The following is a 56,585-nucleotide window of genomic DNA, read 5'->3' on the forward strand; positions in this document are numbered from 1 at the left end:
TAAGAATGTGCGCGCGTCAAGTAGGCGTGGAGGCAACACTCAGACAGCTAATTTAGTGTTCTACTTAACGACATGAGAGTACCAGGTATAACTGACCTGAACTAACTTAGCGACGGCCTGTTTGCAAATGTGAACGAATAATTTGAGAATCGCCTCAAAAAGTGAGATTTTTTACCGAGCTTCGGCTCGCTCGGCGGCACTTCGAAGTCAAAATCTAGGTATCCTTTTGACCTGATGAAAACACCTCAAGAACGGTTCTACCCAGTGATCCCGGCCGGCGGAGTTGGCTCCCGCCTCTGGCCGCTTTCCCGGGCGGCCGCCCCCAAATTTCTACTCGACCTCACCGGCGACGGGTTGTCGCTGTTGCGTCAGACATACGAGCGATTAGCTCCCCTGTCTTCTGGGCCGGTCATGGTGGTGACCGGTGAATCGCACGCCAATGCAGTGACCCAGCAGATCCCCGAGCTACGCGGTGCAGACCTCGTTCTCGAGCCTTCACCGCGCGATTCGGCCGCAGCCATCGCGCTGGCCTGCGCCATTATCCGCTCCCGCGACGAAGACGCGATCGTCGGCTCCTTCGCCGCCGACCACGTCATTAACCCGGTCGAGCAGTTCCACACCGTGGTGCGTGAGGCCATCGAGACCGCCGCCACCGGCAAGATCGTGACCATCGGCATCGAGCCGACCGAGCCGTCCACCGCCTTTGGGTACATCCGCGCGCCCAAGCCCCTGGACGTCCCCGGCGCCCCCTCGGCGCAAGAGGTGGATTCGTTCGTCGAAAAGCCAGACGCCGCCACCGCCGCCGAATACCTGGCCTCGGGTAATTACACCTGGAACGCCGGCATGTTCGTTGCCCCGGCCTCGCTGATGCTCGAGCATCTCCGCCGCACCGAGCCCGAGTTGCACGACGGCGTCCTCAAGATCGCCGCCGCGTGGGACACCCCCGAGAGGGAGTCCGTCATGGAACAAACCTGGCCCACGCTGACCAAGACCGCCATCGACTACGCCGTGGCAGAACCTGCTGCGGCCGCCGGTGACGTGGCGATGGTGCCCGGTTCGTTTGATTGGGACGACGTCGGAGACTTCGACGCCGTAGCACGCCTCAACCAGGAGAAAACCGGGGAAGACCTGACCATCCTCGGCGAAAAATCAGAGGTGATCGCCCGCGATACCACCGGTATCATCGCGGCTAACGCCGGTCGCCGGGTGGTCGTGATCGGCATGGACGACGTGGTGGTCGTCGACACCGAGGACGCCCTGTTGGTGACCTCCCGTAAAGATGCCCAGCGCGTTAAGGAGGCCGTGGCGCAGCTGAAGAAACACGGTGGCACCAAACTCCTCTAAAGCGGTGGAGGCGGGGAACGCCTGGGTAGTGTCTACCGGCGAAGCGGTATTACCGCGTGATCCCACCACTGCCCCGACTCGTATTCAGACACCAGGAGCTGGTCCACTTCAAAGTGGACCAGCTCTTCTGGTATCTGCGCAAAATGCCGCAACGACTCGGCAAGTACCGGCGCCGGCAAGCGCATTCCCAGGGTCAAATGCGGGATGAAGGGAAAGGGCGAGGCACTGGGGCCCAGCACCTGGGCGCTCAGTTGGTTGAGCGAGTATAAATGCTGCGCACCGCGCGTCACCGGCAGGTAGGTCACGGGGCTCTCCGGTTCGAAGGACGCCGGCTCCCCCAGGCTGATCGCCACCGGGCCGTGGTCGGCCACACGCCGTTGCATAACCTCCAGCCGGGCGGCCAGGTGGGCAGGTTCGCGGCACACGTGCACCGTGATGTGCGCGTGGTGGTGCTGAGCCGGGGTATGCCGGGCTCGCCAGGAGGCGATCCGCTCCCCGAGCGCATCGGGCACGGGGGCCAACACGCTGAGGTAGCGGGCGCTACCGACAAGGGTGGGAGAACCGCCGTTGACCATCGTTGCTATCCGCTAGGCGGCGGGCATAAAGCCCACGTTGCGATAGACGTTGTTGACGGTCACCGAGGCGATCTCGCGAGCTCGGGTGGCCCCCAGCGCCAGCAGGCGGTCCAGCTCGGCAGGGTCGTCCAGCAGTTCCAGGGCGCGGTCGCGGATCGGGCCGAGGGTATCGGCGACCAGCTCGGCGAGGTCTACCTTCAGGTGGCCGTACATCTTGCCCTGGTAATCGGCGACGATGTCGTCAACAGGCTTACCCGAGACTGCCGAGTAAATGGAGAGCAGGTTAGAGACGCCCGGCTTGGTCTCGCGGTCGAAGCTGATCTCGGAGCCGTCGTCGGTAACCGCCGACTTGATCTTCTTTGCGGTCTTCTTCGGGTCGTCCAGCAACCAGATGATGCCCTTGTCGTTCTGCGCCGACTTGCTCATCTTGGAGGTGGGGTTCTGCAGGTCGTAGATCTTCGCGGTTTCTTTGAGGATCGTCGGTTCGGGCACCACGAAGGTCTCGCCGAAGCGGGAGTTGAACCGCTGGGCGAGGTTGCGGGTCAATTCGAGGTGCTGACGCTGGTCTTCACCCACGGGCACGACATTGGCCTGGTAGAGCAGGATGTCTGCGGCCATAAGAATCGGGTAGGTGAACAACCCCACCGAGGCGTTTTCGGCACCTGACTTGGCGGCCTTGTCTTTGAACTGGGTCATGCGCGAGGCCTCGCCGAAACCGGTAATGCAGTTCAGCACCCACGCCAGCTGGGCGTGTTCGGGCACCTGCGACTGCACGAACAGCGGGGTCTTCTCGGGATCCACGCCGCAGGCGATGTACTGTGCGGCGGTCTTGCGGGTGCGTTCCAGCATCAGGGCAGGATCCTGAGGAACGGTGATCGCGTGCATGTCCGGAATAAAGTACAGGCACTCGAACTCTGACTGCATGCCCACCCAGTTGTTGACCGCGCCGATGAAGTTGCCCAGGTGCATCGAATCGGCCGAGGGCTGCGCACCGGAGAAGGCGCGCGGGGCGCCGGTGGCGGCGTTGGGGATTGCGGGTGAGTTTTCTGGAGTAGTCATGGTGTCCTTAGTTTCTAAAACTGATAATCAACCACGAGCGGGGCGTGGTCGCTGAAGCGCTGGTCGTAGGTTTCGGCACGGTCAACCACCGCGGTCACTGCCTTCGCGGCGAGGGCAGGGGTGGCCATGTGGTAGTCGATGCGCCAACCGGCGTCGTTGTCGAAGGCCTTGCCGCGGTACGACCACCAGGTGTAGGGGCCAGGGACGTCGCCGGCGAGTTTGCGCGCCACGTCCACGTATCCGGTCTCGCCAAAGAATTTGTCGAAGTAGGCGCGTTCCTGCGGCAGGAACCCGGCGCGCTTCTGGTTGGCTTTCCAGTTCTTGATGTCCAGTTCGGTGTGGCCGACGTTGAGGTCGCCGACGATCAGCACGTGATCGGAGTGTTCGGCCAGTTCGGGCATGCGCACTAGCATGCGGTCGAGAAAACGATACTTATCCTCTTGCTTGGGAGTGTCGACTTCACCGGAGTGCACGTATGCGGAAACCACGGTCAGGGTTTCGCCATTGGGTAGCGTGATGTCGGCTTCGACCCAGCGGCCGGAGTCGGTGAAGTAGTCGTCACCTATGTGTGCGCGCTCGGCCACGTGGGCGCCTTCCAGTAGCTCGCCGTGGGAGTTAGGGGTGGTGCGGGTCGCGATCAGGACGCCGGCGCGTCCTTTGGCGGCGGCCTCGGCGTGGAGGATGTGCCACTGGCTCTCGTCCAACAGTTCGCGCACGATCTTGTCGGGGGCGCGCACCTCTTGCAGGCACAGCACGTCTACATCGCGGTTCTCCAGCCAGTTGGCCATGTCTTTGCGGTAGGCTGCGCGAATGCCGTTGACGTTCACGGATGCTACGCGCAGGGTGTTTTTCGCGCGGGTCATCTAGTGGCCTTTCTTCGCTTCTTTGATCATGCCCATGCCGTTTTGAGCGGTGGTGTTGATGGTGTCGAGGGCCCGATCAATCATGCCTTCGGCGTCTGCCGAGGGGTTGGCTCGTTCGTCGGCGATGACTTTGGACTGCACCAACACGATCTGAAAACTGTGAGAGAGTTTGTTGTCGAGCATCGAGTTCTGTTCGTCGCGCGCGGTTGAAGCGGCGAGCTCGAAGTTCTGTTGCGCGGCCTTGGCCTGCCGGTTAACCAAGTACGCCAGGTAGATGGCCACGCCCAGCCAGGCAAGAATCAACCCGGCGATGATCCAGCCCAAGACCGAGGCTTCGTTGCGCGCGGTGAGGATTGCAAAGATCAGCAGGATCACCAGGATCACCCCGCCGATCCCGGCGCCGATCATCGCCTGCTTATTGGTCTCTTGTCTGGTGGTTTCCGTGGCCGAAGATTGCATGGTTCCTATTATGCCAAAGTGGCGCGGGCTCACGTGACCGGCGGTGGGGTGCACGTAAGATAACCAGTATGAGTCAAGACACTTCCCCCGCCGCGCGAGGCCCCCGCTCGCGAACCATCGCGGCAGATGGTTTCGGTGGCTCACCCAAATACATGAATGTCGCCCGTTTCGTCTACGACCAGTTCGTGCTCCCCGGAGCGGCGCACGACCGGCTCCCCACCGAACGGGCCCTGCGCGAGCGATTTGGCGTCTCACGCGATACGGTGCGGCGTGCACTGGCGGCTCTGGAAAACCGTGGCCTGATCTACCACGTGCAGGGGTCGGGTACGTTTATCGCCGACGCCGCGGAAAGCGTCAGCGAACCCAAGCTCATTTCTTTTACCCGCGATATGGCCAGGCGCGGCCTCGATCCCTCGACTCGCACCCTGGCCTGCCACCAGGTGCAGGCCTCCGCCGAGGTCGCCGCGGACCTCGGTTTGGAGGAGTCCACCGCGGTGATCGAGATCGTGCGGTTGCGGCGAGCCGACGGCGAACCCATCGGCATCGAAACCGCATGGTTCCTACCCGAGGCCTTCGCCGAGGTGGCCCCGGAGTCCACCGCCACCCTAGAGAACCTGCTGAGCAAGAACGGTTTTGCCGTCACGCAGGCCCGGATGCGGGTCTCGGCGACCACGCTCTTCGGAGAGGACGCCGCCCGGTTGCAGGTGCCGACCGGCTCGGCGGCAATGGTGGTGGAAAGGGTCGGATATACAGCAAAGGGGCAGGCGGTCGAAACCACCCGCACCCTCTACCGGGCCGATCGCTACGATTTCGAGTTCTCACTCCATCGCTAGACCGGTTGATGTAATTATGCGCGCGCCGGTACCCCGACGCTCGGTTGGCTGAGGCTACGCGATTGTCTTAGGCAGCCCGCTCGGCGGCCTCTACCACGTTGACCAGCAACATCGCGCGAGTCATCGGACCCACACCGCCGGGGTTCGGTGAAACCCACGATGCCTTTTCGGCGGCCTCGGGGCTGATGTCACCGGTGAGCTTCTTCTTGCCGGTCTCGGGGTCTTCCACGCGTGAGACTCCAACGTCCAGCAGGATCGCGCCGTCCTTGACCATGTCTGCCTTCACGATGTGGGGCTGTCCTACGGCGGCAACCACCACGTCGGCGGCGCGGAGCGCGCCGGCGACGTCCTGAGTGCCGGTGTGCACCAGGGTCGGGGTCGCGTTGACGTTCTTGCGGGTCAACAACAGGCCCAGCGGACGCCCCACGGTCACACCGCGACCAAAGACGGCCACGGTCTTTCCGTTGAGATCCAGCCCGTGACGGGTGATCAGTTCGATCACGCCGTTGGGGGTGCAGGGTAGCGGGGAGTCCATCTCTCCGCCGGCGTTGAGCACGAGGCGACCGAGGTTGGTCGGGTGCAGGCCGTCGGCATCCTTATCGGGGTCGATCAACTCGAGAATGCGGTTAGTGTCGATGTGCTTGGGCAACGGAAGCTGCACGATGTAGGCGGTGCACGCCGGATCGTTGTTGAGCTTCTCGATCTCCGCTTCGAGCTCTTCCTGAGTGGTGGACTCGGGCAGATCAACGCGGATCGAGGCGATACCCACCTCGGCGCAGTCGCGGTGCTTGCCGCCGACGTAGGAGTGCGATGCCGGGTCGTCGCCCACGAGCACGGTTCCCAGACCGGGGGTGATGCCCTTCTCCTTCAGCGCGGCCACGCGCTCGGCTAACTCTGACTTAATCTGTGAGGCGGTTGCCTTACCGTCGAGAATCTGAGCCATTGTTTACCACTCCTCGATGCCGGAGTAGAGGGGGAACTTCGCGCAGATGGCCTCGGTGCGGGCACGCAGGGCCTCAACGTCGGCACCGGGCTTGAGGGCCTCGGCGATGATGTCCGCAACCTCGGTGAACGCCTCGGCGTCCAGACCGCGGGTGGCCAGCGCGGGGGTGCCGATGCGCAGGCCGGAGGTCACCATCGGCGGACGCGGGTCGTTGGGCACAGCGTTACGGTTGACGGTGATGCCCACCGAGTGCAGCAGGTCTTCGGCTTCGCGACCGTTGAGTTCAGCGTTGATGAGGTCGACGAGCACCAGGTGGACGTCGGTGCCGCCGGAGATCAGGCGGATGCCGGCGTCCTTGGCGTCTTGCTGGCTCAGGCGGTCGGCCAGGATGCGAGCGCCTTCGAGGGTGCGCTGCTGGCGATCCTTGAACTCATCGCTGGCGGCGATCTTGAAGGCGGTGGCCTTGGCGGCGATCACGTGCATGAGCGGGCCACCCTGCTGACCGGGGAATACCGCCGAGTCGATCTTCTTCTTCAGGTCCTCCACGCAGAGGATCAGGCCCGAGCGGGGGCCGCCGATGGTCTTGTGCACGGTCGAAGAGACCACGTGTGCGTGCGGGACCGGATTCGGATGCAGTCCGGCTGCGACCAGGCCAGCGAAGTGGGCCATGTCGACCCAGAGGTAGGCGCCGACTTCGTCCGCGATCTCGCGGAACTTGGCGAAGTCCAACTGACGGGTGTAGGCGGACCAGCCGGCGATGATGACCTTGGGCTTCTCCTTGAGGGCCAGCTCGCGCACCTCGTCCATGTCGACCTTGCCGGTCTCTTCGTTCACTCCGTAGGCGACGATGTTGTAGAGCTTGCCCGAGACGTTGAGCTTCATGCCGTGGGTCAGATGGCCGCCGTGCGCGAGGGAGAGACCCATCAGGGTATCGCCGGGCTGTAGCAGAGCCTGCATGACGGCGGTGTTAGCCTGCGCGCCGGAGTGGGGCTGAACGTTGGCATGCTCGGCGCCGAAGAGGCTCTTGACGCGGTCAATGGCCAGCTGTTCGACGACGTCCACGAACTCGCAACCGCCGTAGTAACGGCGACCGGGGTAGCCCTCGGCGTACTTATTGGTCAATACCGAACCTTGAGCCTCGAGTACGGAACGCGGAACGAAATTCTCGGAGGCAATCATCTCGAGAGTGTTCTGCTGACGTTCCTGCTCATTTCTGAGGGCTTCGGCGACCTCGGGGTCTACCTCATTCAGCGGCTTGTTCATTACCGAATCTGTGACGGTCATGCAACGGTCCTTTCGCTTGAGCGGTCTTGATGTCTTAGGGCTACTCCCTCGGCGCGATGCGCCCGCATCCCTACCAGTCTAAGTGAGTTGAGTCATGTCTGTATATCTTAGGGTGATCCTGACCCATTGCCGACGCCGATCCCCTTAATTGGAGGTGAATTACCGCCCCCAGAGCCAAAATGTTCAACATATGAAACAAATTCGTTTAGATGGTAAACAAAATTGGCCGAGTGATCTTTTTAACTACCCTCCGATGACGTGCCGAAACGCAGGCTGAAAAATTGAGAACTCATAGCTACCCAACAGCGACCGGCGGCCCTCGCTTGGTAGACTAGAGCGGGCTCGATGCACGGGGAAATGCATCGTACGTCTCACCAGAAGAGTTCACCGTTGCGGGTGAACCCACCATATTTTCGCGAAAGGGCACATCATGGGGAATGCTCAATCGCGTCGTGAAGCGCGTGAAGCACAGCGGAAGAAAAATAACCGTAAGTGGATCGCTCTCGGCGGCGCCGGAGTCATCTTGCTCAGTGGCGGAGCGCTGGCTTATCAGCTCTCCGGCAACGAAGCCTCACCCAACGACCCGCAGGCTATTCCTAGCTCGTGTGTGTCGACTCAGCGCGTGACCGTTGCTACCAACACGACCATGGCAGAGGTTCTCAAGAACATCCCTGTCAGCGCAGACGACTGCATCGCGTTGGCTATCTCCGATAACCACTCGGCCAACGACGTCGCCCACCAGATCACCGACGATAAAGCCGCGCCGAATCTTTGGATCCCGGACTCCTCCACCCGCGCCCAACTGGCGCTGGCGGGTAAGGCTAAGGTCATCACCAAAGATAAGTCGCTGGCGAAAACACCCGGCGTTGTTGTCAGCAAAGACGGCTCCACCACGTATAAGAACTGGAACGACGTGCTGGCCGCCAACACCGACGTCTCGATGGCAGACCCGAAGATTGATTCTGGCGCGTTCTTGGCCGTCATCAATGCCGCCGCCGAGACTTCCCAGGGCGCGGTGAACCAGCAAGTACTGACCGCCAATACCAGTTTGCGCGCCCAGACCATCGGCGTGGACGTGCCCGAAGACCTCTCCCCCACCGAACAGTTGGACGCGGTGGCGCAGGGCAAGATGAAGTCTGCGGTGGTATCTGAGGCCGACTTTGCCAAGTACATAAAGGACCACGGGGACTCGGGCCTGAAGGCACAGGTTCCCGGTTCGGCAACCAACGAGTTGGACTTCCCGATGTATCAGCCCGCCCAGGGCAACGAGGCGAACAACACCGTGGGTCAGGCCGCCGACAAGATCTCGGCCTACCTCAGCTCTGAAGAAGGCAAGAAGGCGCTGGCCGACGCCGGGCTGCGTACCGAAGACAATTCCGCACTCACCGACCACTCGGTGGGCCAGGTCAAGCCACTGGACTCCAAAGACCCGAAGGTCACCGCCGATACCTGGTCAGCTTACAAGTTGCAGTCCGCGCCGATGAACGCGCTCATCGCAATCGATTCATCCGGTTCGATGGGGTGGAAGCTGAATAGCGACGGCAAGACCCGCATGGATGTTACCAAGGAAGCCGTGGCCGCCGGTTCGCAACTCTTCCCGATTCGTGACTCGATGGGTCTGTGGGAGTTTGCCTACAACCTCGAAACCGTAGATGGTAAACCGCGCGATTACCGCGAAGTGGTGCCGATTCGTAGCTTCGGTGCCGAGTTGGACGGCCAGACCCAGCGCGAGGTCCTGCTGCAGCAGGGTGAGAGCATCACCCCGCATAAGGACTCGTACACGGGCCTGAACGACACCACGCTGGCGGCGTTCCGAAACATCAAGAAGAACTTCCAGAATGACTCGGCGAACGTCGTGGTGATCATGACCGACGGTGAAGATACAGACCCGAACGGAATCTCTACCGAGAAGCTCATCGAGACCATTCAGCGGGAGCAAGACCCCGAGAACCCGATTTACTTTGTGATGATCGGTATCTCGGAGGACGCCAATATGACCGCACTCGAGTCGTTGGCGACCCAGATCGGTGGCGAGGCCTTCCAGGCCAATAGCCCCGAGGATATCCAGAAGGTCTTCCAGGAGGCTTTGACTCAGCAGTCGAAGAAGGAGATGGCGGCAGGCCCCTCCGCCGGCTAGATCCCCCCTCCCTAAAACAACGGTGGCCGTCTCTGTAGCGAGACGGACACCGTTTGCTCTTAAGCCGCGGAGAGAGGGAGGCGTGAAGCTCCGTCTGGACTGACGAGCCCCCAGGGCGAGGAAGGAAGCAGGAGCGAACGCCTCCCTCCTCGCGGTATTACTGCTCAGCGGATAGGTTGGTTAGTGGAAGAAGTGACGGGATGAAGGGCGGGATTCCGAGCGAGCGAGGAAACAAATCCCGCCCGGAATCGGCGCCCGTCCCTCCGTTATTTAGTGGAAGAAGTGACGGGCGCCGGTAGTGTACATCGTCACCCCAGCAGCCTTCGCGGCCTCAATGACTTCTTCGTCGCGGATCGATCCACCGGGTTGCACGACTGCGCGCACACCGGCGTCCAGCAAAACCTGCAGGCCGTCGGCGAAGGGGAAGAACGCGTCGGACGCCGCCACCGCACCGCGTGCGCGCTCGGCGCCGTCGGCCAGGGTGTTGGCGCGCTCGACGGAGAGCTTGCAGGAGTCCACGCGGTTGACCTGGCCCATGCCGATACCCACGGCGGCGCCGTTGTCGGCCAGCAAGATGCCGTTGGACTTGGCCGCGCGCAGAGCACGCCAGGCGAAGTTCAGGTCTGCCAGGGTCTTCTCGTCGGCCGGTTCGCCGGCAACGAGGGTCCAGTTGGCGGGGTCGTCGCCTTCGGCCTGCAGGCGATCGGCCTCTTGGAAGAGCGCGCCGCCGGAGACCGCGCGGTATTCCAGGGCCTCCCGCTCGAAGCCTTCGGGCAGCACCAGGATGCGCAGGTTCTTCTTGCTCTGCAGGATCTCCAGCGCTTCGTCCGAGTAGGAGGGCGCGATGATGACCTCGGTGAAGATGCCCTTGACGGTCTGAGCCATGCCGGCGGTGACCTTGCGGTTGGCGGCGATCACTCCACCGTAGGCCGAGAGCGGATCGCAGGCGTGGGCCTTAGCGTGGGCGTCGGCGATCGGATCTTCCGCGCCTTCGCTGGCCACGGCGATGCCGCAGGGATTGTTGTGCTTAATGATCGCCACGGCGGGAGCGTCGAAGTCGTACGCGGCGCGCAGGGCGGCGTCGCCGTCGACGTAGTTGTTGTAGCTCATGGCCTTACCGCCGAGCTGTTCCGCCTGGGCGATGCCGGGCTTGGCAGCCGGGTCGACGTAGAGCGCGCCCTTCTGATGCGGGTTTTCGCCGTAGCGCAGCGACTCGGAACGCTCGAACGAGAGACCGGCGAAGGGCGGCCAGTAGTTTGCGTCTTCATCGGTCTCGAACTGCGCGGCGGTCCAGGTGGCCACGGCGGTGTCGTAAGCGGCGGTGTGCGCGAACGCGCCCGAGGCCAGGCGGCGGCGCTCAGCGAGGGTGAAGCCACCCTCCTTCGCGGCGCGAACCACGTCGTCGTAGCGGGCTGGGTCAACAACGACGGCCACGGCATCGTGGTTCTTGGCGGCGGCGCGCACCATGGAAGGGCCGCCGATGTCGATCTTCTCGATGATGGCATCTTGATCCGCGCCGGAGGCGACGGTGTCGACGAACGGGTAGAGGTTCACAACCACCAGGTCGAAGGGCTCGATGTCCATTTCGTTCAGGGTGTCGATGTGTTCCTGCTTGCGGCGGTCGGCGAGAATGCCGGCGTGCACGCGCGGGTGCAGGGTCTTCACGCGGCCCTCCAGACACTCGGGGAACCCGGTGATGTCGGAAACTTCGGTGACGGGCACTCCGGCCTCAGCGATCTTGGACGCCGTCGAGCCGGTGGAGACGATGGACACTCCGGCCTCGTGGAGGCCGCGCGCCAGATCTTCCAGGCCGGTCTTGTCGAAGACGGAAATCAGTGCGCGCTTGACGGGCACGCGGTCGAGCTCAATGAGACTCACAAATACTCCCATGTCTTTCGCCCGCATGAGCTGCGGGCTGGTGGATGGATTCATCGGTTGGTTGAGTCGGTTTGAGCCCCGACCCGCAGGCTTCGAACCGAAGTGGTTCTAAATCTTGGGGCCGTTAGTTGCTCGGTTGCGGCAACTGGGCGATGGTCTGCACCAGGAGCTGGCGCTCTTCGACCTTGATTCGTTCATGGAGCGACTCCTCGGTGTCTCCCTCGAGAACCGGGACTGCGGCTTGGGCCAGGATCGGGCCGGTGTCGACGCCCGAATCCACGAAGTGAACGGTCAGGCCGGTGATTTTCACGCCGTGCGCCAGAGCATCGCGCACCCCGTGGGCACCAGGGAACGATGGTAACAGCGCCGGATGGGTGTTGACGATGCGGTTCGCGAAGCGTGCCACGAGCGCGGCGTCGACGATGCGCATGAACCCGGCGAAGACGATGTAATCGGGGTCGTATTCGGCGATTTTCGCTTCGAGCACCCGGTTCCAGATTTCGCGGTCGGGGTGGTCACCCGGTGCGACGATAAAGGTTTCGATGCCGGCCGCCTGGGCTCGTTCGATCCCGGTGCAGGGTTTGTCGGCTCCTACTGCAGCGATCTCGACGTTCAGTTGCCCCTCGGCGACGGCGTCCATGATGGATTGCAGGTTCGTTCCCGATCCGGAAACCATGACTACTATGCGCATAGAAAGAGTTTAGCGTACCCTCACCGGGGTCTTCCCGCGCAGTCTTGGCCGCTACCCCGGTTGTCTTTCGGTCGCACGGTAGAGGGGGCGGTATCCTGGGGAGTATGCCCCTTCAGACCTCTCAGCCACCGAGCACCCAGCAACTTTCCGACCGCGAGATCGAGCGTCAGCGCACCAGTCTGCGCCTATTTAATCGCGGTTTCATGGCGGCGGCCCTGGTGGGCTTCCTTCTGCTCAGCTATGCGGGTTGGTTTATCGCGGCCGCGCTGGTGTTTCTGTTGATCGCCATCGTCTGCGGGATCGTGGCGCTGGTCAAGATGGCCAAGATTCGCGCCACCGCGGCGGATTTCACCCTGACCGCGCTGTTGCTGGTTAGTTGCTTCTTCATGGCATTCAGCGCCGTGGTGCAGTTGATTTTCATCGAGCAGACCAACGAGTACGCGCGGTGCACCAATTCGGCATTGACGATCTCCCGGCAGGCTCAGTGCCAGAAACAGCTGGAAGATTCGATGCTGGGCACCCTGCTGGGCAAATAATCCACCGGTTGCCCGCCTGAGCGCTTAGTCGCGCGGACGCCGCGACTTAGGACGTTTGATCACGCGCCCGCGGCTGAGTTTCGGCTTCACGGGGTCGTCCTCGCGAACCGGTTCAGCACTCTCCGACGCCGCGGGAGCATCCTGGTCTCGGTTCTGCGCTGTGGGTTGCGGCTCTGTGGGTTGCGGCTCTGCGGGGGCCGGTTCTGCAGGAATACCCAGCGGGATGACCTTGGCGGAGCCGGGTGCGGTGTCTTCTGCCGCGGTCTGTGCCGGGACGTTGCGCGCGGCACCGCCCTTGACGGCAACGGCCTGACCAGAAGCATCCTGATTTGCGAGGTCTCGCTCGGCGGACGGTTCGTCCTCCTCGGGCACGAAGACCTCCTCGGCACGTTCACCGGTTTTCCGCCGGCCGGTGCGGCGGGCGGCCTTCGCCTCGGCGCGACGCTGCTTCTTTTCCGCCCGGCGCGATCCGCGCGAGCTCTCAGCGAAGCGTTCCAACTCGTCGCTATCGTTCTTCTCCAGCAAGGGCGCCAAGGCCGATCCGAGCACCACACCCAGGGCAACCGTCGCGGCCGTCATCAGCGCGAAGAACAGCGGGTGCGGGCCGATGTCGGTGAAGCGGCCCAGACCCAGGGAGCCGTGGGCGAACCAACCCAGCGCGGCAGTGAACAGGCCGGTGAGCAAGCCGATGAGAACGGCCAGACCAAGAGTGGACAACAGCCAGGAAAGCGGACGGAACTTCAGCTTCAACGAAACCCAGTCGTCGAAGTGGTTCTCGCCGGCCCGGAAGAACCACCAACCGGCCAGCATGCCGGCCAGTACCGGCGCCAACAACAGCAACAGCGACCACGGGGCCGCCAGGTGCGGGATAGCCCCCAGAACCGGCAGCGAGGGGAGCATCCCCAAGTTGGTGCCACCCAGGTTCGCCGAGGTGCCCTCGCCGAACGAGAATCCCGCGCCGGTGCTCAGTGCCATGGCCCACACCACGAGGTTAGGAATGTACCCCAGTTGCAACAGGGTCACGGCGGTATCGCCGATAGCCCCGGCATGAAGTTGTTGGAACAGGGCCACGATATTGCCCCAGTGCACAAAGATCGAGACCGCGGCCAACAGTGCGCCCAGACCGATCAAGGCCACGAACGCCACCACTGCCGAACGGATCACCGCCCAGGCGTAGGAGCCCGCCCAGCGCGAGTACTGGCTGAACCCTGCCACCCACGTTGCAGCGTCCACACCGATCATGCGCGCCAGCGAGCGCGATTCGTACCAGCCTCCGCCGATCACACCGAGCAACACCACCCACAGCGGAATGATGGCCGCCAAAACGGGGTTCGTGATGCTGTAGACACCCGGGAGCAGGAGGCTGACCAGCACCGAGAACACGCTGTAGGCCAGCGCCCCAGCAAGGGTGGGCACCCAGAACTGCCCTTCGTAGGAGGCCTGTGCCAGCCGACGACCCGAGCGGAAGCACAACCCCAGCGGGATGAGCGTCAGCCCCAGAGGGATCAGACTCATCGTGCCGGAGATCGCGGCGAACTGACCGTGGTTGGGAATCTGCAAATGCAACGGCACACCGTGGATCAGCTGCCAAATCTGCCCCGAAAGCGTGACCACCGAAAACGCGTCGCGGTTGTCGAAGCCGTTGGCTCCCCAGACCGCCAGCAGAAGCACCGCCACCGCCACTAACGAGAAGGCCGCGGCAAGCGCTAACTCAAGGGCCCCCTGCATCCACAGGGGCATGGGAAGCCCCCGCATGGCGGGGCGGGACGCTGGGTTTTTGGTGGTGGTTTTCATCGCCTTTTATCTTGTCACATAGACTGGTGAACATGTCGAACCAGCTCAGCAATTCGTACGTACTGATCACCGGCGCATCGTCGGGTATCGGAGCGGAATTCGCCCGCGCATACGCCAGCGAGGGCTACTCCCTGGTGCTCACCGCTCGCCGCGAGCAGGCCCTGGCCGCCGTGGCCGACGAGGTGCGTTCCCGCTATGGTGTGCAGGCCGAGATTCTGCTGGCCGACCTCGGTCGGCAGGAGGACGTTCAGAAGGTGGTCGAGCGCTTGCGTTCGCAGGACGCACCGGTGGAGGTTCTGATCAATAACGCCGGTTTCGGTTTGGGGTCGTCGTTCCATCAGGCCACCACGCAGAAACACCTGCATCAGGTAGATATCTTGGCGCGCGTACCGTTGCAGCTGATGCACACCGCGATCGAGACGATGCTACCGCGCCGCCGCGGCAAGATTATCAACGTGGCTTCGGTGGCCGCGTTCACCCCCGGGGGTACCTACTCGGCGGTCAAGCGCTTCTTGGTGTCGTTAAGTCAGTCGGCCAACGCGCAATACAGCAAAGACGGCCTGCTCATCACGGCGGTCTGCCCCGGGTTGACCCGGTCGGATTTCCATCAGAACATGGGCCAGAGCGAGCCCAACCTGCCGCGGTTCTTCTGGCTGAGCCCCGAGAAGGTGGTCGCAGACGCGATCGCGGCCAACAACGATGGACGCGCCGTCTGCGTTCCCTCGGCACCCTACAAGGTGCTGGTTGCGCTCTCGCGGATCTTGCCCAGCAAGGTGAGCGCGCGGGCGATTCAGAGCACGCGCGACTACTAGTCGTCGAGGAACGGGTTGGTGGCCGCCACGCCCCAGCTCCGGTAGACCTCCGCTTTGGCGGAGATGATCTCGAGATCGTGGATGATCGCGGTGGCCGAGATGAGCCCCTCGAGGGCTGCGGTGGCCACCGGGGCGGTGGTCTCAGAGCCCACCGCGTGCAGGCCGCGTTCGGCATGGCGACCGGCCCATTGCAGGGAGATCTCCGGGGTGATCTCGAGAACGTGGGCGCCGAAGCGCGCGAGCAACTCCCCCAGCCACCGCTCGGTGGAGGGGTATGGGTAGAGTCCCTTGAGTTCCCCAAGGCTGAGCACCGAAATATAGAGCACCTTATAGGAGCGGCGGCGCAGAAAAGCTATGACCTTGCGATCGGGCTCTGCCTTGCGTATCTCTGCAAGAACGTCTGAATCCAGAAGGAGTCCGGCGCTGGGATTCATGCGGCTTTAAGCACTCCATGCTGTGCTGCGGGAATGCCATCGGGGTTAGGCGTAAGGAGGAAGTTCAGAAACTCCGACCGCTCGTGAGAGATCCGAGAGTAATCGTGAATGCTGATCGCGGAGAAACCTCCACGAACCGGAACTGAGGCATCAGAGATACGACGCTGGATATTTTCGTGGGGGCGAGCCGGTGTAGTCATGGCGACCGTGCGCGTGCGCGCATTCCTTTCGAAGTGCTCTTGTCTGTACCAGCCTGCGTTGGTAACGAAACGCGTTAGCAACGCGAATACAGACCGCTTCGTCATCCGAGCCACCCGTGAACATGGGGTTGGCGTTCAACCAAGTCGGAGCTTGACAGTTGAATCTCTTGAAGCTGATTCCCAGATTAGCGCACGTGTGCCACGTTGAAAAGTGGCGTCTCAAAATTTTTTTAATGTGATCTACGGCAAATCCTTGCCCCCATTTCGGGTGAAATTCTTACATTATGTCACCTTAAGTTCCGCGCCAACATTCCCCGTCTGACATGGGCAGACTGTGTTTCAATTAGAGACATCACTCATGGAGGGGGCCAGATTGTCGCGCATAGGAATACGCAAAATCATCGCTACCTGCGCTGTCACTGCCCTCGGGCTCAGTGTGGCCGCGTGTGGCAACCAGACCACCACGGCAGAGACCGATCAGGCCAACACTTCACCCCACAGCACCGATCTCACCGAGGTTCTACCTAGCCAGCAACAGATCCGTTCCACTGAACCGTTTGCTTATCTCATGGCGGATCCTTCAGTGCAAGATTTCACCGCCGACGGCTGGGCGACGTCCCCGGGTAGAACCGCCGCCACCCTCGAAGCGGAGGCCTCCCCCGACCCCACCCTGGCCGAGCAGGTCAATCAGCAGTGTGGTGCCTACGAGGAGGTGGCGCTGGGCCTCATTTCCACGCCGAACGCGCCCTTCACCTTCGAAGACGGCAAGCGCCGCCGCATCAACCTCGGTCAGGCCGGCATCAACCAGATCACCGGGTACAACAGCGTGGTACGCACGGACAGCGCCCAGGCGGCCGAGGATCTGCTCGAGAAGTTTTCCAACAACACGACCGAGTGTGCCAACGCGCTCAACAGCTACTACCCCACCAAACAGGGTCGCTTCGATCTACGCCCGACCACGGTCGACCATAAGTCTGGCGTGGTCACCCTGCGCGGCATGTATAACGGCGATCTCATCTTGGTCAGCCTCGCCCAGCACGGGCAATACCTGGTCAGCACCTGGTTCCGCGCGCTCGACCCCCAGGGCGTGAGCCTCATGGACGAAGCCGGGCACGTCATCGAATCCCTCACCTTGGACAACTTACAGCGACTGAACTAACCCGTTACCCCGCCCGCCGTAGCGCCTCTCGGGTACGCTGGTTAAGTTAACGTTTCGTCTACGGAAGAGGACGTCCGTGGCTAGTTCGTCGGCATTTCCAGACATCCCCGTGACCGCCGCCGAGATTATTCGGCAGGTGGGCCACGCCGCCTATTCGCGCGGCCAGAAATACATGCGTGCTGGCAACGTGGCTCGCTACACCTTCGACCCCGATACCCGCACGTTGACCGGCGAGGTCAACGGTTCCGCGGTGGCTCCTTACTCGGTCACCGTTCGTTTTCCTGCGCAGAAGACCGCGGGTTCGCTGGTTTTCTCTGCCCAGTGCACCTGCCCCGTGCGCACCGACTGTAAGCACGCGGTGGCGCTCATGCTCACCGCGATCGATCGGGCCACGAAGGTCCGCAAGGCGCTCACCGCCTCCTCAGATACGTGGCGGTCTTCGGTCGCCGACCCCACTCCCCGCATGGGCGAGTCCATGCGCGAGAAGACCGGCGGGTTAGATGCCCTCCCCGAGGACCTGCAGAACAAGCTGGCCGACTTCGGCGTCTATGCCGCCTCGAAACTGGCAGACAACACCTCCGGCACCGACACAGAGACTCAACCAGGCGCCCGCCTGCCCGAGTGGCGCAGGCGGCTCTCACACGTGCTCGCGGCGCGCCCAGAATTCGGTGACGACTCCGCCCAACGGGTCTCCGGCGCGCTCGATCTGCGGTTGCATGTGGGCAGCAAGTACGCCATCGGCCAGTCCTCCGCCGGTTTGCCGCAGGTGCAGGTGCAGGCCCGGCCGATGATGCTGGGTGCGCGCGGAACCTGGATCAAAGGCGGGTTGAGCTGGGAAGACTTTCAACGCGACCTCATCCGTGGCCACCTGAAACACAGCGTCTACCCCGAACACGAACGCTGGTTCGCCGAGTTCTATTCGGTGGTGCGGCCGTGGCAGTCGGCCTACACCTCGCACCGCGATTGGGTCTCGCTGAGCGCGGTGAACTCCTCGTTGCTTTGGCAGGTTTTGGCGCGGGCGCAGGAGATCGACCTGCCCTTCCTCATCGACGGCCAACAGGTCACCGCCGCGATGGCCCCGGCCACCGGCGTGCAGGTGCGGGTGGAAGAGATCGCCGAGCGCGGCCTCACCGACGCCGACCGCCTGGCACTCACCCCGATTCTCAGCTGGGATGACTTCAGCATCGAGACGGCGAACTGCCACAAGCTGGGTGACCCGCGCTCCGGATTTCTGGCGTTGGGCGGGCGCGCGCAAGCCGAGTACGTGGGTGCGGCACAGACCGCAAAATGGTCGGCCACCCGCGCCGCGGCCCTGGGTGATGACCGCGCCGAAGACGCTACCGGGCGGGGCGGGGCGCGTCCGGACTGGTTGCCGTCCGATTGCGACCTGCTCTTTGTGCCCCTGGCCGACCCGCTGGACCCGATGGCCGAATCGCTGGCGAGCACCGGCTCGATCGAGGTGCCCGCCGCCGACCGTGAACCCTTCCTGCGCGAGTTCTACCCGCGGTTGGCGCGAACGCTCACGCTCCACACCGACGAGGCCGGGCCCACGCTGCCGCAGGTGGCCACCCCCGAGCTGGTGTTGAGCGTTCAGTTCGACGAGAACGAACCGCATTCGGCGGCCACTAGCTGGCACTGGGAGTACCCGACCGACCCGCTGAACCCCGACGGCGAGCGCGCCTCGTTGCCCGCGCTGGGATACCCCGGCGAAGACCACGCCGAGACCCGCGATACCAAGTTCGAGTATCGCGTGCTCAAGCAGGTCAAGGCGGTGCGCCCGGTGGTGCCCTTTACCCGTCACCGCACCGAGGGCTGGGCCACGCGGACGCTGGTGGAAGACACCCTGCCCCGCTACGAAGCCATCGACGGGGTGCGGGTCGATACGCACGGCCCGGTGCCCGAGTTCAAAGAATTGGAAGAGGCCCCCGAGATCACGGTGTCGGTGGAGTCCACCGGGGACCGCGACTGGTTTGGGCTGGGGATCGCGATCAAGGCCGGCGAATGGTATGTGCCGTTCGCAAAAATTTTCGAGGCCCTCAACGCCGGTAAGTCACACCTGTTGCTGGGCGACGGAAGCTACTTCGCGCTAGACCGTCCGGAGTTTATGAAGCTGCAGGAGTTGCTCCGGGAGGCCACCGGTCTGCAAGACAAGAAGACTCCCCTGCAGATCTCCCGCCACCAGGCCGGCATGTGGGAGGAGCTGGAGGAGCTCGCGGCCTCCGTGGAGACCGTGGACGCCTGGGAGCAGCAGGTCACCGCGCTGTTGAACATCGAGAACACGGCGGTGGCCGAGGTCCCGGAGGAGCTTCACGCCGAGTTACGCCCCTATCAGCTCGAGGGTTTTCAGTGGCTGAGCTTTCTCTATGACCACAGCCTCGGCGGGGTGCTGGCCGACGACATGGGTCTGGGCAAGACCGTGCAGACCATCGCGATGTTCGCCTATGCCCGGGCACGGTGGGTCGAAAACGCTAAACCCGGTGAGACCTTCCCGCCGTTCTTAGTGGTGGCCCCGACGTCCGTGGTGCCCAACTGGGAGCGGGAGCTAACGAAGTTCGCGCCCTCGCTGAAGGTCGAGGCGCGCTACGCCTCGGAGGCGAAGTCGGCGCGTTCGCTGGCGGACGCCGCCCCCGAGGCTGACGTGCTACTCACCTCGTACGCGCTGTTTCGGCGCGAAGAAGAGGCCTACGCGGCCCTCGGCGCCGAGCGGGCCTTCTCGGGTCTGATCTTGGACGAGGCCCAGTTCGTGAAGAACGCCAAGACCAAGGCACACCGGGCCGCCCGCGATCTGCCCGCCCGGTTCAAGGTGGCGGTTACGGGTACCCCCATGGAGAACAACCTTATGGAGCTCTGGTCGATGTTTTCGATTGTGGCACCAGGGTTGTTCCCCAGCGCGCGGCAGTTCAAGGACCTGTATGCCAACCCCATCGAGTCGGGTGAAGACAAACAGGCCCTGCCGCGCCTGCGCCGCCGCATTCGTCCGCTGATGAAGCGGCGCACGAAGGATCTCGTGGCCGCCGACCTGCCTGAGAAGAACGACGTGCGGGTGGACGTGCCGCTCTCGGCCGGGCACCGCCGCGCCTACGACACCGCGCTGCAGCGCGAGCGCAAGAAGGTATTGGGCCTGCTGGAAGACATGGATAAAAACCGCTTTACCGTGTTCCAGTCCCTGACGACCCTGCGGCGGATGGCCCTGGACGCCTCGCTGATCGACGAGGAACGCTACGGCAGCCTGGAGTCGGCGAAGTTGGATTACTTGCAAGAGAACCTGCCGGAGATTATCGCCGACGGGCACCGCTCGCTGATTTTCTCGCAGTTCACCTCGTACCTGAAGAAGATCGCCGCCCGCCTGGAGACCCTGGGTATCCCCTACCTCTACCTGGACGGCTCCACCCGCGACCGTCCCTCGGTGCTGGCGGCCTTTGAGGAGGGTACCGCCCCGGTGTTTCTGATCTCGCTCAAGGCCGGCGGATTCGGGTTGAACCTCACCTCGGCGGATTACTGCTTCATCATGGACCCGTGGTGGAACCCGGCGGCCGAGCAGCAGGCGGTGGATCGCGTGCACCGCATCGGCCAGCGCAGGAACGTGATGGTCTACCGGCTGGTCTCGGCGGGCACGATCGAGGAGAAGGTCATGGACTTGAAGGAGTCGAAGGCCCAGCTCTTCGACGCGGTGGTGGACGAGGGGCAGTTCTTCTCGTCGCAGCTCACCGCGGAGCAGGTACGGGACTTGCTGACGGAGGCCGAGTAGGATGCCGCCGACCCGCTTGACCGGACGTTGCCGGTTCGCTGGCCCGGCCGCTCGGGAGTGCCCCCTCGCGCTGAGGATTCGGCCGTGGACGGCCTCAGCCTCGGCGCTTCGGACGGAGCCCTCGCTCACCGGGCCAGCGGGTCGGTAATGTCCGGGTCCGGGATAGAACCGGCGTCCGGAGCCTTAGTGCTTCTTGCCGATCGGCAGGAAGTGCATCACCAGGGCGATAATCGAGCCGACGATCAGGCCGAAGACCAGCGAGAGGCCGGTGTTGGTGAACCAGGCCAGCACGGAGCCGATGCCGCCGTGGATCGCTTCGTGGACCGCGTGTTCGATGTGGTGCACGAACTCGTAGGGGGTATGGAAGCCCAGCTTGTGCATGCCGTCGAGCAAGATGTGACCGCCCACCCAGAGCATGGCCAGCATGCCCACGAAGGAGATCACAGCCATCACCTTGGGCATGGCCTTCACCAGACCGCGTCCGAAGGCCTGGGTGGCCGAGCCCTTTCCCTTGCGGGTCAGGAAGAGGCCGAAGTCGTCCATCTTCACCAGCAGCGCCACCGCGCCGTACACACCGAGGGTGATCGCGATACCGACCACAATCAGGATCAGAGCGCGGTTGAGCAGCGGTTCGGAGGCCACCTCGTTCAGCGCGATCACCATGATCTCGGCGGACAGGATGAAGTCGGTGCGGATTGCAGACTTCACAACCTTCTTTTCGGCGTCTTCACCCTGCGCCGCGGCGGGTTCCTCGTGTGCAGACTCCTCGTGCGGCTTGATCATCTCGATCACCTTTTCGGCGCCCTCGAAGCAGAGGTAGGCACCACCGAGCATCAGCAACGGGGTCAGCAACCAGGGGATGAACTGGCTGAGCAGAAGCGCGAAGACCAGGATGATGGCCTTGTTGACCAGCGAGCCCATAGCGATCTTACGGATCATGGGGAACTCACGCTTGGGGTCTACGCCTTCCACGTATTGGGGGGTCACCGCGGCGTCGTCCACCACCACGCCGGCGGCTTTTGCGGACGCGCGTCCTGCGGCGGCGCCCACATCGTCAAGGCTTGCGGAGGCAAGCTTTGCCAGGGCGGCAACGTCATCGAGTAGGGCGGCCAGGCCACCTGCCATGGGTACTCCTTGTGTTGAGTGAAAGTTAGGATTCGTTCAAATTTTACGGTACATCCGGTTTCTCATCTTGTCGTGGCGGGACGACGGTGATCACGCCGGTAGCCGGTGAGTCCGGGTTGTGCTCGGGATAGGGAATGGCTGAGGTCTCGGGGAGCGGTTCGAAGACGTACCGCCACAACGCGGGAACGCAGGCGGTAAACACGCCGATCGCGACCATGCAGACCAGCCCGCCAACCACCGCGGTAAGTGCCGGGCCCATGAGTTCGGCGCCGAAGCCGATCACACCGGCGCCCAGGTTGGGCCCGCCGACGACGGTGACGATGAACAACCCATTCATGCGTCCGAGCATGCGGTCGGGTACGACCGTCTGGATGATCGAGGAGCGGTAAACCGACCCGAGCGCGTCGGCCCAGCCGGAGAACGCCAGCCCCGCGCAACCGGCCGCGATCGCGGGCAGGTTTTCGGTGAGCGAGTCGGAGGGCGAACGTCCGTCGAGGCTGAGTGCGACCAGCCCGAACAGGGCAAGGCCCGCGCCCCAGGCTACGTAGGAGAGGGTGAGAAATCGCCCCTGGCGTTGCACCCTGCTCAGCCACCCCGAGAAGGTCACCCCGAGGAATGAACCTGCGGCGGTGGCGGAGAGCAGCACGCCCGAGGCCGCGGTGCCGCCGCCGAACGCGGTGACCGCCAGCGCGGGGATGAGCGGTTTGGACTGGGCGAAGACCATGCCGATGAGGTCGACCACGAAGGTCATGCCGACCACGGGCACCTCCCGCACGAAGCGCAGCCCCGCGCCGATGGCGGCCAGCGGCGAGGGTTTGTCTTCGCCGGTGTGGTCGGGGCGCATGGGCGGCAGCCGGTACAGCGCCCAGAGCCCGACCATCATCGCGGCGATGTTGATGGTGTAGGTCAGCGGGTACCCAGTCAGCGCCACGAGCGCGCCGCCAAGCATCGGCCCCACACTCATGGAGAGCGTCAGCACGGTCATGTTCAGCGCGTTGGCCGCCGGCAACATCCGTTTCTTGATCAGCCGCGGAATGATCGCGCCGCGGGCCGACTTATCGATGGGCTGCAGCAGCGATTCACAGAAGATCACGGTGTAGAGCACCCACACCGAGCGCCACCCGGCCCAGGCTTGCGCGGCCAGTGCCACAGCCACCAGCCACATGCCTAGGGACGCCGCCAGCGCCACCTTGCGTCGGTCGTAGTGGTCGGCGATCACCCCGCCGTAGAGCCCGCCGATGACCAGCGGGGTCACGGCCACCAACCCGGTGAGGCCCACTGCCGCCGGGGAGCCGGTGATGTCGAAGATCTCTAGCGCGATGGCGATAGCCGAGACCTGGTAGCCCAGGGTTGAGAACATGCTTCCCAGCCAGAGCCGCCGGAAGGCAGGACTGACCTTCAGCGGGGCGACGTCCATCAGTAAGGCTGGCATAGTTCCTTAGTGTAACCGAGCACACAGGGGTAGGTTAGAGAGTAAAGCCGCAGATGAAAGAAGGATTTATATTGTTACGCACTCTCCCGCTCAACGACGGCCACACCATCCCGCAACTGGGTTACGGAGTTCACCGCATCCCGCCCGTAGACACCCAGGCCGCGGTCGAAGCCGCGTTTGAGGTGGGTTACCGGCACATCGATACAGCCACGATCTACCGCAACGAGGCCGGTGTGGGCGCGGCGGTGCGCGCCAGCGGCATCGACCGCAGCGAACTGTTCATTACCACCAAGCTGTGGAATACCGACCAGGGGTACGACACCGCGCTCGAGGCCTGCGAGCGTTCCCTCGAGTTGCTGGGCCTGGACTACCTCGACCTCTACCTGATCCACTGGGCGCAACCGGGCCTGGGCAAGTACCGCCAAAGCTGGGACGCCCTGCTCGAGTTGCGCGAACGCGGGCTGGTGCGCTCGGTGGGCGTCTCGAATTTCACCGAGCAGCAACTCGACGACCTGAAAGACTCCGGCGTGGTCCCGGCCGTGCATCAGCTCGAGCTGCACCCGAGTTTCAACCAGGCGCAGATGCGGAGGGCGAACTCCGACCGCGGTATTATCACCGAGCCCTGGGCACCGCTGGGCGTGGGTGACGATCTGAAAGACCAGACAATCGTCGACATCGCCGAGGCTCGCGGGGTGGACGCCGGTGCGGTCGTTATCGCCTGGCATCTCGCCCACGGCATGGTCCCGTTGCCCAAGACCGTCACCCCCACACGGTTGACGTCTAACTTCGCCGCCCAAGAACTACAGTTGAACCCCGACGAGGTCGCCGCCATCGATGCGCTGACCAGGGCCGACGGACGCCGCGGCCCCGACCCCGCCGAGGGCGACCTGGGCGCACCTATCTATTCCGACCGTCGCTCCTTCCGGGGTTGAGTCGATATAGTGAAAAAGACAGCTAACCTCCACGAAAGGACATCACGATGAGCACCGTAGCTAACATCGAGCTCAACGACGGCCGCGCGATCCCCCAGCTAGGATTCGGCGTGTGGCAGGTCGAAAATGACGAGGCCACCAAGGTCGTCGGCATCGCCCTCGAGACCGGTTTCCGCCACATCGATACCGCTAAGGTCTACGAGAACGAGACCGGCGTGGGCAAGGCACTGGCGGCGTCCTCGGTGAACCGCGAGGATATCTGGCTGACCACCAAGATCTGGAACGACGACCAGGGATACGATGAGGCGCTGGCCGCCTTCGAGAAGTCGCTGGCCGACCTCGGCGTCGACTACGTGGACCTGCTACTGATCCACTGGGTCTCGGCGCACCGCAAGAAGTACGTGGACACCTGGAAGGCCCTTATCGAGTTGCAGAAGCAGGGCAAGGCCCGCTCGATCGGCGTCTCGAACTTCCCCGAGGAGCACCTGCGCGAGATCATCGAGGCCACCGGGGTGACCCCGGTCGTCAACCAGATCGAGCTACACCCCTACTTCAACCAGCAGGCCCTGCGCACAGTCAACGACGAGCTGGGTATCAAGACCGAGGCGTGGTCGCCGCTGGGCCAGGGCGGTGAGCTACTGCAGGATCCGACGATCACCGAAATCGCCCAGGCCCACGACGCCACACCCGCGCAGGTCGTCATCGCCTGGCACCTGGCGCACGGCATCATCGTCTTCCCGAAGTCGGTGACCCCCGAGCGTATCAAGTCCAACTTCGCCGCGACCGAGGTGAAGCTCAGCGATGAAGAGATCGCGCGCATCGACGGTCTTTCCCGCGAAGACGGCCGCATCGGCCCCGACCCGAAGACCGCCGACTTCTAAACAACGCCGGCGGGTTTGTGGGTACTAGCGACGGTGACCTTGGGGACAACTCGGCGCCACATTCGTGTTTCCCAGAATTTTCCCAAGCGTCAATGCTAGGTTCAAAGATAACGAACCATGCATGTCACCAGAAAGAGCACCTCTATGATCAGAAAGTTATTGGCGAACGAGAAAATCCGTTTTCTGATCGTCGGCGGTTTCTGCTTCGTACTCACCATGGCTATCAACTACGGCCTGAAGTACACGGTGCTCACCCATAAACCCACCACGGCGCTGTTGATCGCCACCGCGATCGCCTCGGTGGTATCTTACATCCTGTCCTCCCAGTGGACCTGGAAAGACGCCGGTGGAGACCCCCGCCCCAAAGAGATCGTCGGTTTCGTGCTGGTGACCATCGGCGGCATTATCATCAACGCCGCCCCGCAGTGGATCTCGCGGTACATCTTCCACCTGGAGACCCCGTACGTGAGCTTCGCGTTCCAAGAGATCTCGGACTTCATCGCCGGCCCCCTGCTGGGTACCGCGCTGGCGATGGTGTTCCGCTTCTGGGCGCTGGACCGCTTCGTCTTCCACGGTAAGGCTGCCCGTCAGCGGGCGCAGATGAGCGAGGTCATCCCGATCACCGGTTCGCACCCGGTCACGCCGCAACCGAGTGGCCGCGTGAACACTGGCGCCACCAAGCGGGCCGCCTAAAACTTTCAGACGCGACGAACGCCGTCGCCGCTTCCCTCTTCGAACAGAGAAGGGTCAGCGGCGGCGGCGCTTTTTCTTGGCCGATTTCACCGCACGCTCGGGCTCCTCGAGCAGCAGCGAGAGCGCGATACGCTTGCGCGGCACGTCCACCTCGGTCACGCGCACCTGCACCACCTGACCGGAGCGCACGATGTTGTGCGGGTCGTCCACGAAGTCGGTGGACATCTGCGAGATGTGTAGCAGGCCGTCTTGGTGCACCCCGATGTCCACGAACGCGCCGAAGGCCGCCACGTTCGAGACCGTGCCCTCGAGGATCATGCCGGGGGCGACGTCCTCGATGGTCTCCACGCCGGGGGTGTATTCGGCGGTCACGAAGTCCGGACGCGGGTCGCGGCCCGGGCGCTCCAGCTCGGCGAAGATGTCGCGCACGGTCGGCAGGCCGAACCGCTCGGTCACGTAGTCTTCGGGGTTGAGGCGGGCCAGCGCCTCTCCCGGCACCGAGGAGCCCACCAGTCCCCCGGCGTCGGCAACGATCGCGGCGGCCAGCTCGTAGGCCTCGGGGTGCACGGCGGAGGCGTCCAGCGGTTCCGCCCCGTCGACGATCCGCACAAAGCCGGCAGCTTGCTCGAAGGCCTTCGGCCCCAGGCGGGGCACCCTCAACAGGTCGGCGCGGCTGACGAAAGGCCCGTGTTCCTCGCGGTAAGCCACGATGTTCTCGCTGATGGTTCGGTTGAAACCAGCTACGTGGCTGAGCAGGGCGGGCGAGGCCAGGTTGACGTACACGCCCACCGAGTTCACGGCGTCCTCAACCGTGGCCTGTAGCGAGCGGGCCAGCAGCGCCTCGGAGAGGTCGTGCTGATATTGGCCCACGCCGATGGACTGCGGGTCGATCTTCACCAGTTCGGCCAGCGGGTCTTGCAGGCGGCGGGCGATGGAGACGGCGCCGCGTAGGGAGACGTCTAGCTCAGGCAGTTCGGCGGCGGCCAAAGCCGAGGCGGAGTACACCGAGGCCCCGGCCTCCGAGACGGTGACTTTCTGCGCGGGTTGCGGCGGGGTCGCGCCGGTTTCTGCGGGGCGGTTCAGGCGTTTGAGCAGTTGGCCGGCCAACCGGTCGGTTTCGCGGGAGGCGGTGCCGTTGCCGATCGAGATCAGTTCTACCCCGTGGCGGCGGGCCATGCCCTCCAGGGTGTCCAGGGATTGCTCCCAGTGGTTGGCCGGGGCGTGCGGGTAGATGACGCCGGTCTCGAGTACCTGCCCGGTGCGTCCGACCACGGCGACCTTCACACCGGTTCGCAGCCCAGGGTCGAGACCGAGGATCACGCGGTCGCCCGCGGGTGCGGCCAGCAACAGGTCGGAGAGGTTCGAGGCGAACACCTCGATCGCCGAGGCCTCGGCACGCTCGAAGAGGCGAGCGCGGATCTCGGTGGTCAACCGCGGCAGAATGCGCGAGCGCCAGGCCGAGCGCACCGTACCGGCCAGCCAACCCAGCACCATGTGTTCCTCAGAGACGGTGTTGAGCACCTGCACGGGGATGCCGAGGGAGGTCGCGATCTCCGCCTCGTAGGCGGCACGCACGCTCTCGAATTCTTCGGCCTGGGATTCGGCACGCGCCCGGTCAGCCCCGGTCAGCCCGGTGAGCGGTGGCGGGGTCTGGGCGACGTCGATGCGTACCTTGACCACGCCCTCTTTCTCGGCGCGGAGCAGGGCCAGCAGGCGGTGGGAGGGGATGCGGCGGATGGGTTCGTGAAAATCGAAGTAGTCGGCGAACTTGTTGGAAGATGCCGCCGGAGTGTTGCGGTAGGCGCCGGTGGCTCGGCTGCTGATCACCCCGGTCTCCCAGAGTTTCTCGCGCAGGGATTCCATGAGCGTGTGGTCGAAGAGCGCGTATTCGTGCATGATCGCCCGCGCCCCGGCCAGGGCCGTCTCGACGTCGGGCACGGCGGTGTCGGCCGGCTGGTCCGGTTCGGCCTGTCGAATGTAGGCGGCGGCGATGTCGTCCAGCGGGGCCAGCGGCACCTCGAGCAGGTCATCGACCAGCGATTCGAGCCCGGCCTCCAGCGCGATGTGCGCCTTGGTACGGCGGGTCACCTTGTAAGGGGCGTAGATAGCTTCGAGTTCGTTCTTAGTAATCGCTGACTCCACGGCCACTCGCAGCGAGTCTTCAAGCACGCCGCGTTCGTCCAGCAGTTCGAGGATGGACGCCCGCCGCTGCTCGAGCTCGCGCAGGTAGTCCAGACGCTCGGCGAGCGCGCGCAGCTGGGTGTCGGTCAGCCCTCCGGTGCGTTCTTTGCGGTAGCGGGCGATGAAGGGCACGGTGGCACCGGCGTCGAGTAGTTCTACGGCGGCACGGGCGCTGGAGGTGGAAACACTGAGTTCCTGGGCGAGAACGTCGATGATTTCTGCGTCGGTGGCACTGTGCATGGTCATAGTTTCTAGTTTCTCACGTTCCCCGCGGTGCTGGAGTGCGCCGGGGCGGCAGGCTGAGAGCCGCCTGGGTAATTTCTGAAGGGTGCAGGTAATAGTTGCGCATATATTTGTGCGCTCTATTGCGGAGCAATAGAGTTTGAAGAGGTAAGCACTACACGTTGTATTGTAGTTTTTCCCTTTTCTAACCTCGGTCTCCCGCAGAAAGACTTTTATCCGTGACAGACACCGGATCTTACGAAGAGTTCCTTGCGGATCACGAAGAGTTGATCGAGTCGTTGGCCGGTATGGGGTGGACCCCTGCTGAGGCATACCACCGGGTGACGACCGTCTATCCGCATGCCCCGGCAGAGTATGTGCTGCAGGCGATTAATTCCGGCAGGTGGACCTTCGTGGGGCGCAAGGAGCAGCTGTTTTCGAACACGATGACCGCCGCGGCCCTGTGGTACGCGGTGGCAGTCTCGTACGATCTGCCCCCGGAGCCCGATCACGCGGCGGTCACGCTAGACCCGGTGATTATTGAGGACGTCCCGCGCCTGTTGGATCTGGCCGGGGTCACCCGCGAGAACACCGCTATCATCATCAACAAGGTGGGTGCGGGCCTGAAGTACCTGTCGGAGAACCCCTACACCACCCTCGAAGAATCCGCCTACGACGAGATGCTCGAGAACCTGCCGTCCGAGGCCCTCGGTATTTCCGACGAGGTCAACACCTGGCCGCCCACACGCTATATCGTGGAGGATCGCCTGGGAGACGGCAGCTGGAGCCAGGCGTTGCTGCGGGTGGGTATTTGCCCCACCGATTTTGACGACCGGGACCTTTCGCTGTCTGGTTCGGAGCTGAGCGACCGCACCTTCCGCAACACCCTCGGCGAGTTCTTGAGCTATTGCATCCGGTACGACCGCAAACCTTCGGTGTTGCTCTACGGTAGCTGGGCGGTGTCGCAGAGCCAGTACGGCCGCGTGCCGGTGCTCGGTGCGGTGCGCGCCAAGTACGGCACCTGGTATCGCGCGTTGCGCCTGGGTCGCCGCTTGATCAACGACGCCCTGAAAATGTCCAACGCGCAGGCGGTGCCGGCGTCCCCGCCGGGTGAGGCCGCAGGTTCGGGTGGTCTAGCGATCGAAGAGATCAAGGCGCAGGGCATCGGCGTGGTAGAGACCCCGCGCCTGAGCGAGCCGAACGCGGAGCGTCAGGCCTGGACGGAGCTCAACGAGGCGATGACCGCGCGGTTGCAGGAGCTGCCCTGGGGTCAGAGCCTGCGGGTGTACTACCTCAGCGAGCAGGTACTCGCCGCCGAGGACTACACGCCGTACGTGCGGATTATGCGTTCCCCCGGTGGCTGGCTCTGCGAGGTCTCCGCGGCCGAGTCGTTTTCCACCCTCGCTCCCACAATCGACGAGCGGTATTTGCAGGAGCACGGTTGGAACAAGTCGGCGCACAACGGTTTTATCGCCTACAGCCAGAACTTCTTCGAGGTCTCGCAGGCGGGCTTCGCGCTGGTCGGTGCGATGCGCTTCGGGCAGGGTTGCGAGTACCCCGAGTATTTCCGGTCGGACGACCCCGCCAACTGCCTCGAGGCCGATGGCCCCAACCCAGACACCGGGGCCTTCCCCATCATTCCTAACAGCTAACCCGCTACCCGCGGCGGTGCGGGTAGGTCTTCTCATCACCACGCATACAGCAAGACGCCGGCGTCACGTTCTTCACGTGAGGCCGGCGTCCTGGTGTATCAGCGGAGCGGGGTGTTACTTGATGTGGGTCTCCGCGTCGGGTGCGGGCACCTGCTGGATCTGCGAGGTGCGGGCCTCGTTGATCACGGCCTGCTTCTCGAGGTGGCTGGGGTGCTTACGCACGAACATCCAACCGATGCCGAGCATGATGAACCACAGCGGCATCACGAACAGGGCGGCGCGGGTGTCTTCATAGAAGGCCAGCACCACGATCATCACCGCGAAGAATGCCAGCGATAAGTAAGCCACCGGAACGCCACCGGGCATCTTGTAGGTGGATGCGGCGTGGCGCTCGGGGAACTTCTTGCGGTACACCACGTAGGACACCAAGATCATGCACCAGTTGAAGATCGCCAGCACGGCGGCAACGGTGGTGACCAGGGTGAACGCCTGGATGACCGAGTCGCCCGAGTAGAGCAGGATCAGCGAGGAGAACAGCAGCACTGCGCTGAGGAACAGCGCGTTGCGGGGCACACCGTTGCGGCTGAGCTTGGTGAACAGGTGCGGCGCGGAACCTTCTTCTGCCAGGCCGTAGATCATGCGCGAGGTCGAGAAGATACCGGAGTTCGCCGAGGAGGTTGCCGAGGTCAGCACCACGAAGTTGATCAGCGAGGCCGCGAAGCCCAGGCCGGCCAGCGAGAACATGGTCACGAAGGGGCTGTGCGCGGGGTCGATGGAGCGCCAGGGGGTGACCATGAGGATCACGGCCAGGGTCGCCACGTAGAAGACGATGATACGAACCGGCACCGCGTTGATGGCGCGGGGCAGGGTCTTGTAGGGGTCTGCGGTCTCAGCTGCGGCGGTACCGACGAGCTCAGAACCGAGGAAGGCGAAGAGCGCAATCTGGAAGGCGCCGAGGAAGCCGACAACGCCCTTGGGGAACATGCCGCCGTCGTTCCAGAGGTTAGCCACCTGCGCGGTGGTGCCGCTGGGGGCGGTGAAGCTCATGGCGACCATGATGCCACCGACGACGATGAGGCAGAGAATCGCGACGATCTTGATGAGCGCGAACCAGAACTCGATTTCGCCGAAGCTCTTCACCGAGGGCAAGTTGAGCGCCAGCAACAGGGTGATCACGACGATAGCGGGGATCCACTTGGGAATGTTAGGCCACCAGAACTGGCTGTAACCGGTGATGGCGATAACGTCTGCGACGGCGGTGACCACCCAGGTGAACCAGTAGGACCATCCGACGAAGAATCCGGCGCCGGGGCCGAGGATGTCGGAGGCGAAGTCGGAGAACGACTTGTAGGACAGGTTGGAGAGCAACAGCTCACCCATGGCGCGCAACACGAAGAAGATGACCGCGCCGATGATCATGTAGACGAAGAGGATCGATGATCCGGTGAGGTGAATGGTTTTGCCCGAACCCATGAACAGGCCGGTACCGATCGCACCACCAATGGCGATCAGCTGAATGTGGCGGTTGCTGAGCCCGCGCTTTAGTCCTTCTTCGGCGCTTGCCGCGTGCTGTTCGTGGTGATGCTCCGTACTAGTGCTAGGCATCAGGCCTCCCAGTCATGTTTGTGGAAAATGGCGTGGCGCGTGAAGACCACCCGTATCGAGGGAGTGTTTGGATTGAGGGCACGCCCGGGGTGGTTCACAACGTCATTGGGTCAATAGTAGACCCTTACCACTGTAAATGAGTACTGCGTCACGTTAAATCTGCGGTTCTGTGGGCTCTCTAGCGTTCGGGAGAGATTTAATCAGGCCACCTATTCCACATCTAGATGTTTTCCTTGTAAAGTCATCTGTGAAAGTGAATCCCGATTTAGCAAAGGAAGAACTCACATGTCGCTGATTTCAAACGCTGCACTGCGCGCAACCACTGGCGCTTTCATCCTCAACTCCGGTATCGGCAAGTTGGGCATGGACGAAGGCACCGCAAGCTACCTGCAGGGTATGGCAAAGACCGGTGTTCCCCAGGTTGAGGCGCTGGACGCCAAGACTTTCGGCAAGGCTCTCTCCTACGCCGAGACCGCTCTGGGTGCGGCCCTGCTGTGCCCCTTGGTTTCCCCTCGCATCGCTGGTCTGGCTCTGACCGGTTTCGGTGCTGGCATGCTGACCATGTACTTCGGTAACGATGACATGACTCAGGAAGACGGCATCCGCCCCTCGCAGGAGGGCACCGCTCTGGCCAAGGATGTGTTCCTGGTTGGCGCCGGCCTGGCTCTGGTCTTCTCGCGCAAGGGCCTCTAAGCTCAGCTAGCGCGTAGCTTATCTGCGGACGCCGCCTGCACCTTTTCGGTGCGGGCGGCGTCTTTGTGTGTTCGGCTAAGATGGGAGTTTGCGCCTGCGCCTGCGGGCGCGCCCCGGCGGTGCTTTCGTGTTTCCGCATGCGCCGGTAGTTGCTGGAATCGGAGGAGAAGATTCGTGGAAACCAATAAGCAGAGGGCCAAGCAGGCCGAGCAGGAGCGTTTGCGCGCGGCGGGCATTGACCCGGCGGAGCAGCAGACCCCTGAGAAGTTTTATCGTAAGCCGTTGTCTTTTGTGCGTCGTGGTGATCGTTTGACCGGGCGCCGGTTGAAGGCTTGGGAGAAGTACGCGCAGGATTATGTTCTGGATATCCCGCGTGAGATGACGGATACCTCGGTGGCCCCGGAGGCGCATTTCGATCAGCTTGAGGTGTTTGGCCGCGAGGCGTACCAGGTGCTGGAGATCGGTTCGGGCCTGGGCGAGGCGATTGTGCACCGCGCCGCGGAGGTTCCCGAGGCGAACTTCTTGGCGGTGGAGGTCTATACCCCGGGAATCGCTGATTTGCTGCGCAAGATGGCGAGCGAGGGCGTGGAGAATGTGCGCGTGGCGCAGGCCAACGCCCCGGAGCTGTTGGACAACATGTTGGAGGAGAACTCCATCGATGAGTTGTGGGTGTTCTTCCCGGACCCCTGGCATAAGACCCGCCACCATAAGCGCCGACTGGTGAGCCCCGAGTTCGCTTCGAAGGTGGCCCGCGTGTTGAAGCCCGGCGGTATTTGGCGACTTGCGACCGACTGGGAGGAGTACGCGATCGTGATGCGCGATGTGCTGGACGCTCACCCCGATTTTGAGAATCTGCACGCCGGCGAGGGCGCAACGGAGGAGGATCCTGCCGGTGGTTGGGCTCCGCGGTGGGAGGGTCGCACGTTGACCTCCTTCGAGCGGAAGGCTGGCGAGGCAGGACGCAGCGCGCACGACCTCACGTACCGCCGCCGCTAATAGGGCTGAGGTGGGCCACTGTTCGGCCGGCCCCACGGTTTTGTACCCCGTAAAGTGCAGTGTACCTATCTAGGAATGTACGTGGCGCTTTGCGGGGTACAAACCTGTGAAGGATGTTTTTCAGGGGATAGCTATGAGAAGCTTAGAACTCAGAAGAACCCTCTTTGTGTCGCGAGTTCTCCCTTCCCTCTTTCTCTCTGAGCTCGGCTCCCTTTTTGGCGTCGCGCATTATTCCAAAAAAGCCCTTCATGCACTGGATTGCGAAGGAGATGAAGAAAACCACAGCCAGGACGACACCCACCACGAAACCGGTGCTTCCGGGTTCAAACCGTGGCAGAACCAGAAATCCCACAATTCCATATCCGATCCAGCTAATAATAAAAAGGGGAACATTTACATATTTGAATGGGTTGAACATTATTTTCATCCTTTGTGTTTCATTTTATTTTTATCTACGGCTTCAGCCCCATAATGCTCTCGCCCTGCGAGCTAGGGACATCATCGACGCAATTCGCTGCATTACACGCCAGAGTTAACTACTGCGATGAAGGTCAATGCACAAGGCGGGCAGAATATGCGATTCCGATCTCGGCGAGGGGTGCCACAATAAGAAGGTTACTAAGAGTGAGAGTTGAGCATATCCCTGTGTGTGTTATGGATTACAACACTTTCCATAATACTCCCCCCCCCATACAAAAATGCAGTTATATGAACATTCATATAACTGCATCTGCACAGCCACTACCGGTTATGCACCCGGGGGCTTAGGCATCGTCCTTCAATCCCAGAATCTCACGGACGCGGAGGATTACCTCGGTGCCGTAGAGCTCGATCGAGCGCATCGAGTACTCGTGCGGCAACGGGCCGTTTGAGTACTTCAGGTCAAAGCGGTTCACGCCCAGCGCGCTGACGGTTTTGGCAATCTTCTGGGCGACGGTCTCCGGGGAGCCGACGTAGAGGGAGCCGTGCTTGATCTCCTGGTCGAACTGCTCCTTCGAAGCCTGACCCCAGCCGCGTTCCCGGCCGATCTTGTTGCGGTTCGTGATCCAGTGCTCCACGATCTGCTCCTGGGCCTCGGCGTCTGTCTCGGCGATGTGGCCGGGCGAGTGCACGGCCACCGGCAGTTCACCGTTGCCCAGCTCCCGGTTCGCGCGGTGGTAGAGGTCCACGAAGGGCTTGAAGCGCGAGGCCGGGCCGCCAATAATCGCCAGCATCAGCGGGGTCTTGTATTGCGCGGCGCGAACAACCGACTCCGGGCTACCGCCCACGGCGATCCAGCGCGCCAGACCGCCCTCGGTCTCGGGGTAGACGCGCTGGTTGCGTAACGGGTTACGGTCGCCGGGGTTCCAGTTGAACGGTTCCTCAGAGGCTACCCGCGAGAACAGCTCCAGCTTATCGGCGAAGAGCTGGTCGTAGTCCTCCAACTTGTACCCGAACAGCGGGAAAGACTCGGTGAAGGAACCGCGGCCGAGCACGACCTCGGCGCGTCCATTGCTCAGGGCGTTGATAGTGGAGAATCGCTGAAAAACTCGAATCGGGTCGTCGGAGCTGAGAACGGTCACCGCCGACCCCAGGTGAATCCGCTCGGTGCTGGTGGCAAGCCCGGCCAACACCACGTCAGGTGCGGAGACCGCAAAATCGGGGCGGTGGTGCTCCCCCACCCCGAAGAAGTCCACGCCGACTCGATCGGCCAGCTGCCCCTGCGCCAACACGTTGCGGATCACCTGCGCCTGGGGCACAGGCGAACCGTCGGGGTTGACGGTGACGTCCCCGGAAGTATCGAGGCCCATCTGTAATTGTTGTTCGTTGACGGATTTCATGTGGTCCAGCTTTCTCGCTCGGCAATAGTACGTTTAGCGTTGGCCGCGGTACAACACCACGGCCTGGGAGCGGGAGCGCTGCGCCGGACGCTTGCCGCGCGCCAGGTGCACCACGTCGCCGGCGGTGCCGGCGGCGAAAACCCGGGACCCTTCGGCCAGTTTGGCGTGGGCCAGGTTCAGCTCCTCTTGAAGCTCCTCATTGCGTAAACGCAAAGCCTCGACCTGATGTTCCAGGTCCATGATGCGTTTGATTCCCTCCAGCGAGACGCCGTCCTGGGACAGCTGCTGGATCTCCTGTAGTTTCTCGACGTCGCGCTGGGAGTAGCGGCGGGCGCGTCCGGGCGCGCGGGAGGGCTGAACCAGACCCAAACGGTCGTACTGGCGCAGGGTCTGGGGGTGCATTCCCGCCAATTCCGCGGCCACCGAAATCACGAAAACCGGTCGTTCTGATCCAAGTGCCATGGTTTATTGCGCCGCCTTCCTGCTGAATTCTTCGCGCACCTTCCCTTGTCCGGCGAGGGCGATGAAGGCCTCGAAGGCCTGTTGCGCCTCGTCGCTGAGGTCGGCAGGTACCTGCACCTCGGGGATCACGATCAGGTTACCCGTTGCCTTCTTGGTGGTGAAGCCCTTGCCCTTGGCGCGCAGCTTGTTGCCCGCGGTGAATCCGGGCTTGAGCCGCATCTTGACGGTCTTGGCGTCCGGGGTGGGCACCTCGAGGATGGTTCCCTGCACGGCCTCCTGCAGCGATACAGGGATGCGTACCACGACGTCGTCCCCGTCGCGGGTGAAGACCGGGTGGGTGTCAACGGTGACGTGGACGATCAGGTCGCCCGCGCCGCCGGGGCCGGGCTGGCCCTTGCCGCGCAGCTTCAGCTTCTGCCCGCTTTTGACACCGGCCGGAATGCGGATGGTGGTCTCCGATCCGTCGTGCCGGCCGAGCGTGCGGCTGGTGCCGGTGAACGAGTCTTTGAACGAGATGCGGACGCTGGCCTCGGCGTCTGCGCCGCGGCGCGGTGCCTGCTGGAAGCCACCACCGCCGCCGAAACCGCCGCCACCGAACATGCCGCCGAGCAGGTCTTCGATGTTGATGTTTTGGCCGCCCGCGCTGAATCCGCCGGCACCGCCGGGGAAGCCCGCTCCGCCGAAGCCGCCCGGGAAGCCGCTTGCGCCGCCGGGGAAGCCCTGGGCGCCGGCGAATCCGGCGGCCCCGTACTTACGGATCTGGTCGTACTCTTCGCGCTGTTTCTTGTCGGAGAGCACGTCGTAGGCTTCGGCGACCTCTTTGAATTTCTTCTCGGCGGTTTCGTCGCCGGGGTGCTGGTCGGGGTGGTATTTGCGGGCCAGTTTGCGGTAGGCCTTTTTGATGTCGGCGTCTGACGCGCTCTCGGAGACGCCTAGCACCTTATAAAAGTCTTGATTCAGCCAGTTTTCGCTCGCCATGTGACGCCTCCTTCGGGGTCGTTCTTCATCTCTTTTAGAAAGTCTTTGCGGGGTATTTTGGGCGGTTGGGTGACACCGCCAGATCCCCCATATTTATGAGTGTGGGCGGGCCCGATCTCTCGAACCCGCCCTAGACGTTGCACCCGAGCGTTGGACAGCGGCTGTGCCGCTCAGCCGACTGGCTCGGGGCTGGCGTTTAAGGGATGTCGGCGGAAGCGGCACAGCCGCTGTCCACTCCCTTGTATGTACCGTCTATTCCGCCACAGCTACGGCCACCTGCGCCGTACGAACCACGCGATCCTTGACCTTGTAGCCATTGCGCAGAACCAACGCGATGTGGTCTTCTTCCACCTCGGAAGTCGGCTGCTGCAGTACCGCCTCGTGGACCTTCGGGTCGAAGGCTTCGCCGACTTCGCCGTAGCGTTCCAGACCGTGTCGGTTCAGGGTCGCTTCGAGCTTGTTGGCGATGGCGGCGAAGGGGCCGTCTTTGAGGTCGCCGTGGGTGCGTGCAGCATCGATGTCGTCGATGACCGGCAACAGCGCGGTGACCAGGTCTGCTACCACGTATTCGCGGAGCTGTTCCTTCTCCTTGTTGGAGCGGTTTTTGAAGTTGGTGAACTCCGCTTGCAGGCGGCGCAGATCTTCCAGACGCTCAGCTGCGAGCTGGGCGTTGGGGTCTTCCTGCTGTTCATCAGCTTCGGCGGGTGAAGCCTCGGCTTCTTCGGGTGCCGCCGCAGGGTTGGTGTCTGCGGCGGCGTCCTCAGATACACCTTCGGCCTCGGGGTGTCCGTCTGCGGAGGGCGCGTTGAATGCGTCTTCCAGGGGGTCGTTGCCCTGCTGGTCGTTGGTGTTTTCAGCCATGATTACTTCTTTTCGTCTTCGTCGTCGATTACTTCTGCGTCTTCTACGTTGTCGTCAGCCGCTGCCGATGCACCGTTGGCACCTTCGGCCTGTGCCGATGCGTACAGCGCCTCGCCCAGCTTGGTCTGGGACTGCTGGAGCTTCTCGAACGCGGTCTTGACGGCTTCGTCGTCGTCGCCTTCCAGGGCTTCCTTCACGGCGTCGACGTCGGCCTGGACCTCGTTCTTGACGTCCTCGGGCAACTTGTCACCGTTCTCCTTGATGAGCTTGTCGATGGAGTAGGCGGAGGTTTCAGCCTGGTTGCGGGTCTCGGCAGCTTCGCGGCGTGCCTTGTCCTGCTCGGCGTGAGCCTCGGCGTCCTTGACCATGCGGTCGATGTCGTCCTTCGACAGCGAGGTGCCACCGGTGATGGTCATCGACTGCTCGGTGCCGGTGCCCTTGTCCTTTGCGGAGACGTGGACGATGCCGTTGGCGTCGATGTCGAAGGTCACCTCGATCTGGGGTACGCCGCGGGGTGCCGGGGCGATACCGGTCAGCTCGAAGGTACCCAGGTTCTTGTTGTCGCGGGTGAATTCGCGCTCACCCTGGAAGACCTGAATCGATACCGAGGGCTGGTTGTCTTCGGCGGTGGTGAAGGTTTCCGAGCGCTTGGTCGGGATCGCGGTGTTGCGGTCGATGAGCTTGGTCATCACGCCACCCTTGGTCTCGATACCCAGCGACAGCGGGGTGACGTCGATGAGCAGAACGTCCTTGCGGTCGCCCTTGAGCACGCCGGCCTGAACTGCCGCGCCCATGGCCACGACCTCGTCGGGGTTGACGCCCTTGTTGGGTTCCTTGCCACCGGTGAGGTCCTTGACGACGTCGGCGACGGCGGGCATGCGGGTGGAGCCACCGACCAGGATGACGTGGGCGATCTCGGAGATCGATACGCCGGCTTCCTTGATGACGTCGTTGAAGGGCTTCTTGGTGCGCTCGAGCAGGTCCGAGGTCATGTCCTGGAACTTAGCGCGGGTGAGCTTTTCGTCCAGGTGGATCGGGCCTTCTGCGGTGACCGAGAGGTACTGCAACGAGATGTTGGTCGAGGTTGCCGAGGAGAGTTCCTTCTTGGCCTGCTCGGCTGCTTCGCGCAGACGCTGCAGAGCGATCTTGTCCTTGGAGAGGTCAGCGCCGGTCTTGGACTTGACCTGCTCCAGCAGCCAGTCGACGATGCGCTGGTCCCAGTCGTCACCACCGAGGCGGTTGTCACCGGCGGTTGCGCGCACCTGGATGGTGGAGAAGCCGTCTTCGTCCTTGCCGACTTCCAGCAACGAGACGTCGAAGGTACCGCCACCGAGGTCGAAGACCAGGATGAGTTCGTCTTCCTTGCCCTTTTCCAGGCCGTATGCCAGTGCGGCCGCGGTGGGCTCGTTGACGATACGCAGTACGTTCAGGCCTGCGATTTCGCCGGCCTCCTTGGTGGCCTGGCGCTCGGCGTCATTGAAGTATGCGGGAACGGTGATGACGGCGTCGGTGACGGTGTCGTTGAGGAAGGACTCTGCGTCGCCCTTGAGCTTCATCAGGGTGCGGGCGGAGATTTCCTGCGGGGTGTACTTCTTGCCGTCGATTTCAGTGGTCCAGTTGGTGCCCATGTGGCGCTTGACCGAGGAGATGGTGCGGTCAACGTTGGTCACTGCCTGGCGCTTGGCGACGTCGCCGACCAGAACTTCGCCGTCCTTGGAGAATGCGACGACGGAGGGGGTGGTGCGGGCGCCTTCGGCGTTGGCGATGACGGTGGGCTCACCACCTTCGAGCACCGATACAACAGAGTTGGTAGTACCGAGGTCGATACCTACTGCACGTGCCATGAGTTATTACTCCTTCGTGAGCTGTTTCTTGTCTAAATCTTGTGCGGCGGCCCGTGGAGTGCTCCGCGGGCTTTCGCGTTGATTCCATTCTGTCAGTTCTGGCGGCGATGTCAACAGAGTTGAGTCATATTCGCTCAATTTTTATTCGGCAAAGCAGCTCAAGGAAGTCGAGTAAAGGAGATAAAACCGCGAGATTCCGCGGTTTTTGATGTGGAAAAAGCCACTGAAAACTCTTGGTTCACCTTGAGCGAACCCGACTCAACTTGTGCGCACGAGGCCGCAACAGGCGTCCTTCGGTGGCCCATCGCGCCCCCAGAGGCCCCGCCAAAATCCACCAGAACCAACCGAGCATGCAAAAAACCCCGCGACCGGTGCGGCGGTCGCGGGGTTCTAAGTCATTCTTCGAGAAGCCGAAGCAATCTGAATTGATGCCGAAGCACAAAGCAGTATGTGTGTACGGTATTAGAATATACACAGTTTTCGGCCTCAATCGGCGATTTTATGTCAAATTCTTTCAGGAAAAACTCATACAAGGCCAGAAGCTCAACGAAAACTGAGCAGTAGCCCCGAGCCGCCTGCCCGATAGGAGAACCCATGTACAAAATCATGACGGTATGCACCGGCAACATCTGCCGCTCCCCCACCGCCGAATACCTCCTAAAGAAGGCCGCCGCAGACGCCGGCCTGGACGTCGAGGTGACCTCCTCCGGCATTTCCGACGAAGAACACGGCAACCCGATCGACCGCCGCGCCGCCAAGGTGCTCACTGAGCTAAACATCAACACCTCGGCGCACCGCGCACAGCAATTCACCCGCGATCACTTCGCCGCCAACGACCTCATCCTGGCGCTGGATCTCAACCACTACCGGGCCCTGATGCGCATGGCAGACAACGACGACGACCGAGCCAAAGTTCGCCTGTTGCGCGAATTCGACCCGACCGTCGCCGATCAAGATCACGACTCCTTGGGGATCTATGACCCCTGGTACGGCTCACAAGAGGATTTCTACACGACCTACGAGATGATCAAGGACGCCGTTCCCGGCGTCATCGACCACGTGAAGAGCGCGCAGTAGTTACTTCTTAAACTCGATCTCCTCGCCACCCATGATGTCCTTGACCTTCTTTACGTCAGGCTCGGAACCGATGGTGGCCCAGTTCTTGCCAGCCAGACCCCATTTGAAGGTCTCATCGGCCTTCTCGTCGCTCTTGGAGAGCTGATCGAAAGTATCGGCGTCGTCACCGGTGTAGATACCCAGGTTCATCTTCGGCTCGCCGGTGACCTGAGAGATTTCTTCGAAGCTGGTCAGATCGACATCCGAGCAGATGTAGATCTTCGAATCAGCGGGGATCTTGCTATTGCTCTTGGCGATCTCCTCGCGGAACTCCTCCTCTGAGGCGAAGGAATTGAGCAGGGTGTCGGAGTAGTTGTGGCACTTATCCAGGCCACCGGCCGCACTCGCCTCTTTCATCGTGGAGGTGAAATCGTCGTAGGAATCGAACTTATCTTTGCCGCCCAGCAGCATGGTCAGCAACGCGATGAGACCAATAATGAGCAAAAGACCGAGAACGGCCAGGCCGATCCACAGGCCCATGCGCGACTTCTTAGGTTGTTCGGCGTAGCTGGGGTTCGGCTGGCCATAGGTCTGGTTCTGGTGACCGTAGTTGCCCTGGTTGGCATCTCCGGGCACGCCGTAGGGCTGGTTCTGGGCGGTCTGGTTCTGACCCGGCACACCGTAGGGTTGATTCTGACCGGTCTGGTTCTGACCCGGCACACCGTAGGTTTGGTCTTGGCCGGGCTGGGCGGCGTTGACGTGTTGCCCGCCCTGGTGGTTCTGCCCCGGGATGCCGTAGGTCTGGTTCTGCTGACCGTCGGGAATATTCTGATTCTCGGGTAGGTTGTTGCCTGAAGGATCTGCGCCGGGAATGTTCTGGCTCATTGTTCTAACCTTTTCTTATCGTGTGCGAAACGAGTTCTGTGGGTCACACAGGTTACATTCAGCCTACGACAAGGGGACGTCCACACAAAAACCGACAGCCCAGCCCTACCCCCGCCTTCCGGAAGAAAGTATCGCCATGTTCGCAGCCCACCGCCTCGCCTATCACGGCCCGGCCTCATTGCATCCACTGGTGAGCCAGGTACAACAAGTGGCCGAGACCCGCACCGCACCGGTGGTGGTCGCACTCGACGGACGTTCCGGAGCCGGAAAATCCACACTGGCCGCTGACCTGGTCAAACAACTCTCCGAGTCCGGTTACGACGCCACGCTCTTTCAGCTCGAAGATCTCTACCAGGGCTGGCACGGCCTAACCCAAGCCGCGAATGAGTGGGCACGTATAGCCACCGAACTGCGTGAGCGCGGTGAAGCCACCTGGACTTCCTGGGACTGGGAGAAATCCACGCCCCTGCCCGGGCGTGTCGTCCGCGTCACGCACCGGCCCCAGCCACCAGCGTCCGTAGTGGTCGGCGAGGGCGTAGGTGCCTTCGCAGCTGAGGTCGACCTGCGCTGTTGGGTGCACCGGCCGAACGCCGCCCGCAAGTCCGCCGCACTGGCTCGCGACGGCGAGACCTACGCCCCGTATTGGGATATCTGGGCCGCTCAAGAAGAGGCGCTCATGAACCACAACCCGCGCTATGAAACCGCCGACTTTATCTTTACCCCAGCAGACGAGACAGGAACCCCGTGAGAAAACCCCCGCGCGCCTTTACCATCACCAAGGTATCCATGGTCACCTTGGCCTCACTGACCATGGTTGGGCCCCTGGCCATCGACATGTACCTGGCGGCTATCCCGCACATCGCCAACGACCTCAACACCACCGCAGCCATGGCGCAGCTGACGCTCACCGCCTTCATGATTGGCATGGGCCTGGGACAGTTTCTCATCGGCCCGCTCTCCGACCGCATTGGACGCACCCGCCCGCTGTACATCTCGGTGGTGGTCTCGGTTCTTACGGCTCTGGCCTGCGTCTTCGCGCCCTCGGTCGAACTGTTCATCGCGGCCCGCTTTGTGATGGGTCTGGCCGGGGCCACCGGCGTAGTTCTGGCGCGCGCCATTATCGCCGACTCCACCAGCGGCCTGCAGACCGCCAAGATCATGGGGATTCTCATGATGATTAACGGCCTGGGCCCCGTGCTGGCCCCGTTGCTGGGTGGGTTCGTGTTGACCGTGGGCACCTGGCGCACCGTCTTCGCGGTGTTGGCCGGCATTATGTTCGTCTCGATGCTTGCGGTCTACGCGGTGATCCGCGAGTCCCTGCCAGTGGAAAAACGCCGCACCGGCAGCGTGCTCTCCACCTATAAGGGCGTCGTGGAGGTCATGACTATGCCGCGCTACCGCGGTTTCATGTTCACCCTGGCCTTCGCTTTCGGCTCCCTGTTCTCCTATGTCTCCGGCTCCACCTACGTGTTGCAGAACGTGCTGGGGCTGACCCCGCTGCAGTTCACCTGGGTGTTCGGGTTGAACTCGGTGGGCATCGTCGGGTCCAACATGGTGGCCACCAAGCTGGTGGGTAAGGTCTCGATGCGCAAGATCCTCATGGTGGGCACGAGCCTGATGGTCCTCAACGCCGCCTGCCTCACCGCCCACTTCATGATGGGCATCTCGCTGGTTCCCACCATGATCATGCTCTTCATCGGCACCTGTTCGATGGGTCTGATCTTCGGCACCGCCAGCTCCCTGGCGATCATGGAGGCCCGGCATACGGCCGGTTCTGCCTCCGCCATGATGGGCACCGTGCAGTTTCTTGTGGCCGGCGTGGCCGCGCCCCTGGTCGGTTCCGGCGGGGCCACCGCCACCCTGCCGATGGCGCTGTGCATGCTCGGTTTCGCGGCGTTGGCGTTTCTCAGCTTGGTCACCACCCCCGTGAAGTACGGGGATTGGACGCCGGAGGGGGCCGAGTACCACAGCAACGGCGGCCCCAAGACCGGCCAGCTCCCTACCTTAGGCGAGTGAGACTGGCCTAGGATAAGAGCATGAATACTGTAGTCATGCTCACAGAAGATCATCCGCACGGAGCGCTCGTCGACCCCGCCCAACCGCTCATCAACATCGAGGATCAGGGGCTGACCCGAGGCGACGGCGTCTTCGAAACGATGCTCGCCGCCAACCGCACCGTGCGCAAGCTCGAGGCTCACCTGAATCGGTTGAGCAACTCGGCACGCATGATGGATCTGCCTGCCCCCGACCACGAGGCGCTCCGGGCGGCCATCGAGCTCGGCCTCTCCTCCACCGAGACCGGCCCGCAGACCGTGGTCGGCGAAGAGCACGTGGTGAAGATTATGATCTCGCGCGGCACCGTGGAACGCGGCCCCCACAGCTGGGTGACCATCACCGCAGCCCCCGAGAAGACCCTGCGCCAGCGCGCCGAGGGCGTGAAAGCGCTGACTCTACCGCGCGGGCACGACCCCGCCGAAGACGGCGCCTACCCCTGGTTGCTCACCGGAGCGAAAACCTTCTCATACGCGCTGAACATGGCGGTATTGCGCTACGTAAAGAAACAGGGCGCCGACGAGGCGATCTTCGTGACCGACGACCGCCGTATTCTCGAGGGCGCCACCAGCTCGGTGATCGTCGCACGCCGTGAAGGCGACTCGAAAGTCCTCTTGACCCCCGAACCCAACCACGGCATCCTGCCCGGAACCACCCAGGGCGCGATCTTCAACGCCGCCCGTGCCAACGGCTGGGAGCTGGGTTTCGGCCCGCTGTACCCGCAGGATCTCTACGAATCCGACGGGGTGTGGCTGGCGTCCTCGGTGCGCTTGTTGGCACCGGTGACCCACCTCAACGGCAACCCGTTGACCGTGGACGCCGCCCTCACCGAAGAACTGCTCGGTTACCTCGCCCGCTCCTAGCGGGTCACGCGGCGGTCATCGATGCGCAGGTTCGGTAGCGCGCCGGTGCCCGCGAGCGCGCGCATCGCCAGCCACGACAGCAGGCCGGCAATGATCAGGCCCGAGATCGCGGCGCAGACGGTGTAGACCACCATCTTGCCGGGGGTCAGCTCGGCGGCGTAGTACATAATGATTTCGTTCAGGCCCATCATCACGCCCGAGGCCGCGCCGGCCAGCAGTGCGACCATGAAGTTGAAGCGGCGATAGAGGAAGATCGCGAAGATCAGCTCGGCGCCGAGGCCCTGGGCCAGGCCGGAGATAATCACGGTCCAGCCGAAGTGGGTGCCCAGCAGGCCTTCGATGATGGCCGCCAAGACCTCGCAGTACAGGGCGGCGCCGGGTTTGCGCACGATGAGGCCACCCAGCACGCCGGCGATGAGCCAGCCGCCGCCGGCCAGGGGCGCGTACTCGGGGGCCACGGCCAGGGCCGCGGTGAGCAGCGGGTAGATGGCCGTGGACCAGAGCCAGAAAATCAGGCCGGAGACCACGGCGACGATCGAGGCGATCACGATGTCGCGGGTGGTCCAGGAGCGTGAGGTACGCCCGGTGCGGGGCGTACTTGCGGTGGTGTTCATGTTTTCTCCTTGAATGTGGTTGAACAACGATTGGTGTTATTGCCAGATGAAGGTCAATGAGCCGGCTACCCAGGCCAGCAGGTACCCCAGAGCTACGATCGCCAGGCAACCGCAGAGAAACCAGGCGTCGGCGCGAGCGTAGGTGGGCACGCGCGCCCAGGTACGTTCTGCGGTGCCGAACCCGCGGGCTTCCATGGTGGTCGCCAGCCGGGTGCCGCGCCGGATGGCCTGAACCAGCAGGGCGAAGCTCTGCCCCAGCGCCGTATGCACGCGCGCCAACGGGTTGTGCTGGGCGCCGAGACCGCGGGCGCGGCGAGCCTGGCCGAGCGCTCGCCATTCGGCCAGCAGGATTTCCACTAACCGTAGCGAGGCCAGCGCGGCCAGCACGAAGCGGGCGGGGAGCTTGGCGGTTTGCGCCAGGGAGTCGGCGATGTCGGTGGGGTCGGTCGTGGCGATCAGCAGGAGCCCCGGTAGGGCCAGGCCCAGCCCGCGGAGCATGAGCGCGCCACCGACCGCTAGTGAGCCGGTACTGACCCAGATCGGGCCGGCGTGAATTAGCTCGGTGCTGGTCTTCTCGGCCAGCAACGCGGTGGACCACCCCGAGAGCAACGCTCCCAGTAGCACGGGCCAAAAGGTGCCGAGCAGACGCAGCGGGTTGATGCGGCAGGCAGCGATGGCTACCAGTTCCAAGACGAGGATCATTCCGGCGGCCACCCAGTCTTTGACCAATAGCAGGCCCAGGGTGAGCAGCAGCGTGCCCAGCAGTTTCACTCCGGCGTTGAGCCGACCCAGCGGGCCGGTGCGCTCAGCGGTGGTTTCGAAGAGGTTGACGCTCATCGCTGCCCTCCTGTCTCGTGCGCGGCGTGCGCGGGGGACGCCGACCCCGCCGCGGCGAGCGAACCCGCCTTCTCGCGATGCAGGGTCAGGCGGCGTCCGCCGAGGGCCCCGACGAAGTCGAGGTCGTGCGTCACTGAGACCACCGCGATGCCCTCACCGAGCAGCTGTCCGATGAGTATCACCAACTCGCGCCAGGTATTGGCGTCTTGCCCGAAGGTGGGTTCGTCGAGGATCAACACCCGCGGGGAGGTGGCCAACGCGGTGGCCACCGAGAGGCGGCGCTTCTCCCCGCCGGAGAGCGTGAACGGGTTCGCCTCGGCCAGGTGCCCCAGCCGCAGGCGGCTCATGAGTTCTTCGGTGCGCCTCGCCAGTTCCGCCTCGTCGAGCGGTTCACGGCGCAACTTGGTCAGGTGGCGGGGGCCAAACTCCAGTTCTTCCCGCACGGTCGCCTTGAGGAACTGCTGTTCTGGTTCCTGAAAGACCAGCCCCACTCGGGAGGCTAGGTCGGCGGGTTTCCAGGAGAAGATGTCGGCCCCGAGGCGGGGCGCGTACTCACCCTGCTGGTCAGTGCGCAGGGTGTCGGTGGCCTCCAGGGTGCCTTCGGTCGGTGCCAGCAGACCCGCCAGGGTGAGCGCCAGCGTCGACTTCCCCGCACCGTTGTCCCCCAGGATGGCCAGGTGTTCGCCGGCGCGGACGTCCACGTCGATGCCGCTGGTCACGGTAGGTAGCGGTAACCGCGGTTCGTCCCCGGCGGCCAACGACCGGGCGCGTTGTTTGAGCTGTGCGCGGGTGGGGTTCTGCCGGGTGATGCCCAGGTTGCGGGCGGTCAACAGCACCTCGCCGGGGTTCTCGGCGCGTTCGGGAACCTGCGGGACGTACCCGGGCAGCCACACACCGGCGGCGATGAGTTCTTCGCGGGCCTGTTCCAACACGGTTTCGGGGGAACCGTCGTGGGTGATGCCTTCAGGTCCCAGCACGATCACCCGGTCCATGTGCTCGGCCCACACGCCCACGCGGTGTTCGATGACCACCAGGGTGGCCCCGGTGGCGGCCTGCGCGGCCAAGACGGCGTCGCGCACCTCGGTCACGCCGGCGGGGTCAAGGTTGGCGGTGGGTTCGTCGAGCAGCAGCGCGCCGGGGTGCATGGCCAGGATCCCGGCCAGCCCGAGCCGCTGTTTCTGCCCGCCGGAAAGCGCGTGGGTGGGGTGATTCAGCGCCAGGTCATCCAAGCCGACCGCGCGCAGGGACGCCACCACGCGCGTCCAGATCTCGTCGCGGGGCACCGCCAGGTTTTCGGGGCCGAACGCGACGTCATCACCGACCCGGGCCAGCACCACCGATGATTCGGGATCTTGCTGCATCAGGCCCGACACGCCGCGCGTCTCGTGCGAGGGCTGACCGTTGAGGCTCATTTGACCCAGCTGAGACTGGCCGTCTTCGTCGTGCATCAATCCGCCCATAGCGTGTAACACCGTCGACTTACCCGCACCCGAGCCGCCCAGCAACAGCACTTTCTCGCCGGGAGCGATGGTGAAGTTCAGATCGTGCACAGAGGGGTGTTCGCGGGTGGGATGGTGCCAGCCGAAGTCCGCGGCGTCGATGCGAGCGCCGACGGTGCGCGATGACTGGTGGCTTGAGGCCATGAAACTGATCTGCCTTCCAGTGAGCATGGAAGGGGGCCACGGACAACCGTGGACTTGGAGAACTCGACTTCCTCCACCGGTACTAACCGGATCAGGTTCGAGGGTCTGCGTACGCACTCTCAGCACCGGGCGGTGCTCCCCTGTCGTTTCTCACGTATCAAATTCAAAACGTGTGGTGTTTAGTCTACGCCGTGAGACCCGGCGGTGTCATGCCGGTGCGGCGTGTGGATGGATTGAGAGAGCGGTTGGGGATATTCTGAGACTCGTATCCTTTCAAAAACCGAACCAAAGGACGTTTTCATATGAACCCGATTCAGATCGTCAGCTCCGCAGCATCGCTGGGCGGCGTGGCTCTGGCTAACAAGATTTTGACCGCTACCTGGCGCAAGGTCACCGGCAACGAGCCCCCGCAGAACAACCCCGAAGACGATGAGCGCTGGCGCGACATCCTGATCTGGGCTGCTATCTCCGGTATGACCGGCACCCTGATCAAGGTCTTCGTGGCTCGTGCCGCAGCAAAGGCTCAGGCGAAGAACAAGGCTCGCGGCGGTCAGAAGGAGATCTAATTCTTCTCCCCGCACCGATCAAGCTCCCGCTCCCTCACGGGGCGGGAGCTTTTTCGTGCCCGCCCGCCACATCGGGTGCCGCACGGCCGCGAGCGCCCGGAGACCGTTAGGCTTAAACCTATGAGTTCACCGCGCTCCTCTTCCCGCCCGCACGGCCGCCCCACCCCGGAGGCTCACCGCGTCTCCGCCACGAGCCGAGAACCAAGCTCTGCCCGTGACTCCGGCTCCACCCCGCACCCGGCGAAACGCTCGACGATCACGGCCTGGGCGCTATGGGACATGGGATCGGCGGCCTTCAACGCCATCATGACCACCTTCGTGTTCACGGTGTACCTCACCTCGAAGAGTTTCGGCGACACCGACCACGCCTCCGCCACGCTCTCGGCGGGGTTGACGATCGCCGGCGTCCTCATCGCGGCGCTGGCGCCGGTGACCGGGCAACGCGCGGATGTCGGCGGCAGGCGCACCCTGTGGCTGGGGATCAACACCTACGCCACCGCCGCACTCATGGCCGCCTGTTTCTTCGTGGCCCCCGACCCGAGCTTCCTCCTGCTGGGTATGGGCCTGATTTGCGCGGCTAACGTGGTCAACGAATTCGCGGTGGTCAACTACAACGCGCTGCTGCCCGAGCTCTCCACTCCGGCCTCGGTGGGTCGCATCTCGGGTTTCGGCTGGGCGTGCGGGTACTTCGGCGGGATCATCGCCTTAGGAATCGTGCTGGTGGCGTTCATCGGCCTCGGCTCAGACACCGGCATGTTGGGCATTCCCGCAGAGGGGGCCTACAACGTCCGCTCGGTGGCGCTCTTCGCCGCGGCCTGGTGCGCGGTGCTCTCCACTCCGTTGCTCATCGCGATGCGTCGTCGGGACGCCGCCCGCCTGCATTCGCACCCTTTGCAGGACGCCGGCGGCAAGCGGGAGTCGTTGGCCGCCTCGTACCGGCGACTCTGGGGCACCCTGAAACGTCTGTACCGCACCTCTCCGCAGACCCTGTACTTCCTGGTGGCCTCGGCGGTCTTCCGCGACGGCCTCGCCGGCATCTTCACCTTCGGCGGCGTCTTGGCCGCGGGCACCTTCGGCTTTGCCACCACCGACGTGATCATCTTCGCGATCGTGGGCAACATCGTCGCCGGTCTCGGCGCGCTGCTGGGCGGTAAGCTCGACGACGCCCTGGGGCCCAAGCGCGTGATCATCGCCAGCCTCATCGGCATTCTGCTGGCCGCGGCCCCGCTGTTGGTCTTCCGCTCGCCGGTCGCGTTCTGGATATGCGGCCTGGCGCTGTGCGCCTTCGTGGGCCCGGCGCAGTCGGCCTCGCGCACCTACCTGGCGCAGTTGACACCCGCGGGTCAAGAGGGCGAGATCTTCGGCCTGTACTCCACCACTGGACGCGCGACGTCCTTCTTGGCCCCGACCCTCTTCACGCTGTTCGTGAGCCTGCTGGGCGCACAGATCTGGGGCATCGTGGGCATCATGGCGGTGATCGCACTGGGTCTGGTGTTGACCCTGCCGTTGAGCCCCGCGCCCGCCGCCCCGAACCGCGCGCTACAGGAACAGACGGTCGCCGGTTAGGCGAGCACCTGATGCATGCGTAGTTGCTCGATCACGTTGGCAAAGGCGTCATCGGGAATCTCGCCATAACTGGCCTCAAGCTCGGCCTTCAGCTGCGCCAGCGGCCGAGGGGTTTCCAGGGTGAGCCAGCAATCGGCGGCAAAAGGCGAGACCTCCACGAGCTTGCTGTCGTGCAATAACAACATGCGGTCCTCGGCCAGGTACCCGGAGGTTCCGGGCATCCTCCCCACCCACGCCTGCCCATCTGGGCCCTGCCGCGTCGAGGATGAAACGTCGCCGGCGGGCGTCTCGGGAAAACACTGCACCGCGCTACGCTCGGCGGGCGGGGCAAGCTCCCCCGCCAACAGCGCACGCATCAGCGGCAACGTATCGGCGATCTCGGTATAGCTCAGACGGAAGGCCCCGCCGCAGGAATCCACCAGTGCGATCAGTTTCTCCATGCCTGCCTCGGTGCGGGCCAACCCGGAGGTCTGCGGCACCAGCTCGATGAGGGCGTCCACGATGCCCACCCGCTCCAGCTGCGGTTGGGCGGGTTCCCCCTCCGATCGCCGGTCCAGCAACACCACGTGGCGCAGGGTGTACCCGAAGTCATCGGGCGCCACCGCGTTCAGCCCGAGGTCCGCAGGGTCGTGCTGTGCCTTCGGGGTGCCGCGTTCTTCGATGATCGACAGCGGCTTCGGGTAGGGGCGAATACGCCCGCTCTGCTCGACGATCGCCGTTTCGTCCGAGAGGTAACTGAAGTGGCGCCCCAGAAAACGGGCCGCCGTGGTCTTGCCCCGACCCGAGGGGCCCACCAGAATCATCGCCTCCTGCGAGCTGGGATGCCCCAGCGCCGCCGCGTGAAAGAGGCTCTGTTGCCCGGCGAGCGCCATCAACACCTTGAGGGTGACCTCCACGGTCAACCGCTCGTGCGCGGCGGGTGGCTGCGAGGCGTCCACGACCACCAGTTCCGCATCTCCCCAGCGCGCCCGCGCCTTGGCGGTATCTTCGGCCGTCACGAGGACGCTGGCGGGCACGTCCAGGCTGTCGCTGGCAGGTGTATCCTGCGGGCGCATTGAAGCCCACGCCTGCCGCACCTGGTCGATGAACCGCTCGGGCACAGACTCGTCGAAGCGCAGGTGCACGGGCACGCCGGCCGGTGCGAGGTCAAGGCCACGTAGCATGGGGGTCTCCTGGGGGTGCGGGGTGAGGGGGTTAGTCCGTCAGGGGGATGACGGTCTTGTGAAAGTTCTGGAAGCTGCGGGAGGCGGTCGGGCCGCGCTGACCCTGATACCGGTTGCCGTAGGGGCCGGTACCATAGGGGTGCTCCGCCTCAGAGGTCAGTCTGAAGAAGCACAACTGACCGACCTTAGAACCGGGCCAGAGCAAAATCGGCAAGGTGGCCATATTCGACAGTTCCAGGGTTACATGGCCCGAAAAACCGGGGTCGATGAACCCCGCGGTGGAGTGGGTGAGCAACCCCAGGCGACCCAACGACGACTTGCCCTCGAGCCGGGCTGCGATATCGGCCGGCAACGTGACCTTCTCATAGGTCGCGCCGAGCACGAACTCACCGGGGTGTAGCACGAACGGTTCGTCGGGTGCCACCTCCACCAGGCGAGTCAACTCCGACTGGTCCTGGCTGGGATCGATGTGCGCATACTTGTGATTGTCGAACAGCCGAAAGAACCGATCGAGCCGCACGTCGATGGAGGCCGGCTGGATCATCGACTCGTCGAACGGCTCTAACCTGATGCGGTCACTGGCAAGTTCCTGGCGTATGTCTCGGTCTGAAATAAGCACGTCTTAAAAATATCCTAATTTTGCGGGCCGCTTGGGGCGAGCCGGTATTGTAAGGAGTACAAACCGTTGTCGCCATATCTGAGGTTTTTGTGTCCCCCCTCGTACTCTGTTCCCTTATCGTGATCATTACCCTGGCTGTCTCCGGCGCGGCGAAGGCGAAAGAACCCGCCAGCACCGCCACAGCCATCGTGAACCTCGACCTCGACCGCTGGGTGCCCATGAAACTGGCCGCCGCGGCGTTGCCCTGGGTAGAGATCCTCTTGGCGCTGTGGCTACTCTTCGCCCCCGGCCTGCTCGGAGTCATCGGGGCAGCCGCAGTCGTGGCACTGTTCCTCATCTACTGGCTGGTCATCCTGCGCGCCGTGGTGGCCGGCAACACCGCCAGCTGCAACTGCTTCGGCGGCGCGTCCACCGCGCCCATCTCCGGGTACACCTTAGCCCGCAACACCGCGCTACTGGGGGCGTCCCTCGGGGCCCTGGGCGCGGCCATCATCACGGGGCACTCGGTGGTCGGCATGCTGACGCGTGTCATCCTGCGCGACGGCCTGTGGCTGGGCGGAGCCGCCCTGCTCGCGCTCGCGCTGTGGTCCATGTACCGCTCGGAACTCACCGCCCCGGCTAGTGCGCCCGGTGGCTCCTCCGCGGCGGCGGGCGCCGCACCGGCCCAGGGCATCTCCGAAGATTTCGTGCGCGCCCAGGACGAGGCCGAGGAGCAGGCCGACTACGTGCGCCTGCCCATTCCCTACGGCGCCCTGAGCAACCCGGCACTGAACACCACCACCAACCTGCGGGAGCTGGCTATCTTGCAGGCCCGCGTGCTGTTCTGGGTCACCCCCGGCTGCACTCCCTGCATGCACGTACTCGACCACATCTCCGACTGGCAGAAACGCCTGCCGATGCTCAAGCTCAACCCCGTGGTCTCCACGGTTGACTGGGTCGAGCGGCTGGGTGTAGGCGACGACATCGAGGTGTTGGTGGACGAAGACTACCGCACCGAGGCCCTGTTCGGTCACGGTACCCCGCTTGCGGTGGCGTTGGGCTCCGACGGTCTGATGGCTGGCGGCCCGGTGATCGGTAGCGGGGATATCATTCGTTTTATGGAAGAACTCCTCGCCGAGTTCGACGCCTAACGAAGGAGAAACATGCGCGAGAAGTCGCTCTGGCAGGTGCAGACCGAACGCAACCCCGGCCACTCTCAGTGGTACATTCAGCGGTTCAAGACGATGGCCGAGCAGGGCAACGACATCTGGGGTGAGGCGCGACTGATCGACGCTCTCAGCCCCCGCGAGGCCAAGATCTTGGACGCCGGGTGCGGCCCCGGACGCATCGGCGCCTACCTGCACGAACGCGGCCACCGGGTCACCGGCATCGACATCGACCCGCAGCTCATCGCCGAGGCCACCCGCGTGTGCCCCGACGCGCAGTGGGTCACCGCAGACCTCACCGACCTGCGCGAAGCGCTGGGGTACGCTGCGGACGCAACGCTCGGGGACGAAGGTTTCGAGACGATTGTCTGCGCCGGCAACGTGATGACCTTTCTCGCGCCCTCCACCCGCGCGGCCGTGCTCGAGAACTTCGCCGCCGTTTTGACCGACACCGGACGCGCCGTGATCGGCTTCGGCGCCGGCCGCGGCTACGATTTCGAGGAGTTTTTCGCCGACGCTGCCGCGGCGGGACTGCAGGTTCAGCAACGCTTCGCTACCTGGGAGATGCACCCGTTCACGCAGGACTCGACCTTCCTCGTGGCCTTCCTGACCCGGGCATCCTAGACTCATCTACCAGCACCCAACACAAAACGCCCCGCACGGTATGCGTGCGGGGCGTCTTGATTTAAGACTGTGCGGTTACAGCAGGTGCCACTGACGCAGGGTCTCTTCGGGGATGAGCGAAAAGACGGCGATGGCTATCAGCGCCAAGGCTGAGAGGATCGTGATGGTCGCCGAACGCCACCCCGGGTGAAGCTCATTGAAGCTCACCAACCCCGGGTGCTGCTTATTCATCTGCACCACGTTGATGCGGTCGTACACCACGGTCTGCGGGGACGACTCGGCAGCGATCTGGCGCAGGGTCTTGTGGTCCCAGATGCGCCCGTCGAAGCGAATCACCTTCTTGCCCTTGGCGTTCACGCCCCACAGCGCGGGAATACCCTTGAAGCGCAGGGAGTTGGCCCCGCCGTCCTTGACCTGCATCGACTTCTTCGAGGCCAAGCGCTCTACGAAGACCGTCTGCGCGATGTTGGTCAGCTTCACGGCGCGCCAGCCGAAGACGCGGCTGTGGAGCAGGTGGGTGTCAGTGCGCACCGCGATCGTGGGCTTGAGCACCGAGTAGATGGCAAAAAGGGCCAGGAGCATGGCCACGACCATCCCCAGGGTATAGGGCAGCGCGTAGCGGTGACGGGTCAGCATGAAGATAATGCCGATGACCACGAGAGAAGGCATGAGCGCCGCCATGAGTCGGCGGTGGTAGGAGTGGATGCGCGGGTGGTAGACCCCGGCAGGATGACCGTATTTCTCGGGTACCTGGTGTGCGTATTCAGCCATGGTGCCTATCTTATCGGGAACCGGTTCCAACCCCGGGACGGCGAGAGTGTGAGCTGTGGGCTAGATTAGAATCATGCGTTTTTCTTCCCCCGTCGACCGTGTTCTGGCTGGCTGGTTCGCCGGCATGCTGTGTGCGCTGTTGCTTGCGCTGGGTGCGTTGGCCCTGATCAACCGCACAGTCTACGATCCGGCGGGGCAAGTCAGACAATACTTTCAGGCCCTGCGCGAGGGTGATGGATCCCGCGCCTTAGGCATCCTCGATGCGCAGGTCCCGCAGGGCGTAGCCCCCGCCGGTCAGGGCGAGGCCAAGAAGCCCGCCCCGGACGCCGCACTCATGGACGGTCAGGCCCTGAAGAACTCGGTGGCAGACCTGAAAGACCTCGACGTGCGCACCACATCCATCAGCGAGGACGGCGAGCACGCCAGCGTCACGGCAGACTACGAGCTGGCCGGTCAGCGGCAGAGCACCGAATTCCACCTGCACCGGGTGGGTTCCCACTGGGGCGTGTTCGACCGCTGGCATATCGACCGCGGATCGTTGCCGACCGTGCAGGTCTCCTCCCCCACCGCCACGACCGCCACGGTCAACAACGTGAAGGTGGGTCTCACCCACGGTACGGGTCAGTTCGTGACCTTCTATCCCGGTGTCTATAAGTCCACCTACGTGTCCTCGCTCTACGAGGCGCCCGAACAGCAGGTGGCCGTCACCGCCGCCGATCAGCGCGATCAGAAACTCTCGTTGCAGCTGGAACCCAGCTCTTCAGCGCAGAATGCGATCACCTACCAGATCGCCTCACACCTGGATTCTTGTGCTACCCAAGACACGCTCTACCCGGCCGGGTGCCCCTTCGAGTACCCGTTCACCGGTCGCGTGCAGGGCGACGTCTCGTGGGCCATTACCGAATACCCCAAGCCCAAGCCCACGGTAGGCCCTGAGGGCAACTGGTTGCTGCCGGAGTCGCGCGGCAAGGCCAAGATCTCCTTCACCGAGCTGGATCTGCTCACCGGGCAGACCCGCCAGCTCACCGAGGAGGTCCCCTTCACCTACCGTGCATCGGTCTCCACGGACAACGAGCAGGTGAAGGTGACCCCGCAGCAGTAGGGGTTAGTCGTTGAGCCCGCGCAGGTCCAGGGTCAGCTCGGACTCGTCGGCGTCGTCACCGGTGACCACGACGGGAATACCCCAGTCCTGCTGGTACAGGTGGCAAGCCGCGTGATCGGGAATCTCGCCACCGGGTTCGCCGTCGCAGGCGGCGGCGCGGGCGGTGATGTGCAGAACCGCCTCGGTGATCCCGGGGTTGAGCGTGATGGTGCGGGTCAGGCCCTGGCTGGTTCCAGCGCCTTCCACAATGAACTCCTCGGGAGTTGAGGAGACCTTCAGCTGGGTCGGGTCGCCCCACCGGTAGTCCAGTTTCTGGCCCGTCGGCGCGCTGAACCGCGAGATAAGTTCCACGGTGCCCCCGGTGAGCTTGGTGGCCGGGCGGGCGGTCTGCGAAGCGCCCTCGTCGACCCGTTGCATCTTCTCGGGGATCGCCACACGCACGAGCTGGTGTGCGTTGGCCTCGACCACGATTAGGCGGGCGCCGTCGTCGGTGTGCTCCACCAGCACGTCCGAGGGTTCTTTCAGCCCGCGGGCCAAGGTGCCCAGTTCGCCGGTGGACGGGTCGAAGCGGCGAATCGCGCCATTGTAGGTGTCTGCCACCGCGATGGAGCCGTCGGGCAGCTGAGCCACGCCCAGGCAGTGCTGCATGCGGGCGGTCTCGGCGGTGCCATCGACGAAACCGAAGTCGAACAGGCCCACGCCCACAGCGGATTCCACGCTCACCTGGGTCGAGTCGTCCTCGTCGAAGCTGATCTTACGCAGCGCGGAGGTTTCGGAGTCGGCCACCCAGAGGCTACCGTCGGTGGCCTCGGTGATGCCCGAACTCTGGGCGAACCAGGCCTCGTCAGCCGCGCCGTCCTTCAACCCCTCGGCGCCGGTGCCGGCGAACACGGCCAGCTGCCCCGAGACCGGTTCGAAGCTGAAGATCTGGTGGGTGCCGGCCATGGCCACGATAAACGCGCGGGCGGTCTGCGAGTAGACCACGTCCCAGGGCGAAGAGAGCGCCACCGTCAGCGGGTCTGCGCCCTCGGCGATGAAGTTCGGGTCGTTCGAGCGGGCGTTTTCGCCATCGATGAGGCGTTGCACGCCGTTGCCGGCCAGGGTGCGTACCTCACCGGTGGTCAGGTTCAGCCCGCGCAGGCGGTGGTTGACCGAGTCGGCGACCACCACGTCATAACCCAGCTGCTCACGCAGTTCCGCCGGAACCAGCGCCAGGCCCTGGGGTTCGTTGAAGCGGGCGACCTCACCGGTGCCGTCGGCAAATCCCTTACCCGCCGAGCCGTTGGCGCCCGCGCCGCCAAAGACCGCGACGGGGGTCTGCAGGTCGTCCTCGACCTGCACCAGGCGGTGGCGGGCGGTATCGGTGACCAGGTAGGTGGTGCGGGCCGGTTCGGCGAAATGCTCGGGCAGTTCGATGGCTTTGCCGGGGAAAGCGAACACGCCCTCGGTCTGCGGCCGCGGCACGTAGGGGCCATCGCCGCGATGCAGGGTGCCCTTCGCCTCGTGTTCCTCGGCCAACTCGCGCACCAGGGAGATCAGCCCCTGCACGTGGCCCTCACCCGAAAGGTGCGCCACGATGTACCCCTCGGGGTCGATGACCACCAGGGTCGGCCAGGCGCGCGCAGTGTAGGCCTGCCAGGTCTCTAGGTTGGGGTCATCGAGAATCGGGTGCGCCACGTCGTAACGGTCGATCGCCGCCGCGAGCGCCTCCGGGTCGGCTTCGTGTTCGAACTTCGGGGAGTGCACACCCACGGTCACGAGCACGTCGGAGAATTCTTCCTCCAACGGGCGCAGTTCATCCAGCACGTGCAGGCAGTTGATGCAGCACAGCGTCCAGAAATCCAGGATCACGATTTTGCCGCGCAGCGCCTCGAGGTCGAGGTCCTTCCCGCCGGTGTTCAACCAGCCGCGGCCGATCAGTTCGGACGCGCGAACACGGGTGGTGCGGATAGA

The 56,585-nt window shown here is 63.7% G+C and carries 50 protein-coding genes and 2 riboswitches (1 of these 52 only partly in view); of the genes, 22 read left to right on the forward strand and 28 right to left on the reverse strand.

The genetic code is table 11. From position 1 onward, the window contains the following. Positions 1–234: 234 nt before the first annotated feature. On the forward strand, positions 235–1,344 hold the full coding sequence (locus tag VVR12_RS09935; protein ID WP_368551083.1) for a mannose-1-phosphate guanylyltransferase: 1,110 nt from the start codon (positions 235–237) through the stop codon (positions 1,342–1,344). Between the two features lie 32 nt (positions 1,345–1,376). Here VVR12_RS09935 and VVR12_RS09940 read toward each other — a convergent pair whose 3' ends face one another. Genes VVR12_RS09940 through VVR12_RS09955 form a run of 4 tightly spaced genes read right to left on the reverse strand, consistent with a single transcriptional unit; the run spans position 1,377 to position 4,300 of the window. Further along, positions 1,377–1,919, reverse strand: a complete 543-nt coding sequence (locus tag VVR12_RS09940) for a 2'-5' RNA ligase family protein (protein ID WP_368551084.1) — start codon at positions 1,917–1,919, stop codon at positions 1,377–1,379. Between the two features lie 12 nt (positions 1,920–1,931). Continuing rightward, positions 1,932–2,978, reverse strand: a complete 1,047-nt coding sequence (trpS, locus tag VVR12_RS09945; protein ID WP_368551085.1) for a tryptophan--tRNA ligase — start codon at positions 2,976–2,978, stop codon at positions 1,932–1,934. A gap of 14 nt (positions 2,979–2,992) precedes the next feature. Next, positions 2,993–3,841, reverse strand: a complete 849-nt coding sequence (locus VVR12_RS09950) for an exodeoxyribonuclease III (protein WP_368551086.1) — start codon at positions 3,839–3,841, stop codon at positions 2,993–2,995. Then, positions 3,842–4,300 (reverse strand): PLD nuclease N-terminal domain-containing protein, encoded by a 459-nt coding sequence (locus VVR12_RS09955; protein ID WP_368551088.1) that lies wholly within the window; start codon positions 4,298–4,300, stop codon positions 3,842–3,844. It abuts the gene before it with no gap. Positions 4,301–4,368: 68 nt separating this feature from the next. Here VVR12_RS09955 and VVR12_RS09960 point away from each other — a divergent pair, with 68 nt between their 5' ends. Next, positions 4,369–5,133, forward strand: coding sequence for a GntR family transcriptional regulator (locus VVR12_RS09960; protein ID WP_368551089.1), 765 nt, complete (start codon positions 4,369–4,371; stop codon positions 5,131–5,133). Between the two features lie 67 nt (positions 5,134–5,200). Here the strand turns inward: VVR12_RS09960 and VVR12_RS09965 are convergent, their stop codons facing one another. Next, positions 5,201–6,076, reverse strand: a complete 876-nt coding sequence (locus tag VVR12_RS09965) for a bifunctional methylenetetrahydrofolate dehydrogenase/methenyltetrahydrofolate cyclohydrolase (RefSeq protein WP_368551090.1) — start codon at positions 6,074–6,076, stop codon at positions 5,201–5,203. Positions 6,077–6,079: 3 nt separating this feature from the next. Beyond that, on the reverse strand, positions 6,080–7,360 hold the full coding sequence (glyA, locus tag VVR12_RS09970) for a serine hydroxymethyltransferase (RefSeq protein WP_368551091.1): 1,281 nt from the start codon (positions 7,358–7,360) through the stop codon (positions 6,080–6,082). 430 nt (positions 7,361–7,790) lie between these two features. Here glyA and VVR12_RS09975 point away from each other — a divergent pair, with 430 nt between their 5' ends. After that, positions 7,791–9,497 (forward strand): substrate-binding domain-containing protein, encoded by a 1,707-nt coding sequence (locus VVR12_RS09975; protein ID WP_368551092.1) that lies wholly within the window; start codon positions 7,791–7,793, stop codon positions 9,495–9,497. Between the two features lie 270 nt (positions 9,498–9,767). Here the strand turns inward: VVR12_RS09975 and purH are convergent, their stop codons facing one another. Both purH and purN read right to left on the reverse strand, forming a co-directional pair. After that, positions 9,768–11,375 carry a bifunctional phosphoribosylaminoimidazolecarboxamide formyltransferase/IMP cyclohydrolase gene (purH, locus tag VVR12_RS09980; protein WP_368551093.1) on the reverse strand — a complete coding sequence of 536 codons (1,608 nt, stop codon included), beginning with the start codon at positions 11,373–11,375 and terminating at the stop codon, positions 9,768–9,770. Positions 11,376–11,499: 124 nt separating this feature from the next. Continuing rightward, complete coding sequence (gene purN / locus VVR12_RS09985; RefSeq protein ID WP_368551094.1) at positions 11,500–12,066, reverse strand: phosphoribosylglycinamide formyltransferase; 567 nt, start codon at positions 12,064–12,066, stop codon at positions 11,500–11,502. 104 nt (positions 12,067–12,170) lie between these two features. Between purN and VVR12_RS09990 the strand changes: the two genes are divergently transcribed. Then, positions 12,171–12,602 (forward strand): hypothetical protein, encoded by a 432-nt coding sequence (locus VVR12_RS09990; RefSeq protein WP_368551095.1) that lies wholly within the window; start codon positions 12,171–12,173, stop codon positions 12,600–12,602. A 24-nt stretch (positions 12,603–12,626) separates the two neighbouring features. On the opposite strand, the gene VVR12_RS09995 is transcribed toward VVR12_RS09990, so the two are convergent. After that, positions 12,627–14,396 (reverse strand): DUF6350 family protein, encoded by a 1,770-nt coding sequence (locus VVR12_RS09995; RefSeq protein WP_368551096.1) that lies wholly within the window; start codon positions 14,394–14,396, stop codon positions 12,627–12,629. A gap of 32 nt (positions 14,397–14,428) precedes the next feature. Between VVR12_RS09995 and VVR12_RS10000 the strand changes: the two genes are divergently transcribed. Further along, on the forward strand, positions 14,429–15,208 hold the full coding sequence (locus VVR12_RS10000) for an SDR family NAD(P)-dependent oxidoreductase (RefSeq protein ID WP_368551097.1): 780 nt from the start codon (positions 14,429–14,431) through the stop codon (positions 15,206–15,208). On the opposite strand, the gene VVR12_RS10005 is transcribed toward VVR12_RS10000, so the two are convergent. Next, positions 15,205–15,642, reverse strand: coding sequence for a plasmid stabilization protein (locus tag VVR12_RS10005; RefSeq protein ID WP_368551098.1), 438 nt, complete (start codon positions 15,640–15,642; stop codon positions 15,205–15,207). The two genes, VVR12_RS10000 and VVR12_RS10005, sit on opposite strands and share 4 nt — an antisense overlap. A gap of 230 nt (positions 15,643–15,872) precedes the next feature. Further along, a riboswitch (SAM riboswitch) is annotated at positions 15,873–16,015 on the reverse strand. A 200-nt stretch (positions 16,016–16,215) separates the two neighbouring features. Between VVR12_RS10005 and VVR12_RS10010 the strand changes: the two genes are divergently transcribed. After that, the gene (locus VVR12_RS10010; protein ID WP_368551099.1) at positions 16,216–17,001 is read left to right on the forward strand and encodes a hypothetical protein; all 786 of its coding nucleotides are present in this window, start codon (positions 16,216–16,218) and stop codon (positions 16,999–17,001) included. A gap of 76 nt (positions 17,002–17,077) precedes the next feature. Further along, positions 17,078–20,749: an SNF2-related protein gene (locus VVR12_RS10015; protein ID WP_368551100.1), complete on the forward strand. Its 3,672-nt coding sequence runs from the start codon at positions 17,078–17,080 to the stop codon at positions 20,747–20,749. A 183-nt stretch (positions 20,750–20,932) separates the two neighbouring features. Here VVR12_RS10015 and VVR12_RS10020 read toward each other — a convergent pair whose 3' ends face one another. Together VVR12_RS10020 and VVR12_RS10025 are read right to left on the reverse strand one after the other, a co-directional pair. Further along, positions 20,933–21,874 carry a DUF808 domain-containing protein gene (locus VVR12_RS10020; protein WP_368551101.1) on the reverse strand — a complete coding sequence of 314 codons (942 nt, stop codon included), beginning with the start codon at positions 21,872–21,874 and terminating at the stop codon, positions 20,933–20,935. A gap of 43 nt (positions 21,875–21,917) precedes the next feature. Continuing rightward, positions 21,918–23,306 carry an MFS transporter gene (locus tag VVR12_RS10025; RefSeq protein WP_368551102.1) on the reverse strand — a complete coding sequence of 463 codons (1,389 nt, stop codon included), beginning with the start codon at positions 23,304–23,306 and terminating at the stop codon, positions 21,918–21,920. A gap of 71 nt (positions 23,307–23,377) precedes the next feature. On the opposite strand from VVR12_RS10025, the gene VVR12_RS10030 reads away from it, so the two are divergent. From VVR12_RS10030 to VVR12_RS10040, 3 genes are all read left to right on the forward strand, one after another. Then, positions 23,378–24,238 (forward strand): aldo/keto reductase, encoded by an 861-nt coding sequence (locus VVR12_RS10030; protein ID WP_368551103.1) that lies wholly within the window; start codon positions 23,378–23,380, stop codon positions 24,236–24,238. Positions 24,239–24,285: 47 nt separating this feature from the next. Further along, positions 24,286–25,119 carry an aldo/keto reductase gene (locus VVR12_RS10035; protein ID WP_368551104.1) on the forward strand — a complete coding sequence of 278 codons (834 nt, stop codon included), beginning with the start codon at positions 24,286–24,288 and terminating at the stop codon, positions 25,117–25,119. A 144-nt stretch (positions 25,120–25,263) separates the two neighbouring features. After that, positions 25,264–25,812: a GtrA family protein gene (locus tag VVR12_RS10040; protein WP_368551105.1), complete on the forward strand. Its 549-nt coding sequence runs from the start codon at positions 25,264–25,266 to the stop codon at positions 25,810–25,812. 54 nt (positions 25,813–25,866) lie between these two features. Here the strand turns inward: VVR12_RS10040 and VVR12_RS10045 are convergent, their stop codons facing one another. After that, a complete protein-coding gene (locus tag VVR12_RS10045) occupies positions 25,867–28,239 on the reverse strand; it encodes a Tex family protein (RefSeq protein WP_368551106.1) in 2,373 nt (790 codons plus the stop codon). A 215-nt stretch (positions 28,240–28,454) separates the two neighbouring features. Between VVR12_RS10045 and VVR12_RS10050 the strand changes: the two genes are divergently transcribed. After that, a complete protein-coding gene (locus VVR12_RS10050) occupies positions 28,455–29,867 on the forward strand; it encodes a TY-Chap domain-containing protein (protein WP_368551107.1) in 1,413 nt (470 codons plus the stop codon). Between the two features lie 114 nt (positions 29,868–29,981). Here the strand turns inward: VVR12_RS10050 and VVR12_RS10055 are convergent, their stop codons facing one another. After that, positions 29,982–31,472 (reverse strand): amino acid permease, encoded by a 1,491-nt coding sequence (locus VVR12_RS10055; protein ID WP_368551109.1) that lies wholly within the window; start codon positions 31,470–31,472, stop codon positions 29,982–29,984. Between the two features lie 285 nt (positions 31,473–31,757). On the opposite strand from VVR12_RS10055, the gene VVR12_RS10060 reads away from it, so the two are divergent. Both VVR12_RS10060 and trmB read left to right on the forward strand, forming a co-directional pair. Beyond that, positions 31,758–32,165, forward strand: coding sequence for a hypothetical protein (locus tag VVR12_RS10060; RefSeq protein WP_368551110.1), 408 nt, complete (start codon positions 31,758–31,760; stop codon positions 32,163–32,165). A 219-nt stretch (positions 32,166–32,384) separates the two neighbouring features. Continuing rightward, a complete protein-coding gene (trmB, locus tag VVR12_RS10065; protein WP_368551160.1) occupies positions 32,385–33,161 on the forward strand; it encodes a tRNA (guanosine(46)-N7)-methyltransferase TrmB in 777 nt (258 codons plus the stop codon). Positions 33,162–33,303: 142 nt separating this feature from the next. Here the strand turns inward: trmB and VVR12_RS10070 are convergent, their stop codons facing one another. From VVR12_RS10070 to dnaK, 6 genes are all read right to left on the reverse strand, one after another. Further along, complete coding sequence (locus tag VVR12_RS10070) at positions 33,304–33,579, reverse strand: hypothetical protein (protein WP_368551111.1); 276 nt, start codon at positions 33,577–33,579, stop codon at positions 33,304–33,306. A 346-nt stretch (positions 33,580–33,925) separates the two neighbouring features. Next, positions 33,926–34,981 (reverse strand): LLM class flavin-dependent oxidoreductase, encoded by a 1,056-nt coding sequence (locus VVR12_RS10075; protein ID WP_368551112.1) that lies wholly within the window; start codon positions 34,979–34,981, stop codon positions 33,926–33,928. A 33-nt stretch (positions 34,982–35,014) separates the two neighbouring features. Then, positions 35,015–35,443, reverse strand: a complete 429-nt coding sequence (locus tag VVR12_RS10080) for a heat shock protein transcriptional repressor HspR (RefSeq protein ID WP_368551114.1) — start codon at positions 35,441–35,443, stop codon at positions 35,015–35,017. A 3-nt stretch (positions 35,444–35,446) separates the two neighbouring features. Next, positions 35,447–36,421, reverse strand: coding sequence for a DnaJ C-terminal domain-containing protein (locus VVR12_RS10085; RefSeq protein WP_368551116.1), 975 nt, complete (start codon positions 36,419–36,421; stop codon positions 35,447–35,449). Positions 36,422–36,673: 252 nt separating this feature from the next. Continuing rightward, positions 36,674–37,282, reverse strand: a complete 609-nt coding sequence (locus VVR12_RS10090; RefSeq protein ID WP_368551117.1) for a nucleotide exchange factor GrpE — start codon at positions 37,280–37,282, stop codon at positions 36,674–36,676. 2 nt (positions 37,283–37,284) lie between these two features. Further along, positions 37,285–39,126, reverse strand: a complete 1,842-nt coding sequence (gene dnaK / locus VVR12_RS10095) for a molecular chaperone DnaK (RefSeq protein ID WP_368551119.1) — start codon at positions 39,124–39,126, stop codon at positions 37,285–37,287. A 594-nt stretch (positions 39,127–39,720) separates the two neighbouring features. Here dnaK and VVR12_RS10100 point away from each other — a divergent pair. Beyond that, the gene (locus VVR12_RS10100; protein WP_368551120.1) at positions 39,721–40,203 is read left to right on the forward strand and encodes a low molecular weight protein-tyrosine-phosphatase; all 483 of its coding nucleotides are present in this window, start codon (positions 39,721–39,723) and stop codon (positions 40,201–40,203) included. Here the strand turns inward: VVR12_RS10100 and VVR12_RS10105 are convergent, their stop codons facing one another. Then, the gene (locus VVR12_RS10105) at positions 40,204–41,067 is read right to left on the reverse strand and encodes a hypothetical protein (protein ID WP_368551121.1); all 864 of its coding nucleotides are present in this window, start codon (positions 41,065–41,067) and stop codon (positions 40,204–40,206) included. It lies immediately after the preceding gene. Between the two features lie 136 nt (positions 41,068–41,203). Between VVR12_RS10105 and VVR12_RS10110 the strand changes: the two genes are divergently transcribed. Genes VVR12_RS10110 through VVR12_RS10120 form a run of 3 tightly spaced genes read left to right on the forward strand, consistent with a single transcriptional unit; the run spans position 41,204 to position 43,982 of the window. Continuing rightward, positions 41,204–41,815, forward strand: coding sequence for a hypothetical protein (locus VVR12_RS10110; RefSeq protein ID WP_368551122.1), 612 nt, complete (start codon positions 41,204–41,206; stop codon positions 41,813–41,815). Next, positions 41,812–43,083: a multidrug effflux MFS transporter gene (locus VVR12_RS10115; RefSeq protein ID WP_368551123.1), complete on the forward strand. Its 1,272-nt coding sequence runs from the start codon at positions 41,812–41,814 to the stop codon at positions 43,081–43,083. The genes VVR12_RS10110 and VVR12_RS10115 overlap by 4 nt, the downstream gene beginning before the upstream one ends. Positions 43,084–43,103: 20 nt before the next feature. Continuing rightward, complete coding sequence (locus VVR12_RS10120) at positions 43,104–43,982, forward strand: aminotransferase class IV (protein ID WP_368551124.1); 879 nt, start codon at positions 43,104–43,106, stop codon at positions 43,980–43,982. On the opposite strand, the gene VVR12_RS10125 is transcribed toward VVR12_RS10120, so the two are convergent. From VVR12_RS10125 to VVR12_RS10135, 3 genes are read right to left on the reverse strand one after another with little or no spacing between them, the layout of a single operon-like run. Next, positions 43,979–44,596, reverse strand: a complete 618-nt coding sequence (locus VVR12_RS10125; protein WP_368551125.1) for an ECF transporter S component — start codon at positions 44,594–44,596, stop codon at positions 43,979–43,981. The genes VVR12_RS10120 and VVR12_RS10125 overlap by 4 nt on opposite strands. Before the next feature lie 36 nt (positions 44,597–44,632). Continuing rightward, entirely contained in the window at positions 44,633–45,433 is an 801-nt protein-coding gene (locus tag VVR12_RS10130; RefSeq protein ID WP_368551126.1) for an energy-coupling factor transporter transmembrane protein EcfT, read from the reverse strand. Continuing rightward, the gene (locus VVR12_RS10135; RefSeq protein WP_368551127.1) at positions 45,430–47,076 is read right to left on the reverse strand and encodes an ABC transporter ATP-binding protein; all 1,647 of its coding nucleotides are present in this window, start codon (positions 47,074–47,076) and stop codon (positions 45,430–45,432) included. The genes VVR12_RS10130 and VVR12_RS10135 overlap by 4 nt, the downstream gene beginning before the upstream one ends. A gap of 51 nt (positions 47,077–47,127) precedes the next feature. Next, positions 47,128–47,228: riboswitch (TPP riboswitch) on the reverse strand. A 150-nt stretch (positions 47,229–47,378) separates the two neighbouring features. Here VVR12_RS10135 and VVR12_RS10140 point away from each other — a divergent pair. Both VVR12_RS10140 and VVR12_RS10145 read left to right on the forward strand, forming a co-directional pair. Then, complete coding sequence (locus VVR12_RS10140; RefSeq protein WP_368551129.1) at positions 47,379–47,642, forward strand: DUF4235 domain-containing protein; 264 nt, start codon at positions 47,379–47,381, stop codon at positions 47,640–47,642. A 120-nt stretch (positions 47,643–47,762) separates the two neighbouring features. Further along, positions 47,763–49,208: an MFS transporter gene (locus tag VVR12_RS10145; RefSeq protein ID WP_368551131.1), complete on the forward strand. Its 1,446-nt coding sequence runs from the start codon at positions 47,763–47,765 to the stop codon at positions 49,206–49,208. Here VVR12_RS10145 and VVR12_RS10150 read toward each other — a convergent pair. Further along, the gene (locus VVR12_RS10150) at positions 49,205–50,371 is read right to left on the reverse strand and encodes a hypothetical protein (RefSeq protein WP_368551132.1); all 1,167 of its coding nucleotides are present in this window, start codon (positions 50,369–50,371) and stop codon (positions 49,205–49,207) included. The genes VVR12_RS10145 and VVR12_RS10150 overlap by 4 nt on opposite strands. 31 nt (positions 50,372–50,402) lie before the next feature. Next, positions 50,403–50,990, reverse strand: coding sequence for a dCTP deaminase (dcd, locus tag VVR12_RS10155; RefSeq protein WP_368551134.1), 588 nt, complete (start codon positions 50,988–50,990; stop codon positions 50,403–50,405). Between the two features lie 89 nt (positions 50,991–51,079). Here dcd and VVR12_RS10160 point away from each other — a divergent pair, with 89 nt between their 5' ends. Both VVR12_RS10160 and VVR12_RS10165 read left to right on the forward strand, forming a co-directional pair. Then, on the forward strand, positions 51,080–52,120 hold the full coding sequence (locus VVR12_RS10160) for a MauE/DoxX family redox-associated membrane protein (protein ID WP_368551135.1): 1,041 nt from the start codon (positions 51,080–51,082) through the stop codon (positions 52,118–52,120). 12 nt (positions 52,121–52,132) lie between these two features. Beyond that, positions 52,133–52,759: a class I SAM-dependent methyltransferase gene (locus VVR12_RS10165; protein ID WP_368551136.1), complete on the forward strand. Its 627-nt coding sequence runs from the start codon at positions 52,133–52,135 to the stop codon at positions 52,757–52,759. 75 nt (positions 52,760–52,834) lie between these two features. Here the strand turns inward: VVR12_RS10165 and VVR12_RS10170 are convergent, their stop codons facing one another. After that, on the reverse strand, positions 52,835–53,530 hold the full coding sequence (locus VVR12_RS10170; RefSeq protein WP_368551138.1) for a hypothetical protein: 696 nt from the start codon (positions 53,528–53,530) through the stop codon (positions 52,835–52,837). 73 nt (positions 53,531–53,603) lie between these two features. Between VVR12_RS10170 and VVR12_RS10175 the strand changes: the two genes are divergently transcribed. Then, the gene (locus VVR12_RS10175) at positions 53,604–54,632 is read left to right on the forward strand and encodes a hypothetical protein (RefSeq protein ID WP_368551139.1); all 1,029 of its coding nucleotides are present in this window, start codon (positions 53,604–53,606) and stop codon (positions 54,630–54,632) included. A gap of 3 nt (positions 54,633–54,635) precedes the next feature. On the opposite strand, the gene VVR12_RS10180 is transcribed toward VVR12_RS10175, so the two are convergent. Next, positions 54,636–56,585 carry the 3' portion of an NHL domain-containing thioredoxin family protein gene (locus VVR12_RS10180; RefSeq protein ID WP_368551140.1) on the reverse strand. Its footprint extends 9 nt past the window's final position, so only the last 1,950 of its 1,959 coding nucleotides appear in the window; its start codon lies off the right edge, out of view — the gene reads right to left on this strand; its stop codon occupies positions 54,636–54,638.

The sequence above is a fragment of the Rothia sp. LK2588 genome (assembly GCF_040946465.1).
Lineage (GTDB): Bacteria > Actinomycetota > Actinomycetes > Actinomycetales > Micrococcaceae > Rothia.

What these genes read in the sequence shown, in the direction of transcription:
- VVR12_RS09935 (WP_368551083.1), top strand. Translation starts at nt 235, where the DNA reads ATGAAAACACCTCAAGAACGGTTCTACCCAGTGATCCCGGCCGGCGGA.
- VVR12_RS09940 (WP_368551084.1), bottom strand. Translation starts at nt 1,919, where the DNA reads ATGGTCAACGGCGGTTCTCCCACCCTTGTCGGTAGCGCCCGCTACCTC.
- trpS (WP_368551085.1), bottom strand. Translation starts at nt 2,978, where the DNA reads ATGACTACTCCAGAAAACTCACCCGCAATCCCCAACGCCGCCACCGGC.
- VVR12_RS09950 (WP_368551086.1), bottom strand. Translation starts at nt 3,841, where the DNA reads ATGACCCGCGCGAAAAACACCCTGCGCGTAGCATCCGTGAACGTCAAC.
- VVR12_RS09955 (WP_368551088.1), bottom strand. Translation starts at nt 4,300, where the DNA reads ATGCAATCTTCGGCCACGGAAACCACCAGACAAGAGACCAATAAGCAG.
- VVR12_RS09960 (WP_368551089.1), top strand. Translation starts at nt 4,369, where the DNA reads ATGAGTCAAGACACTTCCCCCGCCGCGCGAGGCCCCCGCTCGCGAACC.
- VVR12_RS09965 (WP_368551090.1), bottom strand. Translation starts at nt 6,076, where the DNA reads ATGGCTCAGATTCTCGACGGTAAGGCAACCGCCTCACAGATTAAGTCA.
- glyA (WP_368551091.1), bottom strand. Translation starts at nt 7,360, where the DNA reads ATGACCGTCACAGATTCGGTAATGAACAAGCCGCTGAATGAGGTAGAC.
- VVR12_RS09975 (WP_368551092.1), top strand. Translation starts at nt 7,791, where the DNA reads ATGGGGAATGCTCAATCGCGTCGTGAAGCGCGTGAAGCACAGCGGAAG.
- purN (WP_368551094.1), bottom strand. Translation starts at nt 12,066, where the DNA reads ATGCGCATAGTAGTCATGGTTTCCGGATCGGGAACGAACCTGCAATCC.
- VVR12_RS09990 (WP_368551095.1), top strand. Translation starts at nt 12,171, where the DNA reads ATGCCCCTTCAGACCTCTCAGCCACCGAGCACCCAGCAACTTTCCGAC.
- VVR12_RS09995 (WP_368551096.1), bottom strand. Translation starts at nt 14,396, where the DNA reads ATGAAAACCACCACCAAAAACCCAGCGTCCCGCCCCGCCATGCGGGGG.
- VVR12_RS10000 (WP_368551097.1), top strand. Translation starts at nt 14,429, where the DNA reads ATGTCGAACCAGCTCAGCAATTCGTACGTACTGATCACCGGCGCATCG.
- VVR12_RS10005 (WP_368551098.1), bottom strand. Translation starts at nt 15,642, where the DNA reads ATGAATCCCAGCGCCGGACTCCTTCTGGATTCAGACGTTCTTGCAGAG.
- VVR12_RS10020 (WP_368551101.1), bottom strand. Translation starts at nt 21,874, where the DNA reads ATGGCAGGTGGCCTGGCCGCCCTACTCGATGACGTTGCCGCCCTGGCA.
- VVR12_RS10025 (WP_368551102.1), bottom strand. Translation starts at nt 23,306, where the DNA reads ATGCCAGCCTTACTGATGGACGTCGCCCCGCTGAAGGTCAGTCCTGCC.
- VVR12_RS10035 (WP_368551104.1), top strand. Translation starts at nt 24,286, where the DNA reads ATGAGCACCGTAGCTAACATCGAGCTCAACGACGGCCGCGCGATCCCC.
- VVR12_RS10040 (WP_368551105.1), top strand. Translation starts at nt 25,264, where the DNA reads ATGATCAGAAAGTTATTGGCGAACGAGAAAATCCGTTTTCTGATCGTC.
- VVR12_RS10045 (WP_368551106.1), bottom strand. Translation starts at nt 28,239, where the DNA reads ATGACCATGCACAGTGCCACCGACGCAGAAATCATCGACGTTCTCGCC.
- VVR12_RS10055 (WP_368551109.1), bottom strand. Translation starts at nt 31,472, where the DNA reads ATGCCTAGCACTAGTACGGAGCATCACCACGAACAGCACGCGGCAAGC.
- VVR12_RS10060 (WP_368551110.1), top strand. Translation starts at nt 31,758, where the DNA reads ATGTCGCTGATTTCAAACGCTGCACTGCGCGCAACCACTGGCGCTTTC.
- VVR12_RS10070 (WP_368551111.1), bottom strand. Translation starts at nt 33,579, where the DNA reads ATGTTCAACCCATTCAAATATGTAAATGTTCCCCTTTTTATTATTAGC.
- VVR12_RS10075 (WP_368551112.1), bottom strand. Translation starts at nt 34,981, where the DNA reads ATGAAATCCGTCAACGAACAACAATTACAGATGGGCCTCGATACTTCC.
- VVR12_RS10080 (WP_368551114.1), bottom strand. Translation starts at nt 35,443, where the DNA reads ATGGCACTTGGATCAGAACGACCGGTTTTCGTGATTTCGGTGGCCGCG.
- VVR12_RS10085 (WP_368551116.1), bottom strand. Translation starts at nt 36,421, where the DNA reads ATGGCGAGCGAAAACTGGCTGAATCAAGACTTTTATAAGGTGCTAGGC.
- VVR12_RS10090 (WP_368551117.1), bottom strand. Translation starts at nt 37,282, where the DNA reads ATGGCTGAAAACACCAACGACCAGCAGGGCAACGACCCCCTGGAAGAC.
- dnaK (WP_368551119.1), bottom strand. Translation starts at nt 39,126, where the DNA reads ATGGCACGTGCAGTAGGTATCGACCTCGGTACTACCAACTCTGTTGTA.
- VVR12_RS10100 (WP_368551120.1), top strand. Translation starts at nt 39,721, where the DNA reads ATGTACAAAATCATGACGGTATGCACCGGCAACATCTGCCGCTCCCCC.
- VVR12_RS10105 (WP_368551121.1), bottom strand. Translation starts at nt 41,067, where the DNA reads ATGAGCCAGAACATTCCCGGCGCAGATCCTTCAGGCAACAACCTACCC.
- VVR12_RS10110 (WP_368551122.1), top strand. Translation starts at nt 41,204, where the DNA reads ATGTTCGCAGCCCACCGCCTCGCCTATCACGGCCCGGCCTCATTGCAT.
- VVR12_RS10120 (WP_368551124.1), top strand. Translation starts at nt 43,104, where the DNA reads ATGAATACTGTAGTCATGCTCACAGAAGATCATCCGCACGGAGCGCTC.
- VVR12_RS10125 (WP_368551125.1), bottom strand. Translation starts at nt 44,596, where the DNA reads ATGAACACCACCGCAAGTACGCCCCGCACCGGGCGTACCTCACGCTCC.
- VVR12_RS10130 (WP_368551126.1), bottom strand. Translation starts at nt 45,433, where the DNA reads ATGAGCGTCAACCTCTTCGAAACCACCGCTGAGCGCACCGGCCCGCTG.
- VVR12_RS10135 (WP_368551127.1), bottom strand. Translation starts at nt 47,076, where the DNA reads ATGGCCTCAAGCCACCAGTCATCGCGCACCGTCGGCGCTCGCATCGAC.
- VVR12_RS10140 (WP_368551129.1), top strand. Translation starts at nt 47,379, where the DNA reads ATGAACCCGATTCAGATCGTCAGCTCCGCAGCATCGCTGGGCGGCGTG.
- VVR12_RS10145 (WP_368551131.1), top strand. Translation starts at nt 47,763, where the DNA reads ATGAGTTCACCGCGCTCCTCTTCCCGCCCGCACGGCCGCCCCACCCCG.
- VVR12_RS10150 (WP_368551132.1), bottom strand. Translation starts at nt 50,371, where the DNA reads ATGCTACGTGGCCTTGACCTCGCACCGGCCGGCGTGCCCGTGCACCTG.
- VVR12_RS10165 (WP_368551136.1), top strand. Translation starts at nt 52,133, where the DNA reads ATGCGCGAGAAGTCGCTCTGGCAGGTGCAGACCGAACGCAACCCCGGC.
- VVR12_RS10170 (WP_368551138.1), bottom strand. Translation starts at nt 53,530, where the DNA reads ATGGCTGAATACGCACACCAGGTACCCGAGAAATACGGTCATCCTGCC.
- VVR12_RS10175 (WP_368551139.1), top strand. Translation starts at nt 53,604, where the DNA reads ATGCGTTTTTCTTCCCCCGTCGACCGTGTTCTGGCTGGCTGGTTCGCC.